At 59.9% G+C, this 55,207-nt stretch carries 57 protein-coding genes and 1 pseudogene (2 of these 58 cut by a window edge); 28 read left to right on the forward strand and 30 right to left on the reverse strand.

Going from position 1 to position 55,207, the window contains the following annotated elements:
- Both NOM67_RS12005 and lpxL read right to left on the reverse strand, forming a co-directional pair.
- Positions 1-1,762: the 5' portion of a PTS mannitol transporter subunit IICBA gene (locus tag NOM67_RS12005; protein WP_255937315.1), read on the reverse strand. It extends 161 nt beyond the left edge of the window; 1,762 of the gene's 1,923 nt are visible here — the first part of the coding sequence; it begins with the start codon at positions 1,760-1,762; the stop codon falls past the left edge of the window.
- Positions 1,763-2,397: 635 nt separating this feature from the next.
- Positions 2,398-3,321 carry an LpxL/LpxP family Kdo(2)-lipid IV(A) lauroyl/palmitoleoyl acyltransferase gene (lpxL, locus tag NOM67_RS12010; RefSeq protein ID WP_043849642.1) on the reverse strand — a complete coding sequence of 308 codons (924 nt, stop codon included), beginning with the start codon at positions 3,319-3,321 and terminating at the stop codon, positions 2,398-2,400.
- 238 nt (positions 3,322-3,559) lie between these two features.
- Here lpxL and hldE point away from each other — a divergent pair, with 238 nt between their 5' ends.
- Positions 3,560-4,987 (forward strand): bifunctional D-glycero-beta-D-manno-heptose-7-phosphate kinase/D-glycero-beta-D-manno-heptose 1-phosphate adenylyltransferase HldE, encoded by a 1,428-nt coding sequence (gene hldE, locus NOM67_RS12015; protein WP_156853647.1) that lies wholly within the window; start codon positions 3,560-3,562, stop codon positions 4,985-4,987.
- A gap of 114 nt (positions 4,988-5,101) precedes the next feature.
- Here the strand turns inward: hldE and tolC are convergent, their stop codons facing one another.
- A complete protein-coding gene (tolC, locus tag NOM67_RS12020) occupies positions 5,102-6,427 on the reverse strand; it encodes an outer membrane channel protein TolC (protein ID WP_198037986.1) in 1,326 nt (441 codons plus the stop codon).
- 305 nt (positions 6,428-6,732) lie between these two features.
- Here tolC and nudF point away from each other — a divergent pair, with 305 nt between their 5' ends.
- From nudF to parC, 11 genes and pseudogenes are all read left to right on the forward strand, one after another.
- The gene (gene nudF / locus NOM67_RS12025) at positions 6,733-7,374 is read left to right on the forward strand and encodes an ADP-ribose diphosphatase (protein WP_042032663.1); all 642 of its coding nucleotides are present in this window, start codon (positions 6,733-6,735) and stop codon (positions 7,372-7,374) included.
- Positions 7,337-7,825: a DUF1249 domain-containing protein gene (locus NOM67_RS12030; RefSeq protein WP_156853645.1), complete on the forward strand. Its 489-nt coding sequence runs from the start codon at positions 7,337-7,339 to the stop codon at positions 7,823-7,825. Before nudF ends, NOM67_RS12030 begins: the two co-directional genes overlap by 38 nt.
- A gap of 22 nt (positions 7,826-7,847) precedes the next feature.
- Positions 7,848-8,666, forward strand: coding sequence for a 3',5'-cyclic-AMP phosphodiesterase (cpdA, locus tag NOM67_RS12035; protein WP_033113016.1), 819 nt, complete (start codon positions 7,848-7,850; stop codon positions 8,664-8,666).
- A gap of 9 nt (positions 8,667-8,675) precedes the next feature.
- A complete protein-coding gene (locus NOM67_RS12040) occupies positions 8,676-9,263 on the forward strand; it encodes a YqiA/YcfP family alpha/beta fold hydrolase (protein ID WP_255937322.1) in 588 nt (195 codons plus the stop codon).
- A 2-nt stretch (positions 9,264-9,265) separates the two neighbouring features.
- Positions 9,266-9,889: pseudogene (locus NOM67_RS12045) on the forward strand (NUDIX hydrolase).
- 36 nt (positions 9,890-9,925) lie between these two features.
- Complete coding sequence (locus tag NOM67_RS12050) at positions 9,926-10,327, forward strand: GFA family protein (protein WP_255937323.1); 402 nt, start codon at positions 9,926-9,928, stop codon at positions 10,325-10,327.
- Positions 10,328-10,441: 114 nt separating this feature from the next.
- Entirely contained in the window at positions 10,442-10,684 is a 243-nt protein-coding gene (locus NOM67_RS12055) for a DUF1656 domain-containing protein (RefSeq protein ID WP_033113020.1), read from the forward strand.
- Positions 10,677-11,543 (forward strand): HlyD family secretion protein, encoded by an 867-nt coding sequence (locus NOM67_RS12060; protein ID WP_255937324.1) that lies wholly within the window; start codon positions 10,677-10,679, stop codon positions 11,541-11,543. The genes NOM67_RS12055 and NOM67_RS12060 overlap by 8 nt, the downstream gene beginning before the upstream one ends.
- 1 nt (position 11,544) lies before the next feature.
- On the forward strand, positions 11,545-13,554 hold the full coding sequence (locus NOM67_RS12065; protein WP_255937325.1) for an FUSC family protein: 2,010 nt from the start codon (positions 11,545-11,547) through the stop codon (positions 13,552-13,554).
- Positions 13,555-13,669: 115 nt separating this feature from the next.
- Positions 13,670-15,580, forward strand: a complete 1,911-nt coding sequence (gene parE, locus NOM67_RS12070) for a DNA topoisomerase IV subunit B (RefSeq protein WP_139474464.1) — start codon at positions 13,670-13,672, stop codon at positions 15,578-15,580.
- An 83-nt stretch (positions 15,581-15,663) separates the two neighbouring features.
- Positions 15,664-17,958, forward strand: a complete 2,295-nt coding sequence (parC, locus tag NOM67_RS12075; RefSeq protein ID WP_069554656.1) for a DNA topoisomerase IV subunit A — start codon at positions 15,664-15,666, stop codon at positions 17,956-17,958.
- 64 nt (positions 17,959-18,022) lie between these two features.
- Here the strand turns inward: parC and NOM67_RS12080 are convergent, their stop codons facing one another.
- The 4 genes from NOM67_RS12080 to NOM67_RS12095 form a co-directional block, all read right to left on the reverse strand.
- Positions 18,023-18,916: an HNH endonuclease gene (locus NOM67_RS12080; RefSeq protein WP_255937331.1), complete on the reverse strand. Its 894-nt coding sequence runs from the start codon at positions 18,914-18,916 to the stop codon at positions 18,023-18,025.
- A 511-nt stretch (positions 18,917-19,427) separates the two neighbouring features.
- On the reverse strand, positions 19,428-20,003 hold the full coding sequence (locus tag NOM67_RS12085) for a disulfide bond formation protein B (protein WP_255937333.1): 576 nt from the start codon (positions 20,001-20,003) through the stop codon (positions 19,428-19,430).
- 9 nt (positions 20,004-20,012) lie between these two features.
- Positions 20,013-20,171, reverse strand: a complete 159-nt coding sequence (locus NOM67_RS12090; RefSeq protein ID WP_005343116.1) for a DUF5993 family protein — start codon at positions 20,169-20,171, stop codon at positions 20,013-20,015.
- Between the two features lie 336 nt (positions 20,172-20,507).
- Positions 20,508-21,431, reverse strand: coding sequence for a LysR family transcriptional regulator (locus NOM67_RS12095; RefSeq protein WP_255937337.1), 924 nt, complete (start codon positions 21,429-21,431; stop codon positions 20,508-20,510).
- 154 nt (positions 21,432-21,585) lie between these two features.
- Between NOM67_RS12095 and NOM67_RS12100 the strand changes: the two genes are divergently transcribed.
- Positions 21,586-22,008: an ester cyclase gene (locus NOM67_RS12100; RefSeq protein ID WP_198505729.1), complete on the forward strand. Its 423-nt coding sequence runs from the start codon at positions 21,586-21,588 to the stop codon at positions 22,006-22,008.
- A 172-nt stretch (positions 22,009-22,180) separates the two neighbouring features.
- On the opposite strand, the gene NOM67_RS12105 is transcribed toward NOM67_RS12100, so the two are convergent.
- The 8 genes from NOM67_RS12105 to NOM67_RS12140 form a co-directional block, all read right to left on the reverse strand.
- Positions 22,181-23,668 carry an oligopeptide:H+ symporter gene (locus tag NOM67_RS12105; RefSeq protein WP_255937339.1) on the reverse strand — a complete coding sequence of 496 codons (1,488 nt, stop codon included), beginning with the start codon at positions 23,666-23,668 and terminating at the stop codon, positions 22,181-22,183.
- A gap of 634 nt (positions 23,669-24,302) precedes the next feature.
- Positions 24,303-24,686, reverse strand: coding sequence for a hypothetical protein (locus tag NOM67_RS12110; protein ID WP_255937340.1), 384 nt, complete (start codon positions 24,684-24,686; stop codon positions 24,303-24,305).
- A 216-nt stretch (positions 24,687-24,902) separates the two neighbouring features.
- Positions 24,903-25,805 carry a hypothetical protein gene (locus tag NOM67_RS12115; RefSeq protein ID WP_255937341.1) on the reverse strand — a complete coding sequence of 301 codons (903 nt, stop codon included), beginning with the start codon at positions 25,803-25,805 and terminating at the stop codon, positions 24,903-24,905.
- Positions 25,806-25,816: 11 nt separating this feature from the next.
- Positions 25,817-26,584, reverse strand: coding sequence for a hypothetical protein (locus NOM67_RS12120; protein ID WP_005335887.1), 768 nt, complete (start codon positions 26,582-26,584; stop codon positions 25,817-25,819).
- Positions 26,585-26,596: 12 nt separating this feature from the next.
- Positions 26,597-27,139, reverse strand: coding sequence for a hypothetical protein (locus tag NOM67_RS12125; RefSeq protein ID WP_040067053.1), 543 nt, complete (start codon positions 27,137-27,139; stop codon positions 26,597-26,599).
- A 23-nt stretch (positions 27,140-27,162) separates the two neighbouring features.
- Positions 27,163-27,447 carry a DnaJ domain-containing protein gene (locus NOM67_RS12130; RefSeq protein ID WP_255937377.1) on the reverse strand — a complete coding sequence of 95 codons (285 nt, stop codon included), beginning with the start codon at positions 27,445-27,447 and terminating at the stop codon, positions 27,163-27,165.
- Positions 27,448-27,727: 280 nt separating this feature from the next.
- Complete coding sequence (locus tag NOM67_RS12135; protein ID WP_255937379.1) at positions 27,728-28,480, reverse strand: SDR family NAD(P)-dependent oxidoreductase; 753 nt, start codon at positions 28,478-28,480, stop codon at positions 27,728-27,730.
- Entirely contained in the window at positions 28,477-29,355 is an 879-nt protein-coding gene (locus NOM67_RS12140; protein ID WP_255937382.1) for an NAD(P)-dependent oxidoreductase, read from the reverse strand. The genes NOM67_RS12135 and NOM67_RS12140 overlap by 4 nt, the downstream gene beginning before the upstream one ends.
- A 130-nt stretch (positions 29,356-29,485) precedes the next feature.
- On the opposite strand from NOM67_RS12140, the gene NOM67_RS12145 reads away from it, so the two are divergent.
- Positions 29,486-30,310 carry a LysR family transcriptional regulator gene (locus NOM67_RS12145; RefSeq protein WP_255937384.1) on the forward strand — a complete coding sequence of 275 codons (825 nt, stop codon included), beginning with the start codon at positions 29,486-29,488 and terminating at the stop codon, positions 30,308-30,310.
- A 76-nt stretch (positions 30,311-30,386) separates the two neighbouring features.
- Here NOM67_RS12145 and NOM67_RS12150 read toward each other — a convergent pair whose 3' ends face one another.
- From NOM67_RS12150 to NOM67_RS12165, 4 genes are read right to left on the reverse strand one after another with little or no spacing between them, the layout of a single operon-like run.
- On the reverse strand, positions 30,387-30,902 hold the full coding sequence (locus NOM67_RS12150; protein ID WP_255937387.1) for a protein disulfide oxidoreductase: 516 nt from the start codon (positions 30,900-30,902) through the stop codon (positions 30,387-30,389).
- Between the two features lie 3 nt (positions 30,903-30,905).
- Entirely contained in the window at positions 30,906-31,646 is a 741-nt protein-coding gene (locus NOM67_RS12155; RefSeq protein ID WP_255937390.1) for a DsbA family protein, read from the reverse strand.
- A 10-nt stretch (positions 31,647-31,656) separates the two neighbouring features.
- A complete protein-coding gene (locus NOM67_RS12160) occupies positions 31,657-33,699 on the reverse strand; it encodes a protein-disulfide reductase DsbD (protein ID WP_255937393.1) in 2,043 nt (680 codons plus the stop codon).
- Positions 33,700-33,749: 50 nt separating this feature from the next.
- Complete coding sequence (locus NOM67_RS12165; protein WP_255937395.1) at positions 33,750-34,127, reverse strand: hypothetical protein; 378 nt, start codon at positions 34,125-34,127, stop codon at positions 33,750-33,752.
- Positions 34,128-34,302: 175 nt separating this feature from the next.
- On the opposite strand from NOM67_RS12165, the gene NOM67_RS12170 reads away from it, so the two are divergent.
- Positions 34,303-35,031: a 1-acylglycerol-3-phosphate O-acyltransferase gene (locus tag NOM67_RS12170; protein ID WP_255937396.1), complete on the forward strand. Its 729-nt coding sequence runs from the start codon at positions 34,303-34,305 to the stop codon at positions 35,029-35,031.
- Here the strand turns inward: NOM67_RS12170 and NOM67_RS12175 are convergent.
- Positions 35,019-35,219, reverse strand: a complete 201-nt coding sequence (locus tag NOM67_RS12175) for a hypothetical protein (protein WP_255937397.1) — start codon at positions 35,217-35,219, stop codon at positions 35,019-35,021. The genes NOM67_RS12170 and NOM67_RS12175 overlap by 13 nt on opposite strands.
- Positions 35,220-35,241: 22 nt before the next feature.
- On the opposite strand from NOM67_RS12175, the gene pspA reads away from it, so the two are divergent.
- Genes pspA through pspG form a run of 3 tightly spaced genes read left to right on the forward strand, consistent with a single transcriptional unit; the run spans position 35,242 to position 36,377 of the window.
- Positions 35,242-35,904 (forward strand): phage shock protein PspA, encoded by a 663-nt coding sequence (gene pspA, locus NOM67_RS12180; RefSeq protein ID WP_139394224.1) that lies wholly within the window; start codon positions 35,242-35,244, stop codon positions 35,902-35,904.
- 2 nt (positions 35,905-35,906) lie between these two features.
- Positions 35,907-36,113 carry a PspC domain-containing protein gene (locus tag NOM67_RS12185; RefSeq protein ID WP_124241612.1) on the forward strand — a complete coding sequence of 69 codons (207 nt, stop codon included), beginning with the start codon at positions 35,907-35,909 and terminating at the stop codon, positions 36,111-36,113.
- 45 nt (positions 36,114-36,158) lie between these two features.
- Entirely contained in the window at positions 36,159-36,377 is a 219-nt protein-coding gene (gene pspG, locus NOM67_RS12190) for an envelope stress response protein PspG (RefSeq protein ID WP_041209239.1), read from the forward strand.
- An 84-nt stretch (positions 36,378-36,461) separates the two neighbouring features.
- Here pspG and NOM67_RS12195 read toward each other — a convergent pair whose 3' ends face one another.
- Positions 36,462-36,809 (reverse strand): GIY-YIG nuclease family protein, encoded by a 348-nt coding sequence (locus NOM67_RS12195; RefSeq protein ID WP_255937400.1) that lies wholly within the window; start codon positions 36,807-36,809, stop codon positions 36,462-36,464.
- 44 nt (positions 36,810-36,853) lie between these two features.
- Here NOM67_RS12195 and NOM67_RS12200 point away from each other — a divergent pair, with 44 nt between their 5' ends.
- Positions 36,854-37,588, forward strand: coding sequence for an ABC transporter substrate-binding protein (locus NOM67_RS12200; RefSeq protein ID WP_201967782.1), 735 nt, complete (start codon positions 36,854-36,856; stop codon positions 37,586-37,588).
- Here NOM67_RS12200 and rarD read toward each other — a convergent pair.
- Positions 37,570-38,460 (reverse strand): EamA family transporter RarD, encoded by an 891-nt coding sequence (gene rarD / locus NOM67_RS12205; protein WP_255937405.1) that lies wholly within the window; start codon positions 38,458-38,460, stop codon positions 37,570-37,572. The two genes, NOM67_RS12200 and rarD, sit on opposite strands and share 19 nt — an antisense overlap.
- A gap of 102 nt (positions 38,461-38,562) precedes the next feature.
- Between rarD and NOM67_RS12210 the strand changes: the two genes are divergently transcribed.
- Positions 38,563-39,150 (forward strand): uracil-DNA glycosylase family protein, encoded by a 588-nt coding sequence (locus tag NOM67_RS12210; protein WP_255937722.1) that lies wholly within the window; start codon positions 38,563-38,565, stop codon positions 39,148-39,150.
- A gap of 3 nt (positions 39,151-39,153) precedes the next feature.
- Here the strand turns inward: NOM67_RS12210 and NOM67_RS12215 are convergent, their stop codons facing one another.
- Positions 39,154-40,011 carry a DMT family transporter gene (locus tag NOM67_RS12215; protein ID WP_255937408.1) on the reverse strand — a complete coding sequence of 286 codons (858 nt, stop codon included), beginning with the start codon at positions 40,009-40,011 and terminating at the stop codon, positions 39,154-39,156.
- A 91-nt stretch (positions 40,012-40,102) separates the two neighbouring features.
- On the opposite strand from NOM67_RS12215, the gene NOM67_RS12220 reads away from it, so the two are divergent.
- Positions 40,103-40,993 (forward strand): LysR substrate-binding domain-containing protein, encoded by an 891-nt coding sequence (locus tag NOM67_RS12220; RefSeq protein WP_255937411.1) that lies wholly within the window; start codon positions 40,103-40,105, stop codon positions 40,991-40,993.
- Positions 40,994-41,000: 7 nt separating this feature from the next.
- Here NOM67_RS12220 and znuB read toward each other — a convergent pair whose 3' ends face one another.
- Both znuB and znuC read right to left on the reverse strand, forming a co-directional pair.
- Positions 41,001-41,780: a zinc ABC transporter permease subunit ZnuB gene (gene znuB, locus NOM67_RS12225; RefSeq protein WP_033115078.1), complete on the reverse strand. Its 780-nt coding sequence runs from the start codon at positions 41,778-41,780 to the stop codon at positions 41,001-41,003.
- Positions 41,781-41,801: 21 nt separating this feature from the next.
- The gene (znuC, locus tag NOM67_RS12230) at positions 41,802-42,578 is read right to left on the reverse strand and encodes a zinc ABC transporter ATP-binding protein ZnuC (protein ID WP_156853623.1); all 777 of its coding nucleotides are present in this window, start codon (positions 42,576-42,578) and stop codon (positions 41,802-41,804) included.
- Between the two features lie 96 nt (positions 42,579-42,674).
- Here znuC and znuA point away from each other — a divergent pair, with 96 nt between their 5' ends.
- The gene (gene znuA / locus NOM67_RS12235) at positions 42,675-43,604 is read left to right on the forward strand and encodes a zinc ABC transporter substrate-binding protein ZnuA (protein ID WP_255937426.1); all 930 of its coding nucleotides are present in this window, start codon (positions 42,675-42,677) and stop codon (positions 43,602-43,604) included.
- Between the two features lie 75 nt (positions 43,605-43,679).
- Positions 43,680-44,354, forward strand: coding sequence for a transglutaminase-like cysteine peptidase (locus NOM67_RS12240; RefSeq protein ID WP_071912588.1), 675 nt, complete (start codon positions 43,680-43,682; stop codon positions 44,352-44,354).
- Here the strand turns inward: NOM67_RS12240 and NOM67_RS12245 are convergent.
- Together NOM67_RS12245 and NOM67_RS12250 are read right to left on the reverse strand one after the other, a co-directional pair.
- Complete coding sequence (locus NOM67_RS12245; RefSeq protein ID WP_255937432.1) at positions 44,349-45,290, reverse strand: TAXI family TRAP transporter solute-binding subunit; 942 nt, start codon at positions 45,288-45,290, stop codon at positions 44,349-44,351. The genes NOM67_RS12240 and NOM67_RS12245 overlap by 6 nt on opposite strands.
- On the reverse strand, positions 45,287-46,582 hold the full coding sequence (locus tag NOM67_RS12250) for a LapD/MoxY N-terminal periplasmic domain-containing protein (RefSeq protein WP_255937434.1): 1,296 nt from the start codon (positions 46,580-46,582) through the stop codon (positions 45,287-45,289). The genes NOM67_RS12245 and NOM67_RS12250 overlap by 4 nt, the downstream gene beginning before the upstream one ends.
- 259 nt (positions 46,583-46,841) lie before the next feature.
- Here NOM67_RS12250 and mepM point away from each other — a divergent pair, with 259 nt between their 5' ends.
- Positions 46,842-48,179, forward strand: a complete 1,338-nt coding sequence (mepM, locus tag NOM67_RS12255; protein WP_071912594.1) for a murein DD-endopeptidase MepM — start codon at positions 46,842-46,844, stop codon at positions 48,177-48,179.
- A gap of 70 nt (positions 48,180-48,249) precedes the next feature.
- Here mepM and NOM67_RS12260 read toward each other — a convergent pair whose 3' ends face one another.
- Complete coding sequence (locus NOM67_RS12260) at positions 48,250-49,194, reverse strand: D-2-hydroxyacid dehydrogenase (RefSeq protein WP_033115071.1); 945 nt, start codon at positions 49,192-49,194, stop codon at positions 48,250-48,252.
- Positions 49,195-49,356: 162 nt separating this feature from the next.
- Between NOM67_RS12260 and NOM67_RS12265 the strand changes: the two genes are divergently transcribed.
- Positions 49,357-49,938 carry a YjaG family protein gene (locus NOM67_RS12265; RefSeq protein ID WP_041209226.1) on the forward strand — a complete coding sequence of 194 codons (582 nt, stop codon included), beginning with the start codon at positions 49,357-49,359 and terminating at the stop codon, positions 49,936-49,938.
- A 47-nt stretch (positions 49,939-49,985) separates the two neighbouring features.
- Here the strand turns inward: NOM67_RS12265 and NOM67_RS12270 are convergent, their stop codons facing one another.
- Positions 49,986-50,465: a MarR family winged helix-turn-helix transcriptional regulator gene (locus NOM67_RS12270; RefSeq protein ID WP_255937725.1), complete on the reverse strand. Its 480-nt coding sequence runs from the start codon at positions 50,463-50,465 to the stop codon at positions 49,986-49,988.
- A 158-nt stretch (positions 50,466-50,623) separates the two neighbouring features.
- Here NOM67_RS12270 and NOM67_RS12275 point away from each other — a divergent pair, with 158 nt between their 5' ends.
- A complete protein-coding gene (locus NOM67_RS12275) occupies positions 50,624-51,151 on the forward strand; it encodes a hypothetical protein (RefSeq protein ID WP_042032612.1) in 528 nt (175 codons plus the stop codon).
- 9 nt (positions 51,152-51,160) lie between these two features.
- Positions 51,161-52,759 carry a BCCT family transporter gene (locus NOM67_RS12280; protein WP_219278303.1) on the forward strand — a complete coding sequence of 533 codons (1,599 nt, stop codon included), beginning with the start codon at positions 51,161-51,163 and terminating at the stop codon, positions 52,757-52,759.
- A 103-nt stretch (positions 52,760-52,862) separates the two neighbouring features.
- Here NOM67_RS12280 and NOM67_RS12285 read toward each other — a convergent pair whose 3' ends face one another.
- The gene (locus NOM67_RS12285) at positions 52,863-54,101 is read right to left on the reverse strand and encodes a multifunctional CCA addition/repair protein (protein WP_255937445.1); all 1,239 of its coding nucleotides are present in this window, start codon (positions 54,099-54,101) and stop codon (positions 52,863-52,865) included.
- Positions 54,102-54,349: 248 nt separating this feature from the next.
- Between NOM67_RS12285 and mutY the strand changes: the two genes are divergently transcribed.
- Positions 54,350-55,207 carry the 5' portion of an A/G-specific adenine glycosylase gene (gene mutY, locus NOM67_RS12290; protein ID WP_255937448.1) on the forward strand. It continues 195 nt past the right edge of the window, so the window shows 858 of its 1,053 coding nt (coding positions 1-858); it begins with the start codon at positions 54,350-54,352; its stop codon lies off the right edge, out of view.

Raw genomic sequence — 55,207 nt, forward strand, 5'->3', positions numbered from 1 at the left:
CTACCTCATCGGCAGTCTCGCCAAAGGCGACCCCGGCCGGGTACTGGCAGATGACGATGCCGGTACGCTTCACAAACTCCTTGGCGGCGATGGTGCCGTGGGGCACGGCGATGGATTCGCCGAGGTAGGTGGAGACCAGCTGCTCGCGCTCCAGCATGGCGTTGACGTAGTCGGGTGCCACATAGCCGCGCTCTGCCAGCAGTCGGCCAGCGGTCAGGATGGCGGCCTCCTTGTTGTCGGCTTTCAGTCCCAGATGCACGTCATGACGGCTCAGGGTAAAGACTTCGGCGGCCTGCGGTTCGTAGCTGTCGTCGTTGGCGGCCACCAGCAGCTGCGGGTTGGCGACATCGTCGTTGGCGGCCTGAGTCAGGCTCTGTACCAGCTCCTGATAGAGACCGTTGTCGAGGAAGTTGGTCAGTGAAATATGGTGGGCATGTGGCGCATGGCGACGGGCCCGCTCGGTCAAATCCTTGTGGGTGATAACCCAGTCCACCTGATCGTCGAGCTGATCGATGGCTCGGTTGGTGACGCTGATGTCGAGCCCGGCGGCCTGTACCCGCTTGCGCAGCATGCCGGCGCCCATGGCGCTGGAACCCATGCCCGCATCGCAGGCGACCACGATATTGCGCACCGCCATCAGTTCACCGCCCGGCTTCTTGGCCGCTGCGGTTTCGGGCTTGCCGCCCTTCATGGCTTTCATCTTGCGGGTAGCTTCACCGAGGGCATCGGCCTCGTCGGCTTCCGGCTGCTGGGCGCGGACGAACACGGCGGCGACCAGGAAGGAGACCAGAGTGGCGGCTGTGATGGAGAGCAGCACCCCGATCAGGGAGGCCTTCGGCGTCATCAGCAGCACGGCGAAGATTGAGCCCGGTGAGGCAGGGGAGACCAGACCTGCGTTGAACAGGGTCAGGGTAAAGACCCCGGTCATGCCGCCGGCGATCACCGCCAGAATGAGGCGCGGGTTCATCAGCACGTACGGGAAGTAGATCTCGTGGATGCCGCCGAAGAAGTGAATGATGGAGGCACCTGCAGCGGACTGCTTGGCGGCGCCACGACCGAACACCATGTAGGCCAGCAGTACGCCCATGCCCGGGCCCGGGTTTGCTTCAATCAGGAAGAAGATAGAGCTGCCGTGCTCGGTCGCTTGCTGGATCCCCAGCGGCGAGAAGATGCCGTGGTTGATGGCGTTGTTGAGGAACAGGATCTTGGCCGGCTCGACGAAGATGGAGGTGAGCGGCAGCATGTGGTTATCCACCAGGAAGCCGACGCCACCGGCCAGCACGCCGGAGAGCACCTTGACGAAGGGGCCGATCACGAAGAAAGCGAGGATCGCCAGCAGCATGCCGATAAGGCCAGCGGAGAAGTTGTTGACCAGCATCTCGAAGCCGCTCTTGACGCGACCGTCCATCGCCTTGTCGAAGCGCTTGATGGCCCAGCCACCGAGCGGGCCGACCATCATGGCGCCCATGAACATCGGGATGTCGGTCCCCACGATGACGCCCATGGTGGTGATGGCACCGACCACGCCGCCACGATCACCGCCCATCAGCTTGCCGCCGGTGTAGCCAATCAGCAGCGGCAGCAAGTAGGTGATCATGGGGCCGACCAGCTTGGCCAAGGTTTCATTGGGCAGCCAGCCGGTGGGGATAAAGAGGGCGGTAATAAAGCCCCAGGCGATAAAGGCGCCTATGTTGGGCATGACCATATTGGACAGGAAGCGTCCAAAATTCTGTATCTTGACTTTGGTATCCGGTGATAACATGTCGGGACCCCGTTTTAAGCCTGTTTGATTAAAAGTGGTAGTTCGGGATGGCCGGTTTTGCCGAACCTCCATCCCTGTCGTCTAAGCAACTTCAATCTACCAGCTTGCGATCAAATTAGGCTGAAAACGGGGTGTCTTGTGATCCATATCTCAGATACCCCGTCATACCCCCTCTCCAACCAGTGATGAAGATCACATTCTTTCGCTGTAATTCGGCTACATTTCGATCTTTTCTATTTTTAATGACCATTTTTTGTGATTTAGATCACCAACTCAGCTTTGCCGTGCCTTTGCGTAAAAGTGATTTACTTCACAAATTCAGTTTTTGTATTCGAATGGGGCAAATCACTCAATAACTCATCAGCGGGTAGTGACGATGGATCTATCGAAATCTCTCTCTACTCACCAATGAGTCAATAGTTTTGTAACCCTCTTTCAGTTTTTGCAGGCAGTGATGAGGGCTCTTTTGTGGCCGGTTGATGGAGATGATCGGCTGATTGCAGGAGGTCGTGCAGGAGGTTGTGGGATGCAGGGGGATCTTGCTTGTCGCACAGGGCTGACAGCGGGAAAAAACAAACCGCCAGCAGGCGGTTTGTCGGTTTTGGCAATCTGGCCCCAGTCGGGAGTGTTACCGCTTAGTAGAAGCTGGCATCCTCGGGGGAGGGGCGGGTCTTGAAGCGGCGATGGAGCCACATGTACTGCTCCGGCGCCTTGCGCACCGCAGCTTCAATCTCGCGGTTGGCGCGAGCCGCATCGACCATGTCATCACCGCTCGGGTAGTCGGCGAGGGGCGCTCCGATATGCAGGGTGTAACCCTCGCTGGTGCGGATGTTGTAGCAGGGCAGGGTGACGGTGTTCTTCACCCGCGCCAGAGTGGCGGTGCCGGTGATGGTGGCCGCCTGCTCCACCGCGAAGTAGGGCACGAACACGCTGGCGTGGGAGCCATAGTCGTGATCCGGCGCGTACCAGAGGGCGTCACCGTTGCGCAGCGCCTTGATCATCCCTTTCACATCCATCCGGTCTACCAGATATTTGTTGGAGGCGCAGCGACCGTGATACTGGGCATACTCCAGCACCGGGTTGGTGTTGGGGCGATAGACGCCGACCCCTGGCCGTACCAGACCGAAACAGCGGGCGTTGAGTTCAAGCGTCAGGAAGTGGCAGGAGAGCAGCAGCATGCCCTGACCTTTTTCCATGGCGGCGATGACGTGCTCTTCCCCTTCCACCTTCATCAGGTTGCGCATCCGCCAGTCCGGCCAGAACCAGGCGATACCCACCTCGAATACGGCGCAGCCTACGCTCTCGAAGTTTTGCTTGAGCAACTTCTCGCGCTCGGCCAGAGTCAGCTCCGGCATCGCCAGCTCCAGATTGCGACGGGCAATCTTCACCCGTGATTTGAGCACTTTGGCGGCAAGATGACCGAGCTGGCGACCCAGCCACATCTGGCTGCGCCACGGCAGCAGAGTCAGCAGCCAGAGCAGGCCGAGGCCAAACCAGCTGGCCCAGTAACGGGGATGAAACAGGCGGGGCTCGAGGCGGGGAGCGTTGTCATGGGCCATGGAGAATCTCTTTGCTTGCGAAAACAATCGGGGGATTCTAGCCGAAAAGGGGGGGCGGGGGCGAATGGCTATCTGCTGGTCAGAGGGGCTGCTTGCATCTTGTCCGTGTGGCGCGAAGGGTAACCATGGGTTTCCTTCCGCGCTCTTAATGGCAACCACAGGTTTGCTTTTTCTCCCTCAAATAAAAGAGTGTGATAAAATCGGCGACTGATTTTTCAGGTTTTGAGAGTCGATACAGATGAAGATCACCCTGCCCGAGTTTGAAAAAGCCCGCGTTCTGGTCGTTGGCGATGTCATGTTGGACCGTTATTGGCATGGCCCCACCGGCCGGATCTCGCCCGAGGCACCGGTGCCCGTGGTCAAGGTTGAACACATTGAGGAGCGTCCGGGCGGTGCCGCCAACGTGGCCCTCAACTCCGCCGCCCTTGGCGCTCATGCCGTGCTGCTTGGCCTGACCGGTCAGGATGAGGCTGCCGATGCCCTGGCTGGCCAGATGGCCGGCGTCAAGGTCGCCTGTGACTTCGTTCGTCTGGCCGACTACCCGACCATTACCAAGCTGCGCGTGCTGTCGCGCAACCAGCAACTGCTGCGTCTCGATTTCGAAGAGGGGTTCCACGCTGTCGACTCCACCCTGCTGGTGAGCAAGGTCGAGCAGGCGCTGCCAAACAGCGACGTGATGATCCTCTCCGACTACGGCAAGGGTGCCCTCAACGACGTACCCGGCATGATCCAGCGTGCCCGCGCCGCCGGCATTCCGGTGCTGGTCGATCCCAAGGGAACCGACTTCGAGAAGTATCGCGGCGCCACCCTGCTGACCCCCAACATGTCCGAGTTCGAGGCTGTAGTGGGCAAGGTGAAGAGCGAAGAGGAGCTGGTCGCCAAGGGGCTGGATCTGGTCAAGCGCTTCGAGCTGGATGCCCTGCTGGTCACCCGTTCCGAGAACGGCATGACCCTGATCCGCGAAGGCCAGCCGGAGCTGCATCTGCCGGCTCAGGCCCACGAGGTTTACGATGTGACCGGTGCCGGTGATACCGTCATCTCCACCTTGGCCACCTCGCTGGCCGCTGGCAAGAGCCTGGACGAAGCCTGTGCGCTGGCCAATACCGCCGCCGGGATCGTGGTCGGCAAGCTGGGTACCTCTACCGTCAGTCCGGTCGAGCTGGCCAATGCCCTCTATACCGAGCAGGAGACCGGCTTTGGCGTCATGTCCGAAGCCCAGCTGAAAGTGGCCGTTCGTGCCGCCCGTCTGCGCGGTGAGAAAGTGGTGATGACCAACGGTTGCTTCGACATCCTGCACGCCGGCCATGTCTCCTATCTGGCCAACGCCGGCAAGCTGGGGGATCGCCTGATCGTGGCGGTCAACACCGACGAGTCGGTTCGCCGTCTGAAAGGGCCGGGTCGTCCGGTCAACCCGACCGAGCGTCGCATGGCCGTACTGGCCGCACTGGGCGCCGTGGACTGGGTAGTGCCGTTCGGTGAAGATACCCCGCAGCGCCTGATTGCCGAGATCCTGCCTGACCTGCTGGTCAAGGGCGGCGACTACAAGCCGGAAGATATTGCCGGTTACGCCGAAGTGACTGCCAATGGCGGCGAAGTGCGCGTCCTCAACTTCGAGGATGGCTGCTCCACCACCGATATCATCAAGACGATTCGCGAGCGCGGCTAATACGGCTAGCCCCGTAATCTGGCGGGGCTCACTATCGGCGGGAGCAAGCCGATAGAAACATGGATAACAAAAAGGCGACCTTGCGGTCGCCTTTTTCATTCCCGATAACGGCTATCAGGCTTTGGTTTTGGCTTTTGCGGTAGCAGGCATCAGACCCTGGTTTACTTCCACCAGATCCTGCGCTTCCAGCACACCGGCAGCCTGCTTCAGGCTCAGGATATTGAGGATGTAGTTGTAACGGGCCTCGGAGAGCTTCTGCTTCGCTTCGTACAGCTTGCGGGTGGAGTCCAGCACGTCGACGATGGTGCGGGTACCCACCTCGTAACCGGCTTCGGTCGCCTTCAGGGCGCTGTCGGCGGAGACTACGGACTGGCTGTAGGCGCGTACCGAGCCGATGCTGGCGTTCACGTTGTTATAGGAGGAGCGCACAGTGCTCTGTACCGAGCGGAAGTTCTTCTCCAGCTGCTCGCTGGCTGCCACGTAGTTGAACTGGGCCTGCTTCACCTGGGAAGTGGTGGCGCCACCGCTGTAGAGCGGCAGTTTGAAGGTCAGACCGATATTGGCCTGGTTGTCGTTGCCACCCGGAATGTTGTCCAGCTTGTAGTCGGTATTGCTGGTTTGCAGGCCGGCACCCAGATCCAGAGTCGGTTCGTGGCCGGTCTTGGCCAGATCGATCTGCTGCTTGGCGATGTCCTTGGCGATGCGGGCATTGTGCAGTTGCAGGTTCTTGTCCAGCGCCAGCTCCAGCCACTTGTCAGAACCGAAGGCGGTCTTCTGCGGGCTGAAACGCTCGGTGTTGAGGATATCCAGATTGCGGTGATCGACGCCGGTCAGCTCGCGCAGGGCTTCGTAGCTGTTGTCCAGGGTGTTCTCGGCATTGATCTCGTCGGCCAGCGCCTGGTCACGGGAGGCCTCGGCTTCGTGAACGTCGGTGATGGCGGTCAGACCCACCTCAAAACGCTGCTGGGTTTGTTCCAGCTGACGCTCCACGGCAACCTTGTTGGCGCGAACAAATTCCAGGGTATCCATCGCCTTGAGCACGTTGAAATAGGCGGTGGCGCTGCGCACCATCAGGTTCTGGACTTCGAGGTTGTAGGCGACATCGGACTGGGTAGCGCCCTTCTCGGTCAGATCCAGATTGACCCAGTTGCTGCGACGATAGATGGATTGATCCAGAGAAATAGAACCGGAGGCTTTGTTGTTGGTCTGGGTATCATTCTTGTTCTGCAGGTAGTTCAGACCGGCACCCAGGTTGATTTGGGGCAAGAGCGCAGCGCGAGATTCGTTGATCTTCTCGAAGGCCTGGTCGCGAACCGCTTTGGATTGCAGCAACTGCGGATCTTTGATCTGTGCTTGCTGGTAGATATCGAGCAGGTTTTCGGCGTGGGCACCGGCACTGACGCCCAGCAACACCATGACGGACAAAAGTGTTCTTTTCATAGATCGTTTTAACCTTATGTAGTAACCCAAAACGGTTGCTGGAGAGGGCAAATATTGTCATCAACCAAGCTTGATTGCAGCTTAATCACTCTACTATAAGCAAAATTTAATGCTAAGAGTCTTCGGTCCGGTAACGGGAACGTCAAGAACCAGCGGCAGTTTTCTCCCCGCGCGCCTAGCCAAATGGTCTGTGGCTGCTAAAATCCACCCCTCATTGCCATGGCACGCCGAGTGAATGAACGTTCATTCATGTTCCTCGGATTTTATGGTCAAACTGATACAAGTCAAGCTGACGGGAGCCCCGGATGTCGCAGCAACCCTTGCCACAAGATCGGCACTATGCCGCTGATGATGTGAAAATCATTGAAAAATCAGCTGGATATAACGGCTTCTTCAAGGTGAACGTCTATCGCCTGCAGCACAGGTTATTTGCTGGTGGCTGGAATCAGCCCATCGTCCGCGAGCTGTTCGAGCGGGGCCATGCCGCCGCGCTGCTGCCCTATGATCCGGTGCGCGACGAGATCGTGCTGGTGGAGCAGTTCCGTATTGGTGCCATGGAGACCTGTTCCACCCCCTGGCTGCTGGAGCTGGTAGCCGGCATCATCGACGAAGGGGAAACCGCCGAGGCGGTGGTGCGCCGCGAAGCGGTGGAAGAGGCCGGGATCGAGGTTGCCCGCTGTGAACATGCCATCAGCTATCTGGTGAGCCCGGGCGGCAGCACCGAGCGGATCGAGGTCTATGTGGGCGAGGTGGATGCCAGCAAGGCGAGCGGTCTGCACGGTCTGGCTGATGAAGGCGAGGATATCCGGGTGCATGTGGTGAGCCGCGAGCAGGCCTATGCCTGGCTCAAAGAGGGGCGCATCGACAACGCCGCCTCGGTCATTGCCCTGCAGTGGCTGGCCCTCAACCATGGCGAGCTGCGTGCCCGCTGGCTGGCGGATCGCTGAGGTGGCGCTGACCCTGCAACAGAGCAGGCGCTATGTGCCTGACCTGATGTCCTTGCAGCGTACCTGCGAGGTCAACTATATGGCGCTGATGAAGCTGCTACCGCCGGAAGGGGAGGTGGGAGCCGAGCGCCGCTATCGGGTCGGCAACGATCTGCAGTTCCAGCTCACCATTTGTGGTGAGAGCCGCTTCACAACTCAGGTTCTTTTGAGTCAGCACAACCCCGAATTACCCGAATATTTACAGGCTCAAATAGAGATTCGTTTGTATCATGATGTGCGGATGGCGGAAGTGTGTGCAGCGCAACAGATTTCCCGTTTGCAACCACGTTATGATTATCCCAATAAAAAGATGCACCAGCGGGATGAAAAGGAGCAGGTAAATCTGTTTCTGGCCGAGTGGCTAAAATTTTGTCTCAGACATGGTACCAGCCCGATCAATATCTCCAGTTGAACAAATATAAAGAAGCGTGATTTTGGAAACAGAGCTCCCCCAGGCGCAGGACGGCAGTGTGCGCCTGTTGCAAATTACTGATACCCATCTTTTTGCCAGTGCCGAGGGTCGGCTGCTGGCTGTGCGCACCGCCGAGAGTCTGGCTGCGGTGCTGGAGCGGGTGCAGGCCAACGACCATCCCTACGAGGTGATTCTGGCGACTGGCGACCTGTCGCAGGATCACAGCCCGGAGTCCTATCAGCGCTTCGCCTCCATGATGGCGCCTCTTGGCCGCCCCATCTACTGGTTGCCCGGCAACCATGATGACAGTCCCCTGATGACCGAGCAGCTTCATGCCGCCGGGATCAGCGAATCCAAGCAATTGGTGGGCGACCACTGGCAGGTGATCCTGCTCGACACCCAGGTTCGTGGCAAACCCCACGGCATGATCGGTGATCACCAGCTGGAGGCACTCGACCGCGCTCTGCGTCAGTATCCGGATCGCCACGCCCTCATCGCCCTGCACCATCAGGCGGTGCCGGTGGGTTGTGCCTGGCTGGATCAGCACAATCTCAAGAATGCCGATGATCTGTTTGCCGTGCTGGCCCGTCACCCGCAGCAGAAGACCATCCTGTTTGGCCACGTCCATCAGGAGTTTGACGAGGTGCACCGCGGCGTGCGGCTGATCGCCAGCCCATCGACTTGCATCCAGTTCAAACCGCTCTCCGATGGCTTCGCGCTGGACGAGTCAGGCCCGGGCTGGCGCTATCTCACCCTCTACCCGGATGGTCGTATCGCCAGCCAGGTGTGGCGTCTGCCGGTGGGGCAGTTTGTGCCCGACCCCAATGCCACCGGTTATTGAGGAGTCGTCATGAAGCCCGTTCTCCTCTACCTGCACGGTTTCAACTCCTCACCGGGCTCCGCCAAGGCGCAGCAGATGGCTGCCTGGGTGGCTGAGCACAGACCCGATATCGAGGTGGTTATCCCGGCCCAGCCCAACACGCCGGCGGTGGCTTGGGTGGCCATCGAGCAGACCATCGCTGATCTGCAGAGCCGTTATGGCAACGAATTCAAGCTTGGCGCCGTGGGCAGCTCCCTCGGCGGCTTTATGGCGACCCGGGTCAGCGAGCAGTACGGCTGCCGCGCGGCGCTGATCAATCCGGCGGTACGCCCCCACGAGCTGCTCTGCGACTACCTTGGCCCCCAAACCAACCCCTATACGGGCGAGCAATATCAGCTGCTGCCTGAACATATGGACGAGCTGCGGGCACTGGCGGTACCGGTGACGGCGCCGGAGCGACTCTGGGTGCTGCAACAGCAGGAGGATGAGGTGCTCGACTACCGCAAGGCGCTGGACGAGTACCGCTTTGCACGCCTCTCGCTGGAGTGCGGCGGCGACCACGCCTTCGTGGCGTTCGAGCGCTACCCCGCCCAGATTATCCGATTCCTCGGGCTTTAATCATGCAACCGCCGTTGGCCGCCTTTCTGGAACAGGTATTGGCCACGGCGCAAGCGGGCCTCACCTAGTCCAAAGACCCCTTCGATATCGGCCGTTTCGAGGCGCTGCGAGCGGCCACCGTGGCCCTTATCGCCAACCAGAGCGAGCTGGCGCCGGAAGCCATTAGAGACTGGATTGCCCTCGACAGCGGTTATCCCACCCCCAAGCTCGATGTGCGGGCCTTCATTCAGAACGATGCGGGCCATATCCTGCTGGTACAGGAGCGCAGCGACGACTGCTGGACTCTGCCCGGTGGCTGGTGCGATATCGGCGACTCGCCGGCGGATGCCGTGGTGCGCGAAGTGGTGGAGGAGACCGGCCTTGAGTGCCGTGCGGTGCAACTGCTGGCGCTGTTCGACAAGCTAAAACATCCTCATCCGCCCCAGCTGCCTCACGCCCACAAGGCTTTCTTTCTGTGCGAGGTGACCGGCGGCCAGCTGCTGGGCGAAACCGATGAAACCAAAGGGGCGGGTTACTTCCCCATCGACGACCTGCCCCCGCTCTCCCGCCATCGGGTGGTGGCCTCCCAGTTGCGCACCCTCCATGAGCACTTGCTGCAGGGGCGGTGCGATACCCTGTTTGATTGACATCTGAGGAAGTGAACCCGTCTGCAAGGAGGCAGGATGATCAAGCGCATCGGCAATACCCCGATTCAAGAGAAACACAAGGCCAGCTGCCACTGCGGCGCCGTGGTGCTGGAGCTGACCCTGCCGGATGGGGTGGTTGAACCGCGTCGCTGTGACTGTTCGTTATGCCGACGTCGGGGTGCTATCGTCGCCTCGGTGCCGCTGTCCGGCATCCGCATTCTGCAAGGGGAGGAGGTGCTGCGCAGCTACCAGTTCAATACCCGCACCGCCAAACACTACTTCTGCAGTATCTGCGGCATCTATACCCACCATCAGCGCCGCTCCAACCCAGCCGAGTATGGCTACAATCTCGCCTGTCTCGAGGGGGTCAACCCGTTCGAGCTGGGGGAGGTGCCGACGCGCGATGGTGTGCATCACCCAGCGGATCGACAGGCCTGAACAAAAAGGGTCTCATATGTTCCTGTTGCGCCCTGCGGGGCAGTGTTAATCTTTAGCGGCCTGTTTACTTTGCCTCGCCCGGGGCAGGGGATGGCCTGACTCTTCTGAACTTCACTGCCAACAGGGAGCACGTTTGTGACAACTCCTTCTGCGCTGCCGGATCTGGTACTGGGCGCCTCTCTCTACTTTCCGCCGCTGTTCAAGGCGGTGCTGCTCGGCCTGCTCTGCTGGCTGCCGGTGCACCATCTGCTGCGTGACTGGCTCTATGGTGGGGATGTCTGGCACCCTTTGTTGATGGATCTCTCCCTCTTTATCCTCGCCGTCAGCGGCGCTCTATGGATGCTGTTACATGGCTAAATCACCTCTCGCGACCCTCAAATACTTCTCCACCCTGCTGGTCTGTGCGCTGGCGCTGGCGGCGGGCTGGTGGCTGTGGAACTACTACATGCAGGGGCCCTGGACCCGGGATGGCAAGGTGCGCGCCGAGCTGGTCAGCATTACCCCCGAGGTGTCGGGCAAGATCATCAAGATAGCGGTGAAGGACAACCAGCTGGTGAAGGCCGGGGAGGAGATCTTTACGCTCGACCCCGAGCCCTACCGGATCGCCCTCGATAATGCCCGGGCGGCGCTGGCCAAGGCGAAATCGGACCTCGACAAGGCAGAGCATGAGTCGAACCGCCGCAGCGGCCTGTCGCGCAGCGTCATCTCCGCCGAGACGATGGACGAAGCGCGCCTCAATGCCCAGGCAATGCAGGCGGCCTATCAGGTGGCACAGGCCAATCTGGAGAAGGCGGAGTGGTCGCTGGCCAAGACCCGGGTGCATGCCGCGAGCGATGGCTACATCACCAACCTGCAGACCCGGGTCGGCAACTATGCCAGTGCCGGCGTGCCGCTAGTGGCGCTGGTGGATACTCACTCCTTCTATGTGCAGGGTTACTTTGAAGAGACCAAGCTTGGCCACATAGTGCCGGGCAAACCGGCCGAAGTGGTGCTCTACAGCGGTGAACAGCGGTTGCGCGGCGAGGTGGAGAGCATAGGACGCGCCATCCACGATCAGAGCGTCGATGGCGGCAAGGGCTTGCTGATCGATGTCAAACCCAACGTGCCCTGGGTGCGGTTGGCCCAGCGGGTGCCGGTGCGGATCAAGCTGCTGGATGTACCGGCGGACGTGACGCTGATCGCCGGTACCACCTGCACCATCACCATTGGCGAATAGGGTGAGCGAGTCATTCTGGCTGCGCACCCCTTGGGGGAAGGCGACTGGGGGACAGTGGCGCTATGCCCTGCGCAACGCGCTGGCCATGTGCCTGTCGCTCTGGCTGGCCTTCGTGCTGCAGCTCGACTCCCCCTACTGGGCGATGAGCTCGGCTGCCGTGGTGAGTTTTCCCACCGTGGGCGGGGTGATCAGCAAGAGTTTGGGGCGGGTGGTTGGCAGCCTGATGGGGGCGATGGCGGCGGTGGTGATCACCGGTCTTGGCATCAGCGATCCCTGGCTGTTCAGCTTCCTTATCGCCCTCTGGCTGGGCTTGTGTACCTACATCTCCAACCACTATCAGAACAACGTCTCCTACGCCTTCGCCCTCGGCGGTTACACAGCCGCCATCATCGCCTTCTCCTGCGTCAATGTGGCGGATCCCCACCATATCTTCGATATTGCCCAGGCGCGGGTGAGTGAGGTGATCATCGGTATCCTCTGCGGCGGTCTGATGATGATGATCCTGCCCAGCACCTCGGACAGCGAAACCCTGCTGGAATCCCTGCGCAAGAGCCAAGCTCGCCTGCTGGAACATGCCCAGCTGCTCTGGCTGGGGGAGATGACGCCCGAGGTTCGCAGCTCCCACGAAGGGCTGATCGGCCAGATCCTCACCATGAACGTGTTGCGCATACAGGCGGTCTGGAGCCATCACCGGCTGCGGCGCCAGAACCGGCTGCTCAACTTCCTGCTCCATCGCCAGCTGCGGCTCATCAGCCTTATCTCCAGCCAGCGCCGCATGCTGCACAACTGGCCTGAGCAACCGGCAGGCATTCAGGCGCTGCTCGCCACCCTGCTGGCCGAGCTTGGCAAGCCGGGGTGCGACAAGTATCGGGTTGCGAGGTTGCTGGCTCCCCTGATGCCGACCGGCGAGCATGATTACCGGTTACGCACCTTTTTGCTGCGGCTGCGCCACTTCTGCTGGAGCTATCTGGAGTGCCAACGCTGGCTGGAGCGGCTTGCCCGTTACGACGATCAGGAGTGGCCGGCGCCGCCGCACCACTCTTCGCTCACCAGCCACACCGACACGCTGGAGGCCGCCTACAACGGCGGGCGTACCTTCCTCTGCGTGCTGCTCGGTTGCACCTTCTGGATCAACAGTCAGTGGGATGCGGGCAGCTCGGCGCTCACCATGCTCTCCATCTGCTGCGTGCTCTACTCGGCGACCCCGGCGCCGGCTCAGGGGGCCAACACCATGCTCAGAGCGATCCTGCTGCTCAGCCTCATCTGCTTTGCGGTCAAGTTTGGCCTGATGATCCGCATCGACGACTTCTGGATCTTCTGCCTCTTGCTCTTTCCGGCGCTGCTCACCATGCAGCTCTGCAAACAGCAACAGGTGCGGCAGGCGGGCCTCTGGGGCCAGATGATCGTGCTGCTCGGCTCGTTTCTCGCCATCACCAATCCGCCCAGCTACGACTATCAGCAGTTCATCAACAGCAGCCTCGCCCAGATGCTGGGGGTGATGAGCGCCGCGCTGGCGTTTCAGCTGCTGCGACCCAGCTCGGATCGGCGCAAGAGCCGCCGGATTATCCGCTCCCTGCGCCGCCACTTCATGGAGCAACTGGAGCCAGCCCCGCGCCAGAGCGAGAGCCAGTTCGAGTCGCTGATCTACCACTGCATCAGCCAGCTCGGCCAGAGTCAGGATCAGACCGCCCGCCTCTGGGTGCTGCGTTGGGGCGTGGTGCTGCTCAACTGCAGCCATATCGTCTGGCAGCTGCGCCAGTGGCGCGGTGACGATCACCCCCTCTATCTGGTGCGCGACAACTGCATCCGTTGCCTGAAGGGGATCCTCACCGAGCAGGGGGTGCAGCACGCCTCCCTCGACCGCACGCTGGCCGAGCTGCAGCGGATCAGTCAGGGGCTGGCCAACCATGGCGATGGCACGGCGCGAGAGCTGGCAGGCATGGTGTGGCGGCTGCAAAGTTCGCTCTCCCAGCTGCAACAGGCGCTGCCGGGCCCCGCCGAAGGGAGCTGAAACAGCCTTGGGAGGGGCACAATCCCCTCCGGATCACCCTTTCCCGCAGCCAAGTTTGTCCAATACCCTCCCAACGAGTAAGATTCTCCCCAAACGTCAATTCGCAAGGCCCTCCATGTCTACTCAATACAATGCGGATGCCATTGAGGTCCTCAATGGCCTTGAACCGGTGCGTCGCCGCCCCGGCATGTATACCGACACCACCCGGCCCAACCACCTCGGCCAGGAGGTAATCGACAACAGCGTCGATGAAGCGCTGGCAGGTCACGCCCGCAATCTGGAGGTGATCCTGCATGAAGACCAGTCCCTCGAAGTGATCGACGACGGCCGCGGCATGCCGGTCGATATCCACCCGGAAGAGGGGGTCAGCGGGGTGGAGCTGATCCTCTGCAAGCTGCACGCGGGCGGCAAGTTCTCCAACAAGAACTACCAGTTCTCCGGCGGTCTGCACGGGGTAGGTATTTCGGTGGTGAACGCCCTCTCCGATCGGGTCGAGGTGACGGTACGTCGCGACGGTCAGGTCTATGACATCGCCTTCGAGCGTGGCGAGAAGGTGCAGGAGCTGACCATCACCGGCACCTGCGGCCGCCGGAACACCGGCACCCGGGTGCGCTTCTGGCCGCAGGCGAGCTACTTCGATTCGCCCAAGTTCTCGGTCACCAAGCTGGAACACCTGCTCAAAGCCAAGGCCGTACTCTGCCCCGGCCTCACCATCAAGTTCCTCGACAAGAACACCGGCATCAAGCTGGAGTGGTGCTATGAAGATGGCCTCAAGGATTATCTGGTCGATGCGGTCAAGCAGTTCACCTGCCTGCCGGAGCAGCCCTTTATCGGTTCGTTCAGCTCCGAACAGTCGGCGGTGGACTGGGCACTCTGCTGGTTGCCGGAAGGGGGTGAATGCCTCGCCGAATCCTATGTGAACCTCATTCCCACCGCGCAGGGCGGTACTCACGTCAACGGTCTGCGTCAGGGTCTGCTCGACGCTATGCGAGAGTTCTGCGAGTTCCGCAACCTGCTGCCGCGCGGGGTCAAGCTGACTCCGGAAGATATCTGGGATCGCTGCGCCTACATCCTCTCCATCAAGATGCAGGATCCGCAGTTCGCCGGTCAGACCAAGGAACGCCTCTCCTCCCGCCAGAGCTCGGCGTTCGTCTCCGGCGTGGTGAAGGATGCCTTCAGCCTCTACCTGAACAGCAACACCGAGCTGGCAGAGCAGATCGCCGAGATCTGTATTAGCAGCGCCCAGCGCCGGATGCGTGCCGCCAAGACGGTGGTGCGCAAGAAGATTACCCAAGGCCCGGCGCTGCCCGGCAAGCTGACCGACTGTGGCTGCGCCGACCCCATGCAGGGCGAGCTGTTCCTGGTGGAGGGTGACTCCGCGGGCGGCAGTGCCAAGCAGGCGCGGGATCGCGAGTTTCAGGCCATCATGCCGCTGCGCGGCAAGATCCTGAACACCTGGGAGGTGGAGGCCGGTCAGGTGCTCGCATCACAAGAAGTGCACGATATCTCGGTTGCCATCGGGCTCGACCCCGACTCCAACGACCTCAGTGGCCTGCGCTACGGCAAGGTGTGCATCCTCGCGGATGCGGACTCGGACGGTCTGCACATCGCCACCCTGCTCTGCGCCCTCTTTGTGAAGCATTTCCGCGCACTGGTGGAGAAGGGCCATGTCTATGTCGCCATGCCGCCGCTTTACCGGATCGATATCGGTAAAGAGGTCTACTACGCCCTCGACGAGGACGAGAAGAACGGCGTGCTGCAGCGGGTCGAAGCCGAGAAGAAGAAGGGCAAGGTGATGGTGACCCGATTCAAGGGCTTGGGTGAGATGAACCCGAAACAGCTGCGGGAAACCACCATGGATCCCAACACCCGCCGTCTGGTGCAGCTCACCATGGATCCGGCAGGGGAGAGTGAAGGGGATGCAGCTGACGAGACCCTGCAGCTGATGGACATGCTGCTGGCCAAGAAGCGGGCGAGCGATCGCCGCGAGTGGCTCGAAGAGAAGGGCAACCTCGCCATCATCTAAGCCGTCGGCCGGCCCTGTCGGGGCCGGCAAGCATTTAGCCGGAGTCGCCCTGTGGCGGCTCCCGAACCGAAAGAGAAAATCACATGAGTGATGCTATCGAGCTCAGTCTGGACGGGGTAGAGCGCCAGCCAATGCGCACCTTTACCGAACAGGCTTACTTGAACTACTCCATGTATGTCATCATGGATCGGGCCCTGCCGCATATAGGCGACGGCCTCAAACCGGTGCAGCGGCGCATCATCTACGCCATGAGCGAGCTGGGTCTGTCGGCGCTCTCCAAGCACAAGAAGTCTGCCCGTACCGTGGGTGACGTGCTGGGTAAGTACCACCCCCACGGCGACAGCGCCTGTTATGAAGCCATGGTGCTGATGGCCCAGCCCTTCTCCTACCGCTACCCGCTGGTGGATGGTCAGGGCAACTGGGGTGCGCCGGACGATCCCAAATCCTTCGCTGCGATGCGTTATACCGAAGCTCGCCTGTCGCGCTTCTCCGAGCTGCTGCTCTCCGAGCTGGGTCAGGGCACGGTGGAGTGGACGCCGAACTTCGACGGCACCATGAAAGAACCCGTGGTGCTGCCCGCCCGTCTGCCACACATCCTGCTCAACGGGGTGACCGGTATCGCGGTGGGCATGGCGACCGACATTCCGCCCCACAACGCGCGGGAAGTGGCCTACGCCTGTGCCGAGCTGCTCGACAACCCCAATGCGGGGCTCGATGTGTTGATGCAGCACATTCAGGGGCCGGACTACCCGACCAACGCCGAGATCATCACCCCGCGCGACGACATCCGCAAAATCTACGAGACCGGCAAGGGCTCCATCAAGCAGCGGGCGGTCTGGAGCGAGGAGGATGGCGACATCGTCATCACCGCGCTGCCCCATCAGGCCTCCGGCGCCAAGATCATGGAGCAGATTGCCGCCCAGATGGTGGCGAAAAAGCTGCCGATGGTCACCGACCTGCGCGATGAGTCTGACCACGAGAACCCGACCCGTCTGGTGATCGTGCCGCGCTCCAACCGGGTGGATGTAGAGGGGCTGATGGCCCACCTGTTCGCCACCACGGATCTGGAGAAGAACTACCGGGTCAACCTCAACATCCTCGGCCTCGACAACCGGCCGCAGGTGAAGTGCCTCAAGACCATCCTCAGCGAGTGGATCCAGTTCCGCCGCGAGACCGTGCGTCGCCGCCTGCAATTCCGCCTCGACAAGGTGCTGGCTCGCCTGCACATCCTCGAAGGCTTGCTGATCGCCTATCTCAACATCGACGAAGTGATCGAGATCATCCGCACCGAGGATGAGCCGGGCAAGGTGATGGTGGAGCGCTTCAACATTACCGAGACCCAGGCCGAAGCGATCCTCGAGCTGAAACTGCGCCATCTGGCCAAGCTCGAAGAGTTCAAGCTGCGCGCCGAACAGAACGAACTGGCCGAAGAGCGCGACAAGCTGGAGCTCATTCTGGGCTCCGAGCGCCGCCTCAACACCCTGCTCAAGAAAGAGCTGCTGGCCGATGCCGAGAAGTACGGCGACGATCGCCGCACCCCGCTGGTGGAGCGTGCTACCGCCGTGGCGCTGACCGAGAAAGAGCTGGTGCCGAGCGAACCGGTCACCGTCATCCTCTCCGACAAGGGGTGGGTGCGCGCCGCCAAGGGCCACGACGTGGATGTCGAGGGGCTCTCCTACAAGGCGGGGGACAACTACCTCACCCACGCCTTTGGCCGCAGCAACCAGCAGGCGGTGTTCCTGTCGAGCTTTGGTCGCACCTACTCGCTGGAGGCGCACACCCTGCCCTCCGCCCGCAGTCAGGGCGAGCCGCTCACCGGCCGCTTTGCGCTGGGCGCCGGTGAAGAGGTGCGTCATCTGGTGATGGGTAACGAAGGCGAGCCGTATCTGATCGCGAGCGACGCCGGTTACGGCTTTGTCTGCACCTATGACGACCTCATCGGCAAGAACAAGAACGGCAAGGCGCTGCTCACCGTGCCGGAAGGGGGTCTGGTGATGGCACCCCAGAAGATTGGCTCGCCGGAGACCGATCTCTGCATGGCCATCTCCAACGAGGGGCGGATGCTGCTGTTCCCGATGAACACCCTGCCGGTGCTCGGCAAGGGCAAGGGCAACAAGCTCATCAGCATCCCCTCTGCTCGGGTCAAGGCGCGGGAGGAGTTTGTGGTGATGGCCGCCGTTATCCCGCAGGGCCAGTCGGTCACCCTGTTTGCCGGCAAGCGCAAGCTGACCCTCAAACCCTCTGACCTTGACTACTACCGCGGCGAGCGCGGCCGCCGCGGCGCCAAGTTGCCCCGCGGTTTGCAGCGTGTCGATCGCATCGAGATTGAACCCGCTGCCGGTGCCGAACCGGCAGCCGGGGAAAATCAGGAAGGGTAATTAATATAGAAGGGCACGAAAGTGCCCTTTTGGCTAGATAAGTTAGCTTGTGAAAATGACAGCATTATTTTTTTAATAGTAATTTTTTTAATTCTGATGGATGTAATGCAGGCGTGGTTTTGTGTAACATTTTGTGGCAATTAGAGCAAACTACTCGTACATCCTCTATTTTGGTTGGGAGATCAAGGTCTCTTTCTGATAGGGGATTGATATGATGACATTCAATAAATTCCAATCCTAATTCGCCATATGTCTCTTCAAAGTTAAAGTTACATACCTGACAGTTATATCCATATGTTTTTCTTGCATCTAAAACTAGTTTTTTATTTCTTTTGAAAAAAGTTGCCTCACGAAAATCTCTGCTTCCTTCATTATATTCTTCATCTATATCTGATTCATTTAAACTCAATGGTTGGGGCGGCAAAGATATACATGCTTTTTCAAGTAGGGTTTTTACATACTCAGATGCCCCACCGAAACGTAGCAATCGTTCATTTTTTACCCTGTAAACATTCCCGCTGGGTCTGAAATTAGGTAAGTAATCCACATCTAATTTAAATTGCGTCCAATTTAAATTGATTTTCTGAGTCTTGAAGAAAAATATATATGGGAAATGAGTACTTCCCCATAAGAAATGGGATAGTTCAAGTAGCTGTTCTTTAGGGAAGAGTTTCACATGGCAAAGGACGGGGATTTCCTCTAAGCCACCAGTGCTTTTTATAAGTAGCATGAAATCGTTATAAGCTAGTTGGTTTATTACACTTTTAGCCCCTAATGGTACTCCCCATGCATTACACCATCCATCTGGGAACTCATTTAATAATGACTCACCAATTGATTCTCTTAGTTCCATTGGGCATTGTTCGACTATATCTGATATGGCTATGTCACTATAAATAGTTTTTGGGAAGTCAGTGTTGGCACCTTTTAATCCAACATCATGAAAGAACAACTGCATAATACCCTCCTAGGGACTGAATACTATGAGGGTATCGTAATCAGGCGATCACGAAAACAAGTTGTAGGTATTCCATTGGTGCTCCAACGGCTCTCCATAGCCACCGGGATTGCGGTGCAGACGATTACGCTTCGCTAATCGACCCTACTCGCTCCTGCTTGATTTAACGCTCTGCTGCTTGTCGGTGGCTTCTGTTGTGATGGTTTGCTCCCCTCATCCCCGACCCTTCTCCCCTTATCTATGGCAAAGAGTGGGAGAAGGGAGCAGAGATCGCAGCCATTGATAGTGACCGTGGTATGGCGTGATAGCTAAGGGTGACAGCTATGGCTACAGGTTGGCAGGCGCTGGTTCCCTCTCCCCTTGGGAGAGGGGAGGTAACCGAAGGGTGCAATGAAATTGCACCGCTATTGAATCCGCGAGGTTGCCGCTGCAATGGGCCGGGTTTGTTGCACCTTTCAGCAATATAAGGCGGCAATAAAAGGTGGCGAACTGGCCGCCACCTTGAGGGTGATTAACGCAGGCTCAGCAGGTCATAGATGACGGGATTATCGGCGCACTGTCCCGCGCCGCACTCCAGCACGGTAGAGATCAGGTTTGCCGCAATCAGCAAGACAAACAGCAGGGAGGCGATACGCCCCCAGTGCGCCAGATCCAGCTTGGGTAGCGTAATAGCGAGCCCGTCCCGCACCATCAATATCAGGGCGACAGCCAGGATGATCAGCAGGGCGCTGACCAGCGACCAGCTATAAAAGTGCAGCCCGAGAAAGGTGGAACCGTAGCCGGGGTCGCCGGGCAGAATATGCAGCAGTACCTGCCGGGCGCCGATCATGGCGGTGGTCAGGGCGCCGACAATCACGATGCCGTAGTGGGCTCCTTTTGCGCCAAATTGCAGGTTGAACATAAAGCCGAAACCGGCGACGACCAGGCCGACCCGCTGCAATAAACACAAGGGGCAGGGGAGTTCGGCCAGATAGAGCTGGTAATAGAAGGCGACGATCAGGGTCAGACAGATGCCCGCCAGCCCCAGTGTATCGAGCAGCTGGGGCAGGTCACTCTTCGCGGTGGTGGCAGAGGTCGAAAGGCTCATGGCGGGCTCCTAGAACGAGAGGGTGAGCGGGTCGGTCACATGGTGCATAAAGGAGAGCAGGGTCACCACCAGCAACAGAGCCCAGAGCAGATAGGAGGCGCCGCGCTTGTTAAGCAAGATGCTGATCCCCGTTATCAGCGCCAGCAGGAAGGGTAAAAACATATACATCTCATCTCTCCTTATCGTGGTGAGCCGGGCTCACAAGGCTTTGAGTATATGGCGGGCGGCACAGGGCGCCCCGGCTAACAGCCGTCGCTATATGGCTCCGACTTCACTCATCGTACCCCTGTCGGCGGGAAATACCTACCGGGCTGCTGACGTTGTGTCGATTCCCCTTACCCCCGATCTGCGCGATTGTTTCATCAGTGCGACAGTAAAAAATAGATTGGCTTCTTTGGTGCAAAAATAACCATTGGCGTAGCACCGCCAGCCTGAAACGAACCCGCCATGCCGCCAAAAGCAGAGGCCCCGCCATCCATGATTGCGGGGCCATTTTCGAGGCGATCAGCAGGCGCAGACGTGGCGCCAGCGCTGCTCATAATCGAACTGTTGAAACTCCTCCTTGATAAATTCGATAAACACTCTGGTCTTGGATGGAATAAAGTTTCTGTTCGCATAGGCCATGCCGATGGAGAGGTCAGGCAGTGTCCAGTCGGTGAGTACAGGTTTAAGACGCTGGCTGCGCAATTCGTCATAAATGGCATAAACGGGCTGTGCCAGGATCCCCATGCCGTTTTTGGCATTGGCGAGCAGGATCTGGGCGTCGTTGGACTCAATGGTGGGAGTGGTTGGCACCCGTAATTTTATCGAGCCCTTCATCATGGTCAGCTCTCCGGGATTGTGATAGCTGTAGAGCAACAGTTGGTGTTTTTTCAGATCGTGCGGCGTTTCCGGTTCGCCATAATGCTCAATATATTCCGGAGAGGCCGCCAGAATACGCGGTGCAGTGGCCAGAGGTTGAATAATCAGGCTGGAGTCCGGCTCAGACTCTCTTGAGCGAATACTGATATCAATATTGTTTTCGATAATATCCAGATAGCGATTATTGGCAATCAACTCGACCTGAATGCCGGGATATTTCGCCATGAATTTCGGTATCAAGGGGGAGATGACATTCAGCATCAGTGACAGCGAAGCCGTCAATTTCAAGACCCCGGTTGGCATTCCCGTTTTGATACTGACTTCATCGATGGCTTCTCGCATCTCATTCAGCGCTGTTTTGCAGCGGGCATAAAACTGCTCACCGATTTCAGTGACAAACAGGCGCCGGGTCGTTCGCTCGACGAGCCGTGCATTGAGTCGCTGCTCCAGTGCGGCCAGATGCCTGCTGGCTGCAGGGTTGGACAAGCCCAGTGCATCTGCGGCCTTGCTGAGGCTCCCCAATTCGACCACCTGCACAAAGACTTCATATTCAGTCCATCTATCCATGGATTCTTCCTGATTTTATAAAAGAGATTTCCTGTTATTGCATTTATCATCTCCTGCCGGATTTGTACTATGGCCCCGTCTGGCAGTAACAGATATTCCATGCATCATATTTTCTAGTTAAATTGGATGTCAATTAATAAAACGGGGGTCGCCTGTGAGCAATAACGTCGATACAGTCATTAATTACTTTAAATATTGCGTAGATGGCAAGGATGTTGAACGGGTGAGTGAATATTTCTCGGAAGATCTTTGTATATTCAGACCTGACTGCGCAGAGCCTATTACCACCCTTGAACAATTTAAAAAGTCATTGTCAGCCTGTGTGGTCGACCGTTATGAGTCTATTGAAACCTCCTTTCAGAAAATAATGAGCTCGGAAGACGAGGTATTCGTTGCATTGACCCACGTCGCCAAAGGCTCAAATACCTGGAAAGGATTCGATGTCACCGGCAAGGATGTGACCTGGAGTGCCTTGACCTATTTCAGATTCAACGCCGAGGGCAAGGTGGTGGAGGAGATCGTCGAGCGCAACGAGCTGGCCATGGCCAAGCAGCTGGGGATCGTTGACTTCGCCTGAAACAGGGGTGACTACTGATTTCAGGTCTGAACTATCAGAGGAAAGCCAAGGCAGTGCTACGGCTCGGTCTATTGCCTGACGGTCAGTAAAAGAGGGCCCCGCAACCGGAGTTGCGGGGCCCTTGCTCTTGCCTGTTGGTCACGCCGCCATTATTGCAGGCGGTGCATGCCCATCAGACGGGGATTGCTGTCGCCGCCGGTTGCGGGGTGATTTTCGAGGCGATCAGCTGGCGCAGGTGGGGCACCAGCAGTAGCAACACCAAGCCGCCCGCCATCGAGCCCCAGCCCAGCATGTTGAACACCGAGCTGTAGCCCGGGTTGGTGGCCACCGGAGAGCTGCCGATATTCTGCGGCATGGCGCTGGAGACATAGCCCGCCAGCACGGAGGCAACGCCGGTCACCATCATCCAGCAGCCCATCAGCAGACCTTGCAGGCTGGCGGGGGCCAGCTTGCCAATCATGGCGTAACCGATGGGGGAGATAAGCAGCTCGCCAAAACTCTGCAGCACATAGCTGATGGCGATCCACTTGAAGGCGACCAGCCCGTCGGCCCCCGCCAGATGGATGCCGAGCGGCAGCACCAGCATGCCGAGCCCCATGCAGAACAGGGAGGCGGCAAACTGGGAGGGGATGTCGATATTCCAGCCCTGTTCGCGCAGTCGCTTGAACAGCAGCGCCATCAGCGGGCCACCGATAACGATGACGAGGGTGTTGATGTTCTGGATCCACTGGGGGGCGACCCGCAGCCCGAACACGTTGAGGTTGATGTTGTGCTCGGAGAAGAGCATCAGCCCCATGGGCGCCAGCTGGTAGAGCGACCAGAAGATGAGGGATCCAAGGGCGAGGATCAGGTAGGCCACCATGCGGCTGCGCTCGGCGGCGTCCGGGTGGCGGGCGGTCATCACACAGAGCAGCACCAGCACCACGGCACCCAGGATCAGCACGAAGCTGCCGCTGAAGCTGGCGTGGGTCAGCAGCAGACGCAGCGCCGGCACCAGCATGGCCAGAATGGCGATCCCCGCCAGCATGCGGCGGTAGAAACCGCTCCCTTTGACATGACGCAGCGGGGTGCTGATATCCGCCAGAATGGGCCAGCAGGCGAAGGTGGCGATGATGGCGATGATGTTGCCCAGCGTCGCAAACAGGAACAGGGTGCGGTAATCCTCGGTGAGCTGGAAGTAGCCCGCCACCGTGAAGCCGATAAAGAAGCCCAGATTCATCCCGGCGTAGTTCCACAGGAAGGCGCTCTCGCGGCGGTGATCATCTGGGGCAAAGCGCTGGGTCAGCATCATGTTGAGGCAGGTGACGTTGAGGCCGCTGCCGGTGAGGAACATGGCGAGCCCCCAGTAGAGGCCGGTGATCCCCATCTCGGCGATGAAGTAGCAGCCGATCACCTGCAGCACCATCCCCATCACGAACAGGTTGCGGTTACTGAGGTAGCGCCCGCCGAGATAACCGCCAAACAGGTGCAGGCCATAGTTGAAGGCCCCGAAGACCCCCATCATGGCGTTGGCCTGGGATTCACTGAAGCCGAGCCGCTTGGTGGCGTAGAGCACCAGCGTGGAGTAGAGCACGGCAAACCCCAGGGTCGAGAAGGTCTGGATAAAGAACAGCGCCCCGGAGCCGGGGGGAATGGTGGGGTGTTGATTCGAAGCGCTCACGGTCTGTCTCCTGTGAGAGAAGAAAGTCATAACTCGTCCTGAGAGCGTACCGGTCTGCTGCCGGCTAGCCTTATGCGCTTCCATGCTGGTCTGAAGGCCGGTCTGTCATTTAGCGGCCAGCTCGATCAAATTGCCATACCTTAAATTTAATCTGGCGAGATTAATTGTCTTTTATTGATCTATTCCGGTTTTTTATGCGGTTTTGGCTGCTGAAAAGCTGGCGCTGGCTGGGTAGGTATCAGAGTGAGCGGGGTTGAATGGAGCCTATTTTGGCCTGAGCTGATTTGATAGTGAGATCGCCATCCCGCTTTTGGCTGCTCTTTCGCCATTGCCGCCAGCATGTTGAGTGGCAGCTTATTTATTCAGTTTCACCCTTTGAGTGAATAAATATTGAAAATGAGGGCTTGATCAGAACCTGATGATATGGGGAATTTTTGAGCGTTTCATCGCAGGGGCTAATATATATTCTTGTTGTAATAACGTGGTACAGATTAGTTTCGGCAGATAGGTGACTTAAGATAGCCTGATAATATATCAATCAGAGAGTTTTGGGGCTGTGAATCGTGATGCTGCCCTTTATGAAAATATATTTTATTTGCTCTCTTTGAGTATTTTCATCAGAGATGAAATCTGATTATGGTGAGAACAGCTCGTAGTCCGGTGTGATAATAGAACCTTTCCGATAGGTCATATAGACAATAGTCCCTTCCTCATCGACCATGGCATATGGCCATTTTCCGTTGGCTCCGTACATGGCCACATAGAGTGGGTTGAAATAATCTTGAGTCTGCCCAGCCGGGTCATACGGGAGTCGAACATGATAGATTGGATATTTACCATCGTTACATAACTCGACTTTTTTTAATATAACGCCTCGTTCCAGTAATACCTTTCTGGTCGGATGTTGCCAATTTTCCAAATCTACATTTTTACAATTATTGGCGACTTCTCGATAAAGGCGGGTATCTGACAGTAGCGGAGTATTGGCGCTGATAAGTATTAAAAGTGGCAGCAGCATAAAAATCTGACCTGTATTACGACCGGTTTATTCAGCCCTGAATCAGGGGCGCAGTATAGCTGCGAACAAGGTTTGAATGAAGCCATCTGAACTGGTTGCATCCCGATTTGTTACGTCAATCGTGGGGGGCTGATGACGTAGATAGAACAACGCCCGGCGGGCCGGGCGTTGGGTCATCCCACATGGGGGGCAACAAAAGAGGCGGCGAAGCGCGCTCTAGAAGTTGTGGTAGAGCGGCCAGCCGAGCAGCGGGTGCTTGAGACCGGCGCGCATCTCGATGTTGTCGAGCTTCTCCGGCGAGGCATTCTCTTTTTGCAGCAGCTGGTACTGGCGCACAAAGCCGAGGGTGTGGAGCAGGTTGGGCACAAAGCCCGGGCTCAGCTCCTGGCGCAGGGCGGCGGCCATGTCGGCGGGCAGCGCGCTCAGCATCAGGGCGAGCTGGGCGGCGAGGTAGTCGGTGTCATACCAGCCCTCGTCGAGCTCAATCTCCCGCGCCAGTTTGCGCTTGAGATCCTGCTTCACCTTGAGCGGGGCGGCGCCACTGCCCTTGCCGCAGAGGATGCGGTAGAGCAGCGCTTCGGCCAGCTTGTCCTCCATGGTGGGGTGGTCGCTCTCACAGGCGAAGAAGTGCTGGTCGATGAGCTCCATCAGGCGGCTCTTGTTGTGCTCGGTCAGCGCCTTCTCGTACTCCTGCCACCCTTGCCACTCCTCCACATCGGGCGGGCTCGAGATCTTGTCCAAGAGGCGCGCATCCACGTCACCGTAGAGGCTGTTGCCAGCCTGCTTGGGGCTGACGGTAATGAGCATCGACCAGCCCTTCTGGAACGGCTTGATGGGACCTTCCGGCGCCTGCAGCAGCACCAGCGCCTTGGCCGGATCCCGCGCCGAGAGCTCCTGCAGGCCGAGGCTCACCACGCCGATGACGTCGTGGGCCGCCTGCTCCAGCAGGTGCATCTTGTACTTGTTGTAGTACTTGTCGGCGAATTTGAGGCTCATCAGCACCGCCTTGCCCTTGATGGCGGCGAGCTGTTGCTCGGTCAAACGTTCATTGTCGCGGCCAAAGCGCAGCACCTGGGTCAGAAAGGGGCCCTGGTTGGCATCGCGAATGACTAACTGCATGAATGGGCTCCTTAATCCAGAAAGCTGAACATGTCATCGACGTCGCCGTACTCGTCTTCCTCGACCTTGTTCTTCTCTTTGGCCTGCATCACCAGCTCGGCGGCAAACTTGTTGATGATGCCATCCCAGGTGGAGTGCTCGTTGCGCAGCAGCGCCTTGATGGCTTTCTCCACCTCGGGGGCCAGCTCGCGAATGAGCATCAAGAGGCTGCGCGGGTCATCCAGCGCGTAGTCGTGGACATCCTCGCTCTGCTGGCGCTCGCTGTAGCGCAGGGACTCTTCGAGATCTTCCTCTTCGGCGTGCAGCACGTCGCGATAGCCTTCGTCCTCTTCATAGCGATCGCCGCGATAGAACTCGATAAAGGGGATGGCGAGGTAGAAGAGACCGGCCGGATCTTCGGCCACGCACTCGAGGATCTCGCGCTGCTTGGCTTCGCTATCCTGGGTGCGGATCAGGTAGTTGAGGAAGTCGAAGGTGTGCTGTTGCAGCTCGTCGGCGTTGTTCTTGATCGCCTCTTCCCAATAGAGCGGCTGCTGGCAGACGATGTCGCGGATCCGCTCCGGGGTCATCAGCTCGGAGATGATGGAGGGGAAGGAGATATCGTGCTGGCCGTTAATCTGGGTCAGGGTAACGATATCAATGTTTTCAATCACTTCTGCCAGCTGGTCGTCAGACATGGTCTTGGCGATCAGCTCGAACTTCTCGCTGGCCTGCTTCGGCTCGATAACGGCCAGCTCTTTGATCTCGATGGCGGTAATTTCTATCAGACTGTTGCTCATGCCTTGCCCCAATTAGAAACGGACTTCGTCGTACATATCCTGATCGCCGTCGTCATCACCATAGCGGTCACTGCCGCCATGGTAGTCGGCGTCGGCATCTTCCCCGTCTTCATCTTCTTCGTCGCGCAGCTCATAGTCGTCATCGCCGCGGTGGCTGCCGCGCGGCAGCGGGTTATCGAGCAGGAACAGCACGGCGCAGGCTTCCATCAGCTGATCTTCGCTCTGGGCCCGCACCGCCTTGACCAGCGGCAGGGCGGCGTTGTTGAAGCCGACGCTCACCTTGAACTCGTCCCAGCTCGGCTGCTCGCCGCTGGTGAGCCACTTGTTCCACTGCGACTTGGCCTTGGCCGGGAACTGCACCCGGCCATAGAGAGCCAGCGGCAGATACTCGGGCATAAACTCCAGCATGCTCATATCGGCCAGCAGCAGGCTCTTCATCTGGTCGGTGAACTGTTCCAGCCCCTTGGGGTCGTCCTGATCCCGGTAGGATTCGATGTTTTCGCTGGCATCGCTTTGCAGCGACTTGAGCCGCGCCTGGTCCCATCTCTTTTGCATAGTTGCTCTTTCTGCCTGCTGTTTCAGGGGTAGAACTGATCCCACATCTCCCGCATGGCGGAGGCGGGGTCGGTCACGATGACGTTGTTGAAATCCTTGATAAAGGCGGCCCGCTGCTTCGGATCGGACAGCACTTCATAAGCCTGCTTTACCTGGTGCAGCTTGATGGCTGCCTGCTCTTTCTCTTCTTCACTGGCCCCGTGCAGCTTGTCGGGGTGGTACTGGTTCGACAGCCGACGATAGGCTTTCTTGATGTCGTTTTCGCTGGCGTTGGACTTGACGCCCAGCACCCGAAAGTAGTTGTTCATGGCAGATCCTGCATCACTGGCATCATAGGATTCACGCTGCGAGTGCCTGATGGTGGGGATTGGCAAACCAGGCACGGCAAAAACCCGTTATTTTAACGGAAACAGCCCGCCAACGCGATGAGTTGGGCGATCAATTAACGGGCGAAATGAAGAGGGGTCAGTTGAGTGCCTATTGTTGCCAGTCGGTCTGGCCAGTGCAAGGGCGGCGGGGCAAAAGCGATGAAAAAACGGGCAGGAAAGGGGCGGGCGGCAGGCCGGGGTAAGACTGCCACCGCAGGGGTTACTCCTCCCAGAAGGAGGCGGAGGTGTGGTAGATCATCTTCTTGCTCATCCCGCCATCGACCACCAGATTGGCGCCGTTGATAAAGTCGTTGCGGGGATCGGCCAGAAAGAGGCAGGCGCGGGTGATGTCGTCGGGGCGCCCGACCCGGCCGCTCGGGTGCTGGCGGTGATCCGCCTCGGTCAGGGTGTGGTAATCCTCCGCCTGGATCCAGCCCGGACTGATGGCATTGACCGTGACGGGGTAGTCGGCCAGCGAGTTGGCGAGGGACTGGGTGAGAGCGACCAGCGCCCCCTTGGAGGTGCCGTAGGCATCCCAACCCGGTTCGTTCTGCTGCCAGCGGGTGGAGGCGATATTGATGATGCGGCCATAGGGCAACCCGCGGTTGGCCTGCACAAAGGCGCGGGCGCAGAGCATGGCGCCGCGCACATTGACCGTCATCACCTGATCGAACTGGGCTGCGCTCAGCTCCTCGAAGCGGGTGTGGAACTTGCTGATGGCGCCGTTGTTGATCAGCAGATGGATGCCGCCGTGCTGCGCGCGCACCTCGGCAAAGAGACGCGTGATAGCCTGCTCGTCCCGCAGATCGAGCGGATGAAAGTGGATTTCGGGATGGTCGAAAGCGTGAGGGGCCAGATCGGTGGCGATCACCCGATAACCCGCCTCGGCCAGCCCGATGCAGAGCTGGCGGCCAATCCCGCCAGCGGCGCCGGTGACCAGCGCAATTTGGGGTTGGTTGGTCAGCTCGTTCATTGTGCCGCTCCATTGCGTGCCCGCAGCACCTTGATGAGGGCCGACACCTCCTGCTGACCAAACCCTTGCGCCACCCCTTCCTCAAACAGATCGGCGGCAAAGCGCGGGAAGCGGCTGTCGATCCCGGCATCGGTGGCATGACCGGCGAGGCGGCTGATGGCGGCGCTCCAGGTTTTCAGGCTGGCGTAGGGGTGATCGAAATCGCCGCTCGCCAGCGTCTTGCCAAGGTGGGCCACATCGCCACCGAGAATGGGGGAGAGCTCGCTGAACTGGGCGCACACCTTGGCCACCGGTAGCCCTTCCGCCTCGCAGATCAGCGCGCCGTGCAGGGCTCCGAGCAGACCACCGGCAAAGTAGGCGGCGACGGCACAATCTTGCGCCGCGGCGGCGCCCACCGCCTCGGCCACATGGTCGAGGGTAGGGGCGAGCAGGCGCAGCACCGGCTCGGCGTCGCTAAAGGCGGTGCTGGCCCCCGAGCAGATGATGCTGGCGTCAGTGGTGCCGATCTGACCCGGGAAGCAGAGAATGGCGCCATCGAGATAACGGGCGCCGCGGGCGTGGCTCCAGCTCTCCAGCGCTCTGGCCCCCTGCGGGCTGCCGGTGGAGAGCTGCACCAGCAGCTTGCCCGCCACCGCATCGCTCGCCTCATCCAGCAACTGCTGGCTGACAGCGTAGTTATCGACGCAAACAAGGGTGATATCGCTTGCGGCGATGGCCGCGCCAACCGAGGGGGCGAGTGTCGCACCCAGCGCTTGCAGCGGGGCCGCCTTGGCGGCGCTGCGATTCCAGACGGTGACCGGATGGCCCGCCTTGAGCAAGGTGGTGGCGAGGGCGGAGCCCATGGCCCCGAGGCCGATGACAGAGAGATGGCGCATGATGGCTCCTGACGGTGTTGATAGACGCTGATATAGAAAATTGGGATGCCTTGTGGCAGGTAAGCCACTATATTTGCCCCGTGTTGCCGTGAAAAATGGCTTTTATGACTGTCTGGTATAGGTGAATTCTATGGATGTGCGAACCCTACGTGCGTTTGTGGCTGTCTTCGAGGATCGCAACATCACGGCGGCGGCCACCCGCCTCTTCATTACCCAACCCACCCTCTCCACCACCATCAAGACGCTGGAGGATGAGCTGGGGGTGACCCTGTTTGTGCGGCAGGCGCGCGGGGTGGAGGGGACCGAAGCGGCGCACCGGCTCTATCCCCGCGCCAAGCGGCTGATCGCCGATACCGACTCCCTCGCCCGCGAGTTTCGTGAAACCTCCCCCTGTCTGGAGGTGACGGTGGGGATTGAGGCGGATCTGGGTGATGGCGTGGTGGGGGCGCTGGTGCAAGGGGCGCTCGCCCACGAGGAGATCCTGCTGACCCTGGAGGAGGGCTGCTGTGGCGATGTACGGCTGGGGTGCGAATCCCTGCGTTGTGGCGACGAGCTCTTTATCCCCCTGCTGGAGGAGGAGTTCGTGCTGGTGCTGCCACCGGATCACCCGCTGGCAGGCAAGGGGGCGCTCACCCCGGCAGCGTTGGCGGACGAGCCCTGGGTCACCTGTCCGCGCCACGACTCCCACCTGCGGCTGATCGCCATCCTCGGCAATCAGGCGCCCCTCTACCCACGGCGGGCAGGGTCGCTGCGACTGGCGGCTACCATGGTGGCCGCCGGGGCGGGGATCGCTTGGTTGCCCCGTTCGCTTTGTCCGCCCGGTTGTGCGGTCGCCGAGCTGGCGGCCTCTTCCTTCAAGCGGCGGGTGGGGCTCTGCTACGCCCCCGATGCGTTGCGCTCGATAGCGGTCACCGCCCTGCTGGAGCAGGTACGCGGGATGCAGCTCCCCACCTGATGTCGGGATAAAAAGGTCGTCATAAAAAAGGGCCATCCGGTGGGATGGCCCTGTTGCAGGCAACGATGCCGCGTGGCTAGAGCGACGCCCACCAGAGCCGCAGCTGCAAGCCCCACTTCGAGCTCCAGCCGGTGGTGCTGCTCACAAGCGTCCCATCCTTGATGACGAGGAACGTCGGGGTGACACCCACCTGCCACTGGGCAGCCAACGCTCCCGACTCGTCGTTGTGGGTCGGGAAGGTGAGCCCCTTCTTGCTCATCCCCTTGCCAAGCTGCTCTGCATTGCCGGAGCGCAGCGCCACCGTCAGCACGTTTTCCCCCTCCTGCCAGAGCTGCTGCACGGCCGGGGTGGTGAAACGGCACACCCCGCACCAGCTGGCCCAGTAGTAAACCAGCAGCGGCTTGCCGCGGCTCAGGATGGCGAGATCCGTACTGGTGCCATCCTGCAGGGTGACGGGGGCGCTCATCGCCCCCTCCGGCAGGGTCGGGCTGCGCCACAGATCGAGCAGGGTCGAGATGACCAGCGCCAGCAACAGCAGCCAGAGTGCCTCCTTGCCCCAGCGTCGCCAGCGGGGTTGAGGGTTGGTGGTCATCCCTTACCCCAGCTTGGCCAGTTCGGTCTTCACCAGCTGCTCCAGCTCCTCATAGGGAACTGCGCCCGGCACCAGCTGGTTGCCGATCAGGGTTGCCGGTGTGCCCTGCACCCCCAGAATGGTGCCGATACGCAGGCTGTTGCGCAGCTCTTCGGTTGCCTTCGGCACGGGCTTGAGCGCCACGTTGCCGGTGGCGGCCAGCGCCTTGTTGATATCCGCCTCGGTCAGCATCCCCTGCTTGCTCATCAGCTTGTCATGCAGGGCGAGGAAGCGGGCCGGATCCTGCTGCCACAGGGTCAGACTGTACTGGGCCGCCTTGGCAGAACTCTGTCCCTTGAACGGCAGCAGCTTGATCACCAGCCCCAGATCGTCCGGATAGGCCTTGAGCAGCTTGGTCAGCCGGGGATCGAACTGCTTGCAGTAGGCGCAGTTGTAGTCGGTGAACAGCACCAGCGTCAGCTTGGGGTTCTTGGCGCCGAGGCGCGGGCTGGTTGGGCTGTTGAACAGCACATCCTTGTTGCCCTTGATGAAGTTGCCAAGTTGCGCCTGTTGGGCTGCCGCGTTCTGTTTCTCCCAGGATTCGGCCGCTTCGTCGAGGATCTTGGGGTTGGCGATCAGGGTCTCGCGGATCAGCTCCTTGATGCGGGCCTCCTGCTCCGGGGTGAAGGGGGCGGCGTGCAGGGCCGGAGCAGTCAGCGAGCCCGCAAACAGGGCGGTGAACAGGGCGATGGAGCGCAGGTTCATGGAGTTCTCCTTAAAAATGGGTGGCGTTGGTCTGGATCAGACCGGCCTGATTCAAGAGGGTAAGCAGATCGGCCTTGTCCAGCAGGGGGGAGAGGATCTCTCCCTGTGGCAGGCCGGGGCCGTAGATCTGGTTGAAGGGGACGGCTGCCGCCCCGCGCTGGCGCAGGAAGGCGGCGATGGTGTCGTCCGGTTTGCTCCAGTCGCCGCGCAGGGCCACCACATCGGGGGCCGAGAGGGCTGTTTGCACCTCATCACGCAGCAACACGTTGTATTTGTTTGCCTTGCAGGTGACGCACCAGTCGGCGGTGACGTCGACGAAGACCCGCTTGTTCTGGGCGAGGGCATCGGTGATGGCGCGTTCAGAGAGGGGCTGCCAGACCACCCGGTCTATGCTGCCTGCCCCCTGCGCGGTGAAGGCGCCCCCCAGCAGCAGGGCTGCGCCGACAAGCGCCGAGAGGGAGAGAGCCAGCGTGAAGCCGCGCATGCCGTAACGCCAGATGATGCCACTCAGCAGCACCAGCAGCATGGCAACTATCAGCCAGCCGGTGGCATAGCTGCCGAGATGATTGTCGAGCAGGCTGGTGAGCCAGAGGCTGGAGCCCAGCATCATCAGGCCGAGCAGGATGCGCAGGCGCCCCATCCAGCGCCCCGGCTTGGGCAGCCAGAGGGCGATCCGCGGCAGGGCCGCCACCAGCAGCCAGGGCAGGCTCATACCAATCCCCAAAGCTGTGAAGATAAGCCAGAGCTGGCCAAGGGGCGCTGCCAGCGCAAAGGCCACCGCGGTGCCGAGGAAAGGGGCCGAGCAGGGAGTCGCCAGCAGGGTGGCGAAACTTCCCTGCAGAAAGTGACCGCCGAGGCCATTGCCGCCGCTGGTGGCGAGGCGGGTGTTGAGGTTGCTCGGCAGACGGATTTCGAACAGCCCCAGCAGGTTGGCGCAAAACAGCAGGGTGACCAGCACCATAAAGCCGATAAAACCGGCGCTCTGGAACTGGATGCCCCAGCCGACGGCCCCTTGCGTGGCGCGCAGCAGACTGCTCATGGCTGCCAGCACCCAGAAGGAGGCGATGATCCCGGCGCTGGCAGCGAGAAACTGTTTACGCACGGTTCCCTGTTCACGCTGCTGAAGTTGCAGCACAGACCCCAACTTGAGCGCCAGCACCGGCAGCACGCAGGGCATCAGATTGAGGATGAGGCCGCCGAGCAGCGCCGCCCCCAACAACCAGAAGAGGGGCTGGCTCGGCGCTGGCAATACGAGCGCTTCGCCAATCGAGCCTTTGGTCTGCCACGCCTGTTCGCCACTGGTAAGCAGCAGGCCGAGGGATTGGCCACGCAGATCCGGCGCATCTCCCTGCCAGCCATCGCTCACCGGTACCCGGGCGATCAGGGTGTTGCCCTCGACCTCGAGCACCGGCTTGCCAAACTCGGCCCCTTCCAGAGCGTCGATAAAGAGGGCCGGTGATTGCCAGCCCTCTGCCTGCTCGGCGCGCAGTTGCAGCTGGTTGTGCTGATAACCGAGCTCGACCCGGGTGTCGGCGGGCAGCGGTTGGGGCAAATTGCTGATGGCCTTGGCCCAGCCGAAGTCGAAACCGGCTGGCGCCTGCCCATCTACCGCGAGGGTAAAGGGGAAGTCGGTCAGGATGCAGACGTTGCTGCAGGTCGAGAGGCGCAGAGTTCCCTTGAGCGATTGGTCGGCGGGGTAGTTAAGGCTCAGAGGGAAGCGTACCTCCCCCTGATAACCCTGGGTACTGAGTCCGGCCACCTCGAAGTGGCGCGGAGCGGGCCAGCGCCACTGGAAGTCGCCGACCGGCTCATCCCACAGGATCTGGGGCGCAATTCCCCCTTCGCCCGGGCTGTGCCAGTAGGTCTTCCAGCCGGACTCGAGGGCTACGTCGAGCAGGATGCGGGTGTGGTCAGGGGCGCTGCGGTCGGCTTGCAGCCGTACCCGGGCGTGATCATTCTGTGGGCTGGTGAGCCAGCCCGTGTCGCTGGCCAATCCCGTGGATTGCCACAGCAGGCAGGCCATAAGCAGGGCTGCCTTGAAAAAGTTTGTCATCTGTCTGGTCTCGCAAAAAATGAGTAACGGCGAATGGAAAAAGGCCGGAATCATTCCCGCCAGACGCAGAGCGTGAGGTGAAGTCGCCGCTCGGGTGGTGAGATAACCCTTGGCGGTGGTAAGGGAGGGGTATAGCGCCAGAGTGGTGCCAGCAGGGCAATTAGCAGGGCGACGGCAAAGAAGAGTTGTTCGATGCAGAGCAGGGTGGCGGCGCTCAACCATTTGCCATTGAGCTGGCAGCTGGTGGGCTGCGGGCTGACCGGTTTGCCGTCGTTCTGCTCATCATCGATGCTCTGAACGGGCAGGGCCTGACAGGTGAGGGCATGATCGAGCAGTGCCAGCCTGGCCAGCGGCTGGGCCGCACAATTGAGCACCAGCAGGCAGACCAGCAGCAGGAGTCGTTTCGCCACGCGTTGTTGGTGAATCATGCTCGCCCCGTTCATCAAGATGGCCACATCCTAACGGCCAATGGCGGGTGGGGCAAGTTGCCGGCCGTTTTATGAGCGCTGAGGCTGGCGCCGTGTGGTCGGTTCTGTTTGGCGAACGCTTGTTCGCTAAAAGGGGGATCAGTATACTGCGCCGAGTTAAAATTCGAGGTGTTCGATGCTCAAAATTGCCCGTGTGCTGCTGCTTGGTCTGCTGCTCATCTTCTGGTTCCTGTTCGGCCTGCTGCTCTGTCTGGTTCGTCCGCGCCACCCCAACAACGTCTATGTCTTTGCCCGCATGTATCACGCGGTCTGCCCGCTGATCGGGGTCCGGGTCAAGGTGACGGTAGCCGACGAGGTGAAATCGGTCGGGCCTGCGGTCTATGTCTGCAACCACCAGAGCAACTACGACATCTTCACCGTGACCGGTGCGGTGCAGCCCGGCGTGGTCGCGGTGGGCAAGAAGAGCCTGCTCTGGTTGCCGCTGTTCGGCCTTATCTTCTGGCTCTCCGGCAACGTGTTGATCGACCGCTCCAACCGCTCTCGCGCCATCGGCACCATTGGTCAGGTGGTGGAGCGCATCAAGGCGCGCGGCACCTCCATCTGGATGTTCCCGGAAGGGACTCGCTCGCAGGGGCGTGGTCTGCTGCCATTCAAGGCGGGCGCTTTCCATACCGCCGTGCAGGCTGAAGTGCCGGTTGTGCCCATCGTCTGCTCCAGTTACTTCGGCCAGATCAACCTCAACCGCTGGGATAACGGCGAGGTGCTGCTGGAGGTGATGGCCCCGGTTTGCAGCAAAGAGCACGGTGCCGCCGGCATTCGCGAGCTCTCCGAGGTGTGCCGCGCCCGGATGGAGGCCAAACTGGCCGAGCTGGATGGCAAGCTGGGTCGCCATCACGCCGCCTGAACGCCAGCGTAATCGTATTGAAAGGGGAGCCACGGGCTCCCTTTTTTGTTGGTAAAAATCACCACGCCATTGGTTTTTTTCACCAACAAACCGTTATTGGATTCCCTCGCTAAATTCCCATCTATTTGTAAAACAACAATAATTTTTCTTGGCACGGCTCTTGTAATGCAATGGGAAGAGATAGCCATCCCATCCACAAGGAGCCAGACCATGAGCGTGTTCAGCCGCCTGACCGACGTAATCAATGCCAACCTGCACAGCCTGCTCGACAAGAGTGAAGAGCCCGAGAAGATGCTGCGCCTGATGATCGAGGAGATGGAGCAGGTGCAGGTCGATATGCGCACCCAGGCCGCTCGCGTCATCGCCGAGCAAAAACAGCTGGAGCGCCATCAGCAGGCGTTGCAGGTGCAGATCCAGGAGTGGTCGGCCAAGGCCGAGTTAGCCATCCAGAAGGGACGTGAGGATCTGGCCCGCGCCGCCCTCACCGAGAAGCTGGCGGAGGTCAAAAAATGTGAACAGCTGGAGCAGGACAAGGCCCGGGTCGCCGAAGTGCTGGCCCAGCTTACCGCCGACAGCGAACGGTTGGCCGCCAAGCTGACCGAGGCGCGGGAGAAGCAGAAACTGCTGACCCTGCGCGAGCAGACCGCCCATAGCCGCATTCGTGCCCGCGCTCAGGTGGACAACCAGCGTATGCATGAGCTGATGGCCCGCTTCGAAGGCTTTCAGGGGCGGGTCGATCAGCTGGAAGCCCAGCTGGAGGCAGCCACTCTGGGGCAGAATCCCTCGCTGGAGGCGCAGTTCCGCGAGCTGGAACTCAATGACGAGATAGAGCGCGAGCTGGCCCGTCTCAAGGGTCAGAAGGTGGAGGCATAACCATGACTCCCTGGCCCAAGGATCTTGTCCATCGCAAGCTGACCGGCGTCTGCGCCGGCATTGCCCAACGGCTGGGGATCTCCAGAGTGACGGTGCGAGTGGTGGCCCTGCTTGCCCTGATCCTGGTGCCGCCGCTGGCGCTGGCTGCCTATCTGCTGGCGGTGCTGGTGATGCCGCCCCGTTATGAATTGAAACGCTGGCTGGATTGACCGCAAGGCAGCCCGGCGGCACAGAGTGCCTGTAAGGAGCAAGTTATGCTGGAATTTTTCATATTGCTGGGAGTGTTGCTGGTGATGGCGCTGACCGGTTTTACCCTGGTGGCCATGCTGCTGGTGAGCGGCGTGTTTGTGCTGCTGGGGCTGTTGAGCGGCATGCTTGCCCTGATCATCAAGCTGGCCCCCTGGTTGCTGCTGGTGCTGGTGGTCTGCTGGCTTATCAGCCATCGCAGCAGGCGGTCCAATACCTATCTGTAATCACTGCAAGTCGTGTCGTTATCCCTGAACTCCCTTTTGCCGGCCACCCGTGAGGTGGCCTTTTTTATGGCCCGGCTTTGCCTTTTATGGTTCTGCGTTGCCGGGATTGAGCCAGCGCAGGCTCCACGGCAGCCAGAGATCGGGGCGGGTGACGAGCTGCTCCTTGAACGCCTTGGGCTGCTGCTTGAGGCGATATTCGAGGCGCAGGGCCGCACCTTTGTCGCCTACCTCCTGCTGCCACACCAGTGCCAGCGGCCCCTTGCCACGCAGGGCGCGGGAGCCCTTGCCGCTCTGATGCTGGCGCAGGCGGCGCTCCGGCGCCGTGCTGATCCCGGTATAGAGCAGGCCAGCAGCGGTGCGCACCATATAGATTGACCAGCAGGAGGGCGGGGTGGATGGCGATGCCGGAGCCCCGGTCGGGGGTTTTCTCATTCATGCTCTCTGTGCCAAACTCAAAAGCAGCTCAAGGAGGTGCGATGAGAGTCTGGTTCTGGTTGTGGTTGCTGTTGTCGGTTCCGGCTCTGGGGGAGACGATCCGTCTCTATGATTACCACCAGCATCCCCCTTTCAATACCGGGGTGAATGCCGGCTTGAGCAGCGAACTGGTGAAGTATCTCAATGAAAGGCTGGGAGGTGAACCCAGGATCGAGCTCTGGCTGGTCAATCGCGCCAGACTGGCGCTGGAGATGTCGGATCCTGCCTTCAACGGTCTGGTCGCCTGGGTCAACCCGGCCTGGGTCGGGGATCCCCAGCGCGAGCTATACCTCTGGACTTTCCCCATCATGCGCGACACCAACGAGCTCATTTCAAGTCGCCAGCATCCGGTTACCTATCGTGGCCCTGACTCCCTCAAGGGGATGGTATTTGGCGGTGTCGATGGGTATCGCTATCTGGGGATCGATGATGCTGCGGCCCGGGGCGAATTGGAGCGCCACGATGCCAAGAAGGTGAAGACCAATCTCGATCTGCTGGTGCGCGGCCGAATCGATGTCACCCTGGTGCCCGGTTCGGCCCTCGCATTTTTCACCCACGTCCCGGACTATGAGGGCAAGCTGTTCGTCTCGCCCTTTGCCCAGTCCAGCTATACCCGCCACATTCTGGTGCCCAAGTCCCGTCCCGAACTTCATGCCCGGCTCAACGACATTGCCGAGCAGATGGATCGGGATCCCGCCTGGCACAAGATCCTGGAGTCCTACCGCGGCGCCCCCTGAGGCTGACGCTTGAGGCGGTGCAGCGGCACCAGACTTACCAGCAAGCCCGCCCAGACGAAGGCGAAGCCGACCGTCTTGATGGGATCCGGCGTTTCACCAAACCAGTAGATGGCGAGCAGGAAGGCGAGGCTGGGCTCGATATATTGCAACAGTCCCACCGTGCTCATCCGGGTTCTCGCCACCGCGTAGCAGAAGAGCCCCACCGGCAGCAGGGTGGCGGGCGCACTGCCCATCAGCAGCAGTTTGTCGGCCAGATCCCCGTTCACGAATGCCCCTTCCCCGTGCCACGCCAGCGTGCCGATGATGATCAGCGCGACGGGCAGTTGCACTATGGCTTCCAGATAGAGGCTGGTGCCGGTGTCGTAGTGGATCTTCTTCTTGATAAGGCCGTAGCAGGCGAAGTTGGCCCCCATGATGAGGGAGAACCAGGGGAGCTGGCCGTAGCAGAAGAGCATGTAAGCGAGACCCGCCAGTGCCAGGGCGACAGCCAGATGTTTTTGCGGGGTGAGCCGCTCTTTCAGGAAGATGACGGCGAATACGATATTGAACAGCGGCGTCATGAAGAAGGCGAGGCTGGTGGTCAGTACCTGCCCTGTGGTGAGGCACCAGGTGAACATGCACCAGCTGATCGACATGACCGGGCCAGCCAGCAGGATGAGGCCGAGCTGGCGCGGTTCGTTGCGCAGCCGTGCCCAGGGCACCTTGTGGCCAAGCAGCAGAAACAGGCCTCCAAGCAGGACAACCGACCAGAGCACGCGGTGGGAGATGAGCTCCCACATGTTGACCTCGGGCATGAATTGATAATAGAGCGGCAGCATCCCCCAGAGGATGAAGGAGAGGGTCGCCGTGCCCGTGCCTAGCCAGTTTTTCATCTCTACCTGTTTATTAAATTAAACATCTATCGGTGAATAATAAATAGAGGCCACCCCTTTCACAAGCGAGATCTGGTGGAAAACTCTGTTACTATCGCGCTCATGAGTCGACTGGATAGCCTGTTTGAAGAGATCCGTGCCTGCCGTCTGTGCGAGGCGCATCTGCCGCTCGGGCCGCGGCCGGTGATCCGTGGGGCCGAGAGTGCCCGCCTGCTGATCATCGGTCAGGCGCCCGGTACTCGCGTGCATGCCAGCGGTATCCCGTGGGATGACCTCTCTGGCGATCGCTTGCGCCACTGGCTCGGGGTCGATAAACCCACCTTCTACGACGAATCACGCATTGCGATTATGCCGATGGGGCTCTGTTATCCCGGCAAGGGCAAGTCGGGCGACCTGCCACCCAGACCCGAGTGTGCGCCCACTTGGCATGATAAGGTGTTGATGCTGCTGCCCAATATCGAGTTGACCCTGCTAATCGGTCAATATGCCCAGCATCGCTATCTGGGCAAGGCGGCCAGGGGATCGCTGACCGAGACGGTGCGCAGCTGGGCCGACTATGGCCCCGGCTGGTTGCCGCTGCCGCACCCTTCACCGCGCAACACCCTCTGGCTCAAAAAGAATCCCTGGTTCGAGCAGGAGGTCATCCCTCATCTGCAGCAAAGGGTCGCCCCTTTGCTGAAACGACCCTGAGTATTAGACCGCTGGCTCGGCCAGCGGCTTTGACTTGCTGCGCGCCATGGCGATAAGTGGCAGGACGATGCAGATACAGCCCAGCAGCAGCGGCAGACCCGGCTGCTCGTCAAACAGCCATACCCCGATGGCGACGGCCATCAGTAGGCCGGTATATTCCGCCGAGGCGATCTTGCTCGCTTCCGCCTTGCGATAGGCCACCACGCATAATCCCGCATAGACCATGATCAGCGCCGAGGAGCCGAAGGCGGGCCACCACATCTGCCACTGCCAGTCGCCCCCTTCCCACCAGGCCAGCGCGAGAATGAAGGGCATGCTCAGCACGTTGGTGAAAAACAGGGTCTGGGCGATGGGCTGCTTGAGCGGGATCCGCTTGATCAGCAGATTGTTGAGCGCCATCGACAGCGCTACCCCGAGCGCCGCCAGTGCGGCCCAGTTCACTTCGGTCGGGCGCAGCACGATCAGTACCCCGATAAACCCGATGACTGCGGTCAGCACCTTCTGGCGCGAGATCGCCTCTCCTGCCATCCACACTGCCAGCGGCACCATCATCAGGGGCGCGGCATAGAAGAGGGCGTTGGCAGTGGCGAGCGGCAAGCGGGTGAGGGCGACCACCATCAGGCAGACACCGACCGCCCAGATATGGGCCCGCAGCAGGTGCCACTTGATGGCCACCGGCGGGTTGCGGCGCCATGACCAAAGCAGCCAGGGCATCAGCAGGAGGGCTGCAGAAACCTGGCGGAAAAAGACAAACTGGAAGATGGGCTGATCCGGCTCCAGCACCTTGACCAGCGCATCGGAAAAAACCGCCACCATATTGCCCAGCACCAGATAAAGGATGCCGATCCCTACTGCATTCATACCACCTCCCACTTCAGATGGGCGGAGGGTAGCGTGCCGGTTGATATCCAGTAAAATGATAAAAAATGACCACTCATGAGATATTTAGATAATGAAGCTTCCTCCCCTGCGTGCGGTGCAATATTTCGAGGTGGTGGCCCGGCTGCTCAGCTTCTCCCGCGCCGCTCTGGAACTAAACGTCAGCCAGAGTGCGGTCAGCCACCAGATCCGTCTGCTGGAGGATTTTCTGGGTGAGCGCTTGCTGCTGCGTCAGGGACGGTTGCTCTCGCTGACGACGCAGGGCGAGAGCTATTTCGAGGGGATTGCTGCCGGGCTCGGCCAGATTGCCCAGAGCAGCGAGCAGCTGCGCGGGGGCGGCGAGATGCGGTTGCGCCTCGCGGTCTACAGCTCGTTTGCGGTGAAGTGGCTGATCCCGCGGTTGGCCGGACTGCGCCAGCTCTATCCCGAGCTGGATCTGAGTCTGGAGATGGTAGCGGAGGATCCCGAGCTCTCCGATCGGGTGGCCGACTGTTTTATCACAGTCTCACCCCACGGGCGGGGCTACTGCCACGACCTTATCTATCAGGAGCGACTCTTTCCGGTCTGCAGCCGCCGTTTGTTGCAGCAGGTGGAGGGGGAGTGGCCAGATGCCATCTGGCAACTGCCGCTGCTGTCGGTACAGTCCATCTACAAGGCGCGGGGGGAGGATTGGCAGCGCTGGGCCAAGGTGGGTGGGCTTGTGATTCCGGACGAGGCGCGGATGCACCACTTCAGCCATGTGTTGCTGGCGATGGAGGCGGCGGCCTGGGATCAGGGGGTGGCGTTCGTGAATGACTACATGCTGCGGCCCGATGATCCCCAGCTGGTGGCCTTGCCGGTACACCAGCTGGAGACGGGGGATGCCTTCTACTTTACCTGCAAGCGCTCGCGGGCCCATGAGCCCGCCATCAACCGGTTACGCCAGTGGCTGATGATGGAGACACGCCAGAGCATGCCTCTCTAGCGTGGTATCAAGCCTTCTTGAACTGGCTTAGGACAAACAGGCTGGTGGCGCAGACGACGACTGAAGGCCCAGCTGGGGTGTCCTGATACCAAGAGAGGGTCAGCCCGCCGAGTACGGCGAGACAGCCAATCAGTGCGGCAAAGCCGGCCATCTGCTCCGGCGTCTGACTGAAACGGCGGGCGGTAGCGGCGGGGATGATCAGCAGGGAGGTGATGATCAGCGCCCCGACAAACTTCATCGCTACGGCGATCACCAGCCCGATCAGCAGCATCAGCACGCAGCGCAGCACATCGACCCGGATCCCTTCTACCCGTGCCAGCTCTTCCGAGATGGTCATGGAGAGCAGGGGATCCCACAGTCGCCATAGGGTGAGCAGCACCAACGCGCCACCGCCGTAGATCCAGAGCAGATCCATCGGTTGTACCGAGAGCAGGTCGCCAAACAGGTAGGCCATCAGATCCACCCGCACGTTATCCATAAAACTCAAGGTAACCAGACCGAGCGACAGGGCGCTGTGGGCCAGAATGCCGAGCAGGGTATCGGTCGCCACCTGCTGGTTGCGACTCATGATCACCAATAGCATCGCCATGGCGAGGCAGCAGACCACTACCGCCAGGGTGAGATCGACTTGCAGCAGGATGCCCAGCGCGATGCCGAACAAGCAGGCATGGGAGAGGGTATCGCCAAAATAGGCCATCTTGCGCCATACCACGAAGCTGCCGAGGGGGCCGGCCAGCAGGGCGATGCCGAGGCCGGCCGCGAGGGCGTATAACAGAAAGCTGTCCACTTGAATGTCCTGTTGCTTGCGCTATTTGCTGTGAGCGTTGTTGCGAGAGGGCAGGCGGATGACGGGAGCCTGCGGTTCATGATGATGGTGTTCGCCGTCGCAGTGGTGATGATGGGTATAGACCGCCAGCACCTCCTGCTCCGGTCGCCCGAACAGGCGGGCAAATTCAGGATGGCGGGCCACGCTCTCCGGTTCGCCATGGCAGCAGACATGGCGATTGAGGCAGATCACCTCGTGGGTGCTGGCCATCACCAGATGCAGGTCGTGGGAGACCATCAGCACGGCGCAATTGAATTCGGCGGCAAGCTTGCCGATGAGGGCGTAGAGCTCGATCTGGCCGTTGATATCAACCCCCTGCACCGGTTCATCCAGCACCAGCAGTTCGGGTTTGACCAGCAGAGCGCGGGCCAGCAGTACCCGCTGCATCTCGCCACCGGAGAGCTTCTGCATCCGGTTGTCCAGTAGCCCTTCGGCACCGACTCTGGTCAGCGCCTCTTCGATGGAGATCCGCCCCTTCTTGCCCAGTTGCAGAAAGCGGCGCACTGTCAGCGGCAGGGTGGGATCCAGATAGAGGCGCTGGGGTACATAGCCGACTCTCAGATCGCGGGTGCGGATGATCTGGCCGGAATCCGGGGTGAGCAGACCCAATACCAGTTTGCTCAGGGTGCTCTTGCCCGCCCCGTTGGGGCCGACCAGGGTTGTGATTTTGCCTTTATTGAGGGTAAAGGAGACCTTGTCGAGCACTGAGCGTCCATCGAACGAAAGACAGACCTCTTTCAGCTCTACCAGTTGGGTCATGACAGCTCCGGGGTTTACAGCCAGTGAGAGTTATAATATAACAAAAAACAGAAGCTGTTATATTATCACACAATCATCCGCTGACGAGATTCACCAATGAGAATTATTGCTTTTTTCACTGCCCTGCTGGCGGTGAGTTTGCCTGTTCGTGCCGTGGAGGTGCTGACCACCATCAAGCCCCTCGGCTTTATTGCGGCGGCGATCACGGAAGGTGTGAGCGAGCCGGAAGTCCTGCTGCCAACCGGCGCTTCTCCCCACGACTTCTCTCTGCGTCCCTCCGATGTACGCAAGATCGGGGAGGCGGACTTGGTGGTCTGGGTCGGCCCCGAGCTGGAGGGCTTCATGAGCAAACCTCTGGCCAATCACCCCCATGTCTTGACCCTGACCCAAGTGCCGGGCATGCCGCTGTTCAACTACGCGACCAAGGATAGCCATGATGGCCATCAGCACCATCAGCACGATGACCATGCAGCTCATGACCACGACGATGAAGGGCATGAAGGTCATCATCATGAAGGGATCGATCCCCATATCTGGCTCGGCCCGATGCAGGCCAAGGTGATTGCCGGCGCTATCGCCAGCGAGCTGGGCAAGCAGGATCCGGCCAACAGGGCGCGCTACGAGGCCAATCTGGCCGCGTTTACCGCCAAGGTCGATGCCAGAGATAAGGTGATTGCCGGGCAGATGAAAGCGGTGAACCAGAAGGGGTACTTCGTATTCCACGAAGCGTATGGCTACTGGGAGCGCCACTACGGCATGAGTTCCAAGGGCCACTTTACCGTCAGTCCGGAGCGTCGTCCGGGAGCAAAAACACTGGTCGAGATCCGCAAGGCGCTGGAGGAGAAGCAGGCAAGCTGCATCTATGCCGAGCCGCAATTCTCGCCAGCGGTGATCGAGTCGGTTGCCCGCAATACCGGCGCCAGAGTGCTGCTGCTGGATGAGGTGGGTGAGCAGGTTCCGCTCGGTCCGGATGGTTATCCCCGGTTCATGGAGCAGTTGGCCAACGCTTTTGCCCAGTGTCGCTGACACTGGGCCCAAAGAGTCTGCTCTCTGTTGTCTGGGACTATACTGACCTCCAGCATCTGACATGGAGTGTCCGGTATGAAATGGCTGTTAATCCCCACCTGCATGCTGGCACTCGGTTGTGCCGGCGTGCAGGCTTCCCGCCTGTCGGAATATATCGCCAGCCCCGAGCTGCGGGAGAAGTTGCAGGAGGTCTACGGCGGGCGTGCCATTCAGCGCGCCGAGGCGTTTTCCCGCTTGCTGACGCCCAGAGCCGGCACCACGGATCAGCAGAAAATCGAGCTGGTAAATCACTACTTCAATAACCTGACCTACAGCGATGATCCCAGATTGTGGGGAGAAGCAGACTACTGGGCCAATCCATTGGAGTTTATCGGCGCTCGCGGTGGCGACTGCGAGGATTACAGCATCTCCAAGTACTACACCCTGATGGAGCTGGGGGTGGACGAGAAGAAGCTGCGGCTGGCTTACGTCAAGGCGGTGCGTTACAACCAGTTCCACATGGTGACGCTCTATTTCGCGACCCCCAAATCAGATCCGCTGGTGCTCGACAACATCAACAGCCGCATTCTGCCCGGAAGTCAGCGCACTGACCTTATCCCTGTCTACAGCTTCGATGCCAAGAGCATCTGGATCATGAAGTCCCGCCGTGAGGGAACGCTGGCAGGCAGTGCCGACAGGCTGGCGCAGTGGACGTCGATGAAGACCCGGTTCTCCAGCGAGCAGTTGCGCTCTCCCCGCCGCCAGCTATAGCTTCCCGGCGGCTTTCAACTCGGCAAAATAACGGGCTGCGCCCGGATGCTGCTCAATGCTCAGCACCGGGCCGGTTTTGTTGCGCGCCTGATGGAACATGTTGGCGTAGCCATAAGTCTGTTCGTTGAACTTGGTCTGCTGTGCCAGCATGGCACGGGTCAGGTTATAGACCTCTTCTTCGGGAGTAGTTGCATTGGTCACCAGAGTGGCCGCGATGGCAAAGGTGGGTGTGGCTTTCAAGTTACCCGGATAGATGCGCGCGGGCACCTGGCTGCGCTGGTAATACCTGACCCCCTTGATCAGCTGGTCGCGCAGAGCGCCATCGACCGGCAGAAATTGGATGGCACACCGCTTGGCGGTATCGAGCACAATCCGGTTGGGGTGTCCCATCACCAGTCCATAGGCATCGATCTGTTTGCTGCAGAGCGCCTCGGCTGCATTGGCCATGCTTTTCAGGTCGAGGTCCTGCTCCTTGGCGCCCAGCAAGTTGAAAAGAGCCAGCGCAGTCTGGCGGGTACCGGAGCCCTTCAGCCCCATATCGATAGGGGCGAGTTTGAGTTGCTCCAGCGAGGAGATATCGCCGTCGGCCCGGATCACTATGGTAAAGGGTTCGGCGTGGGTTGCGAACAGCGCGCGCAGGCCGGTTTGTGCGGCGTTGGCGAAGGGGCCGCTACCCTGACTGGCCTGATAGAGCCAGTCAGACTGCACCATGGCGTAGCGGCTTTCACCGCTCCGCAGTCGCTGCAGGTTCTCCATCGAACCGGAGGTTGCCTGCAGCGCACAGCTGATCTGCGGGTCAGTCTTGTGTGCGAGCCGGCAGAATTCGCTGGTGACCTGATAGTAGATCCCCTGTTCACCCCCCGTTGCTATGGTGGCCGGTGCGGCCATTGCTCCGGCTTGGCCGAACAGCATCAGCAAGATAGCCAGCTTTTTCATGATTGTGCCTCCCTCGCATAACCATCAATTCCCCAGGTGCGCAGCTTGTCGATGTTGCTGCCAGTGCCCGCCTCGGCCAACAGGGTGTAACCAGCCGCGTGCATGGTTTGCGAGAGGAGATGCCAGTAGAGCGGCTCCTCGCTCAGCTGACAGCAGACAAAGACAGGATTGAGGGGATCGAGTTGATTGAAGGTCTCCGTATTGAGCGGAATAGCGCTAAACGCCAGCTCAACCCCCTGCTCCTGCAAGCGGGTCAATATCGACTCACCCTCAGCCGGGAAAGCGGTCACATCCCAGCGCCAGTCGAGAGTCTTTCCTCTTCCCCGGGTCAGCAGCGGTGCTATGGCTTGCCACTGCGGGTGGTGGAGCAGGGAGAGCGGTAGCGAGATCCCTTCAACATGGTGTTGCAACCATTGTTCCAGAACCGCTTGAATGGTGGTCAGCTCGCTGTCGGCGGTGAGTGCCGGGTGTGGCAGGAAGCGTTGGTAGAGGGTGATCTCGCCCTGTGTCGAGACGAAGGTTTGCAGGTGACCGCCACGGGTGTCGGTTAGCCCTTGCAAGGGTTGTGCTGCGGATGGCTGCAGTTGCTTGCCCATCTGGGTTATTTTGAGGCGTTGCTGCAGCAGGTCGCGCTTGCGCTCGGAGACCAGCTGGTTGATGGAGAGCGCCACCTCTTTGAGATCCTGCAGCCAAGGGGTGGGGAGGGCGCTGTTGAACTGGTGCTTGCGGATCCGGATTAGCTGCTGGTTGATCTGCGCCAGCGGCTTTAGCAGCCGTTGGCTGACCAGGGAGATCACCAGAGTAAAGACAATCAGTCCACCCAACAGTGCCAGTCCGATACGGCTGATGGCATTCCACAGGTGCTGGTAGGCGTAGCCGCTGTGACCTTCCAGTGTCAGGGTACCGAGCATGCGCCAGCCATCGGTCAGTTCTTGCTCAATCTTGACCGGTGGCATGCCGATAACCGAGGGAAGCCAGCCAGGCACGTTTTGCTGGGTGGCCTGGAACACCTTCTGGAACAGCAGTTGTCCGTCCGGGTCGACCAACCTGACAGAGCTGACGAAGCCGCCATCGAACATGGCATTGACGATGGTTTCGGCCAGCACCTTGTCATCGTTGAGCAAAGTACCTTGCAGCACCAGACCCAGAGCGGTGACGGCAGTCTCCAGATTGGCAGACATCTGGTCGATGATGGATTGGCGGACAGTGGTGATTTCCAGCACAAACAGCAGGATGGCACCGATCAGAAACAGGATGAGGATTATCCTGCTCAATAGTTTTGATAACGTCATCTCCACTCCATGGAAAAGTTATTGCAACATTTGCGGTTTTTATTCTGGCGCTATGGCGAGCCGGTTCTTAAAAATAGGAAAAAATGGTTAAAAAAGACGATCATTTCTGCCCATCCGGGCTGGTTATGCATAAAATGTGAAGTTCATGCAGATTGCGATGAACTATTTGTATCGTTTTTTGTCAAACAGACAGTTTTATGCGGATTTGGTACTACCACATCGCAACTCACACTCTTCAGATATAAAGACAGGATAGCGGATGAAACGTCTCCGTCCCTTGGTAGCACAGGCTGCCAATTGGGAACCACCGGTTCCCCGCAAACACTTTTACGCAATGGTGATGCTGACGGCGATGACCCTGTCAGCAGTGGCATTGCTGCCGGCTCCGGGGGACATTCTGGAGCGGCCCCTGCGTTTGGAGTTGCCGATTGATACCGCGGGTACGGCAACCAACGAAAACAACACCGACTTTAACGAAATCCCCGATCACGAACTGGTTGATCCCGCCACGCCGGACGATGATATTCCGGTTGATACCGCCCCGCAGTGGCAGGATTACCGGGTGCGCAATGGCGAGAATCTGACCGCCATCTTCAACAATCTGGGGCTCTCGACCACCACCCTCTACAAGGTGCTGGATGCGGACAACAAGAACTATCTGGCGCGGCTCAAACCGGGTCAGACCATCGAGTTGCTGATCGATCAGGACAACATCCTGCAGCAGCTCAAGATCCGCCTGAACATCAAGCAGACGCTGGTGATGGCGCGCACCGACGACACCTATACCGCCTCGATGATCAACGAGAAGGTGGACTGGCAGCCGCAGCGCTACGATGGCGTGATCAATGGCAGCTTCTATGTCAGCGCCCGTAATGCCGGTATTCCGGCCAACCATATCCAGAAGATTGCCAACCTGTTCCAGTGGCGGATGAACTTTGCCCAGGATCTGAAAAAGGGTGACAAATTCAAGGTGCTGGTACGTCAGGAGACCGTCGAGGGCAAGAGCACCGGCAACAGCCAGCTGCTGGGTGTGGAAGTGACCAGCCAGGGCAAGACGGTATCGGCCTGGCTCTCCGATGACGGCAACTATTACGACGGTCAGGGCAACAGTCTGGAGCGCGGTTTCCGTCGCTATCCGACCCACAGCCGCTACCGGATCAGCTCCAACTTCAACCCGGCGCGTAAACATCCGGTAACCGGTATGGTGCGTCCTCACGAGGGCACCGACTTTGCCGTGCCGGTCGGCACTCCGGTGCTGGCGACCGGTGATGGTGTCGTCCAGAAGGCAACCAGCCACCCGCTGGCAGGTACCTATGTCGTCATCAAGCATGGCCGTACCCTCTCGACCCGTTATCTGCACCTGAGCAAACTGCTGGTCAAACCGGGTCAGCGGGTCAAGATGGGTGACAAGATTGGCCTCTCCGGCAACACGGGGCGCTCGACCGGTGCTCACCTCCACTACGAGCTGCGCATTAACAATCGACCGGTCAACGCCATGACTGCCAAGCTGCCGATGGCCGAACCGCTCAGCGGCAAGGAGCGTCGCCAGTTCCTGGCCAAGGTGAAAGGCTACCGCAAGGAGCTGGCCGCAGGTTGATACCTGTCACCGCCTGAAATGAAAAGGCCCCGCCAGATTGGCGGGGCCTTTTTGCATGAAAAATCAGGCGCTAGTAGCCCTTGTCGAAGTCTATTTTGCCGTCTAGGGGCTGGCCGTCGATGAATCGGATATAGTTGCGCACGAAGATCTGGGCCACATCCTCGGGGAAGCTGTAGGCGCTGTTGTGAGGGGTAACGATGAGGTTGGGTTGCCCCCACAGCGGGCTGTCGGCGGGCAGTGGCTCCTGCTCGAACACATCCAGCACCGCCATCGCCAGCTTGCCGGTGCGCAGGGCCGTCAGCAGATCGCCGGAGTGGACGGCATTGCCGCGTCCCACGTTGAACAGGATGGCGCCCGGTTTGCAGAACTCGAAGCGGGCGGCATTGAAGAGGTGGCGGGTGTCGCGGGTCGCCGGCAGCACGCTGACGATGACATCGGCCTGCGCCAGGATCTTGTTGAGTGCCGGCAGCTGGTAAACCTGATCAAAGCTGGCCCGCTCCCTGCCACTGCGGCTGATGCCAAGTACCTTCATGCCAAAGTGCTTGCCGGTCTGGGCGATATGCTGGCCAATGCTGCCGGTGCCAAGGATCAGCATGGTTTTCCCCTTGAGCCCCTGATAGGGGTGGCTCTGCCAGAGACGCTGCCTTTGCTGTTCCCGATAGAGAGGAATTTGTCGCATCAAGCTGAGCAGATGGCCAAAGACATATTCGCTCATCAGCGGGCCGAAGATGCCGCGCACGTTGGTAAGCTGGTAGTCGCGCCGGCTGTCCGGGTCGAGCAGTACGTCCACTCCGGCATAGGTAGACTGGAACCATTTGAGTTTTCCCGCCTTGGGGAGGAGCGGTTTGGCACGGGCCGGTTCTGCCATCAGAATATGGGCTTCGCCGATCAGCTTCTCGGCATCGCTCTGGTTATCGGCTCGCAGAATGCGCAGATGGGGGAGATTGGCGGCCTTGAGCAGACGTTCGTAGTGAGCATTATCCTGGCTGAGCAAAAGAAGGGTACGTTGGCTCATACTCTTGTTCCTTATCAGAATTTGCGGCGCAACAAGATGCCGCTCTCGTCCCATCTTACCCGAGTTGCCAGCGCAACATAGCCGACCAGGGCGCTTTTTCGTTTTCGCAGCGCCCCTCGTGGGCTACAATCTGCCCCACATTTTGCAGAGGATCCGACTCCAGTGTTTGGTGACAAGTTTTATAAGCGACTGGCCGAGCTACAGCCTTGGCAACAGACCGTCTACACCCTGGCGCTGGCAGAGCGCATGTACCCCAACTATGCCCTGTTCAGTCAGGCCTCCGGCTTTGGCAATGCAGAGGCCTTCCGGCATGCGCTGGATCAGATGTGGAACTACCTGACCGTCAAGGGTTCCCGGGTCAATCTGGGTGCCATTCTCGAAGAGTTCGAAGCCCATATTCCGGATCCCCGCAAGTTTGAATCCTACGGTGCCTATCCGGCTCTGGATGCCTGCGTGGCGCTGGGCTGTGCCTACAACTCGGTGATCTGCCGTGTTGGGGAAGAGGCCAACGATGCCAGCCATGCCTCCGTTGGTACCGTTGCCGGTTTTATCGAGATGATGGAAGAGCGGGATCTGACCGAAGAAGAGCTCTACGAGCACGAATACATGGAAGCCGAGCTGGAGTTTCAGGTCGAGCTGCTCAAGCGGGTTGCCCATGAGCGCGACAGCGACCGCATTCTGGCCATCAAGGCCTTTGCCGCTCAGGATGGCGTCTCCAACATTGGTATCAGCCTGGAAGAGTAATCGCCGGTGCCGGCCCACTAAAAAAGCTCCCGTTTCGGGAGCTTTTTTTATGCCTGCTCGGCGGTCAGGGGGCTGACGCTCAGCACCGGGGCGGCATCTATCCCGTCGGCATTCATCATGGCTGAGATGCGCTGCAGGGAGGAGAGCAGCAGGGTCTGTTCCCAGGTTTCAAGGGATTGGAAACGCTGGATAAAACTCTCTTGCAGTGGTGTCGGCGCTTCGGCCAGCAGGGCGCGGCCGGCATCGGTCAGGGTCGCGTGTACCTTGCGCTTGTCGGTCTTGCTGCGAACGCGCTGCACCAGCTGGCGGCTCTCGAGGCGATCCATGATGGTGGTGGCGGTAGCCTGACTCATGTTGGTGTGGTCGGCCAGCTGGCGCATGGAGATCTGGCCCAGCTCATCAATCCCTTTGAGCAGCAAGAGTTGTGGCGAGGTGAGACCCGCCTCCTTGATCAAGCGCTTGGAGTGCATGTCGATGGCACGAATGATCTGGCGCAGCGCTACCAGCACTTCATCATGTTTTTCCATGGTGTCGGAGTAGGAAGTCGGGTTGAAAGGGGGAAAATTCTGCTCCCGGTAGATAAAAAGGTCAATATAGTTATTACTCAAATGGTTTATGTTCAAATTAATTTTGTGTTAGTTTAGCCCCTCTTTGCGCTGTTTAACCTGACAAGAGAGGAGTAAACATGACCAATGAACTGGATATCAAGACCCTGGCCAGCGGCCTGAAAGTCGTGCGGGTTCGCTATGAACTGCCTGATACATCAGCCTTTGTCCGCTATCAGCCCGCCTATGATGAAGACCCGAACAACCTCAAGGTTCACCACTACGACGGCGAACTGCCGCTCTCCTGTAGCGAAACAGGTACTTTCAACCTAAAGGAGTTGGTGAACGAATTGCGTTACGCCTATGTGCTGGTGCACCTCTTTCCTGACGAAAGCGCCATGCAGTTCTATCTGACCGGCCTCGATACCGGATTGGCCCAGCTGGAGTTCATCGGCGGCTCCTACGACTTCAACCGGCTCTGGATCACCAGCGGTATCTCCAATCTGGGCGTGCCCATGGCCATCTTCCTCGGCAAGCGCCACGCGGTGAACGGTCAGCCTTCGGTCACCCTGGTGGATCACCGGGAGCAGGCGGCAGGCAAGCTGGTCTATCGCGCCATCGGTGGTGCCGGTGATCACGTGGGCGAAGAGTTTTTCAACAACGACTAAGGAGGCTGGATGAGAGCAAGCAAAGGGCTATTTAAAGGCCTCAACCCCACCATGGCCATGACGGCGTTGACCGTCATCACCTTGTTTCTGCTGTTCGGGGTCTTTGTCCCCGAGACGGCCGCCAGCTGGTTTGTCGGGGCCAAGGATCAGATTATTGCCGGGTTCAAGTGGTACTACATTCTGGTGGTCGCCCTGTTCCTGTTCTTCGCCGTCTACCTGATGTTCAGCCGCTTCGGCAACATCCGGCTGGGCGACGACGACCAGGTACCGGAGTTCGGCTACTTCGCCTGGTTCTCCATGCTCTTCAGCGCGGGCATGGGGATCGGGCTGGTGTTCTGGAGCATCGCCGAGCCGATGAACCACCTGCAGGGCAACCCTTTCATTACCGAAGGGATGACCCCGGAGGCGGCCCAGATCGCCATGCGCCTCACCTTTTTCCACTGGGGCCTCCATCCATGGGCAATCTATGTGATCGTCGGCTTGTCGCTCGCCTTCTTCAGCTACCGGCGCAAGCTGCCACTGGCCATTCGTTCCGTGCTCTATCCGCTGCTCGGCGATCGTATCTACGGCTTCTGGGGCCACGCCGCTGACGTGCTGGCGGTGTTCGGTACCGTGTTCGGGGTGGCGACCTCCCTTGGCCTGGGTGTTTCCCAGATGAATACCGGCCTCAACCAGATGTTTGGCATGGAAGTATCGCAAGTGAATCAGCTCTGGCTGATTGGTGGCATCAGCCTGATCGCCACCCTCTCGGCGGTCTCCGGGGTCGGGCGCGGGGTGAAGATCCTCTCCGAGCTCAATATCTGGCTGAGCGTCTTCGTGCTCGCGCTCTTTCTGGTGCTGGGGCCGACCACCTATATCCTCAACGCCTACGTGCAGAACATCGGTGATTACCTGCAGAACATCGTCAAACTGAGCTTCTGGACCAACACCGAAGCCAATGGCACCTCGGCCTGGCAGTCGAGCTGGACGGCGTTTTACTGGGGCTGGTGGATCGCCTGGGCGCCGTTTGTCGGCATGTTTATCGCCCGCATCTCCAAGGGGCGTACCATCCGTGAATTCGTGCTCGGCGTGCTGTTGGTGCCTTCGCTGCTCGGCATGTTCTGGCTCACCGTGTTTGGTGGTACGGCGATGAATCTGGAGCTGTTTGGTGGCGGCGGTGTGGTCGCGGCGGTCAATCAGGATGTGACGCTGGCGCTCTACAAGACGGTCGAACTGCTGCACTGGGAGACCTTCGGCTGGATTGCCAAGGGCGTGCTGACCCTGCTTATCTGCACCTACTTCATTACCTCCAGTGACTCGGGCACGCTGGTGATTACGACCCTGCTCTCCATCGGTGATCAGGATCCTCCGGTACCGCACCGCGCGCTCTGGGGGCTGGGCCAGGGGCTGGTCGCTGCGATTTTGCTGGTCTCCGGCGGTCTTGCCGCCCTGCAGGCGGCCAGCATCATAGCCGCGCTGCCCTTCTCGGTGATCATGCTGGCGATGTGCTATTCGCTGATGCTGGGGCTCAAACAGGAGAGCCAGCGCCAGTTCGAGTATCGTCAGAACCTCAAGCGCCACGATGGCTCATCCCATATGAGCTTGCTGGAGCGCATCGGCCCGGCGTAAACCGCCAGTCTGAACTCAGCTAAATGACAAAACGGCCGTACTGGTGAGGTCTCCTGCGGGAGCCTCGTCAGTACGGCCGTCTGTTCTTGCGCCGGGGTAGGGGTTACTCCTCGATAAAGGTCCACTCATCCTTGATGCGGCTGATGGCATCGGTCCGCTTTTTGGCAAGCTGCTCCTTGATCTCTTCCCCCTTGTAACCGGCCGCAACTATCTCTTTCACCGGCACTGCCTGGGCGGCAGCCAGTGCTTCGGCCACATAGTCAGGTTCGGCGTAGACTCGCTCCTCGAAGCCGGTGCGGCCGTGGAAGTCGGCGCGGCAGGCATCCAGCAGCTGGGCAAAGCGCTCGGGGCGGCGCCAGGCATCAGCCTTGTCGAACACCTTGAGCAGGGTAGCGGGCTTGAGCTCAAAGGCGATGTGGATGTGGGTGTGCAAATCGCTCACCAGCAGAGCCAGATCCCGGCACTCGTTGGGTACCCGGAACCGTTCGCACAGGGCGCGAATAAGCGGCAGCCCCTTCTGGCCGTGACCATGATGGCTGGGCCAGAACTCCTTGGGGGTCACTCCCTTGCCAAGGTCGTGGCAGAGGGCGGCAAAGCGCACCGTCAGCTCGGGGGAGATCCGGCACGCCTGCTCCAGCACCATCAGGGTGTGGATGCCGGTATCGATCTCCGGATGCCACTTGGCCGGGGCGGGCACGCCGAACAGGGCATCGATCTCGGGGAAGAGCGCCTTGAGGGCGCTGCATTGGCGCAGCACCTCGATAAAGATCTGCGGGGTTGGCCCCAGCAGCACTTTTTCCAGCTCCTTCCAGACTCGCTCCGGTGTGAGGTGGGCCAGCTCGCCAGCCGCTGTCATTTCGCTCATCAGGGCGAGGGTCTCCGGCGCGATGACAAAGCCCTGAGCGTGGAAGCGGGCGGCGAAGCGGGCAACCCGCAGGATGCGCAGCGGGTCTTCGGCAAAGGCGGGGGAGACGTGGCGCAGCAGCCGTTTCTCCAAATCTTTGATGCCACCGTAGGGATCATGGAGCTCTCCCTGTTCATCTTCGGCGATGGCGTTGATGGTGAGATCCCGGCGCAGCAGATCCTGCTCCAGCGTCACATCGGGGGCGGCGTGGCAGACAAAGCCGGTGTAGCCCTGACCCTGTTTGCGTTCGGTACGGGCGAGGGCATACTCCTGCTGGGTTTTGGGGTGAAGAAACACGGGAAAGTCGCGACCGACCTGGGTAAAGCCCAGCGCCAGCATCTGCTCCACGGTGGCGCCGACCACCAGATAATCCCTGTCGCCCTGCGGCAATCCCAGCAGGCGATCCCGTACTGCTCCCCCAACCAGATAAGTCTGCAAACCATCTCTCCCGTCAACAATCGTGGGGCCGAGTATATCGTCTTTGTTACTGCATTGCTGCCCGGCCGTGACCGGGAAAATGTGGGGTAATCGAGTGTGGCAGCAGGGCTTTGACTTGGGCGTTACGAGGCCGTACCCTGCCGCACCAGACGGCTGGCTCTGTATTGCGCAATGGCTTTACTACCGAACAGCCAAAATAAGCCGAAGGAACCGCAGAGTTCCCTATATATCAACGACATGAGAACAACGTGAATCAATCAACCTTCGCAAGCCGGGTTCTGGAGTGGTATGAGCTTCATGGCCGCAAGAGCCTGCCATGGCAGCAGGAGAAGACTCCTTACCGGGTCTGGGTCTCGGAGATCATGCTGCAGCAGACCCAGGTCGCTACCGTGATCCCCTATTACCAGCGTTTTATGGCGCGTTTCCCCGATGTGGTGGCGCTGGCCGATGCCCCCGTGGACGAAGTGCTGCACCACTGGACCGGGCTTGGCTACTACGCCCGGGCCCGCAACCTGCACAAGGCGGCCCAGCAGATCCGCGAGCATCACCACGGCCTCTTTCCCGAGCGCTTTGACGAGGTGATGGCGTTGCCGGGGATTGGTCGCTCAACCGCCGGGGCCGTGCTGTCGCTCTCCCTCGGTCAGCCTCACGCCATCCTTGATGGCAACGTGAAGCGGGTACTCACCCGCTGGCTGGCGCTGCCGGGCTGGCCCGGCCAAAAGCAGGTGGAGAACGAGCTGTGGGAGATCGCCATCCGGCTCACTCCCAAGCTGGGCGTGGCGCAATACAATCAGGCGATGATGGATATCGGGGCAACGATCTGCACCCGCAGCAAGCCTGCTTGCGAGCGTTGCCCGGTGCGGGCCGATTGCCAGGGGCTGTCGCAAGGCAACCCGACTGCCTACCCCAACAGCAAGCCGAAGAAGAGCATTCCGGCCAGGGATGGCATCATGCTGCTGATCCGCCATGGCGACGAACTGCTGCTGGAGAAGCGGCCGCCGCAGGGGATCTGGGGTGGGCTCTACTGCTTCCCGCAGGTCGCCTCGCTGGCGGAGGTAGAGGGTCTGCTGGCGTCCCTTGGCCTGAGTCATCACGATTATCGGGAA

Origin of the sequence: Aeromonas sp. SG16, assembly GCF_024436135.1 — a bacterium.
GTDB lineage: Bacteria > Pseudomonadota > Gammaproteobacteria > Enterobacterales > Aeromonadaceae > Aeromonas > Aeromonas jandaei.

Excerpts from the sequence above, each read along its gene's own strand:
- NOM67_RS12195 (WP_255937400.1), bottom strand. The coding sequence starts at position 36,809 with ATGAGAAAACCCCCGACCGGGGCTCCGGCATCGCCATCCACCCCGCCC.
- NOM67_RS12220 (WP_255937411.1), top strand. The coding sequence starts at position 40,103 with ATGAAGCTTCCTCCCCTGCGTGCGGTGCAATATTTCGAGGTGGTGGCC.
- NOM67_RS12275 (WP_042032612.1), top strand. The coding sequence starts at position 50,624 with ATGACCAATGAACTGGATATCAAGACCCTGGCCAGCGGCCTGAAAGTC.
- NOM67_RS12260 (WP_033115071.1), bottom strand. The coding sequence starts at position 49,194 with ATGAGCCAACGTACCCTTCTTTTGCTCAGCCAGGATAATGCTCACTAC.
- NOM67_RS12135 (WP_255937379.1), bottom strand. The coding sequence starts at position 28,480 with ATGAACGAGCTGACCAACCAACCCCAAATTGCGCTGGTCACCGGCGCC.
- NOM67_RS12090 (WP_005343116.1), bottom strand. The coding sequence starts at position 20,171 with ATGTATATGTTTTTACCCTTCCTGCTGGCGCTGATAACGGGGATCAGC.
- NOM67_RS12110 (WP_255937340.1), bottom strand. The coding sequence starts at position 24,686 with ATGCTGCTGCCACTTTTAATACTTATCAGCGCCAATACTCCGCTACTG.
- NOM67_RS12280 (WP_219278303.1), top strand. The coding sequence starts at position 51,161 with ATGAGAGCAAGCAAAGGGCTATTTAAAGGCCTCAACCCCACCATGGCC.
- NOM67_RS12040 (WP_255937322.1), top strand. The coding sequence starts at position 8,676 with ATGAAGCCCGTTCTCCTCTACCTGCACGGTTTCAACTCCTCACCGGGC.
- NOM67_RS12080 (WP_255937331.1), bottom strand. The coding sequence starts at position 18,916 with ATGCAGTTGTTCTTTCATGATGTTGGATTAAAAGGTGCCAACACTGAC.
- NOM67_RS12240 (WP_071912588.1), top strand. The coding sequence starts at position 43,680 with ATGAAATGGCTGTTAATCCCCACCTGCATGCTGGCACTCGGTTGTGCC.
- parC (WP_069554656.1), top strand. The coding sequence starts at position 15,664 with ATGAGTGATGCTATCGAGCTCAGTCTGGACGGGGTAGAGCGCCAGCCA.
- NOM67_RS12060 (WP_255937324.1), top strand. The coding sequence starts at position 10,677 with ATGGCTAAATCACCTCTCGCGACCCTCAAATACTTCTCCACCCTGCTG.
- NOM67_RS12130 (WP_255937377.1), bottom strand. The coding sequence starts at position 27,447 with ATGAACAACTACTTTCGGGTGCTGGGCGTCAAGTCCAACGCCAGCGAA.
- znuA (WP_255937426.1), top strand. The coding sequence starts at position 42,675 with ATGAGAATTATTGCTTTTTTCACTGCCCTGCTGGCGGTGAGTTTGCCT.
- NOM67_RS12085 (WP_255937333.1), bottom strand. The coding sequence starts at position 20,003 with ATGAGCCTTTCGACCTCTGCCACCACCGCGAAGAGTGACCTGCCCCAG.
- NOM67_RS12115 (WP_255937341.1), bottom strand. The coding sequence starts at position 25,805 with ATGCAGTTAGTCATTCGCGATGCCAACCAGGGCCCCTTTCTGACCCAG.
- rarD (WP_255937405.1), bottom strand. The coding sequence starts at position 38,460 with ATGAAAAACTGGCTAGGCACGGGCACGGCGACCCTCTCCTTCATCCTC.
- lpxL (WP_043849642.1), bottom strand. The coding sequence starts at position 3,321 with ATGGCCCATGACAACGCTCCCCGCCTCGAGCCCCGCCTGTTTCATCCC.
- NOM67_RS12125 (WP_040067053.1), bottom strand. The coding sequence starts at position 27,139 with ATGCAAAAGAGATGGGACCAGGCGCGGCTCAAGTCGCTGCAAAGCGAT.
- NOM67_RS12145 (WP_255937384.1), top strand. The coding sequence starts at position 29,486 with ATGGATGTGCGAACCCTACGTGCGTTTGTGGCTGTCTTCGAGGATCGC.
- nudF (WP_042032663.1), top strand. The coding sequence starts at position 6,733 with ATGTCGCAGCAACCCTTGCCACAAGATCGGCACTATGCCGCTGATGAT.
- parE (WP_139474464.1), top strand. The coding sequence starts at position 13,670 with ATGTCTACTCAATACAATGCGGATGCCATTGAGGTCCTCAATGGCCTT.
- NOM67_RS12140 (WP_255937382.1), bottom strand. The coding sequence starts at position 29,355 with ATGCGCCATCTCTCTGTCATCGGCCTCGGGGCCATGGGCTCCGCCCTC.
- NOM67_RS12170 (WP_255937396.1), top strand. The coding sequence starts at position 34,303 with ATGCTCAAAATTGCCCGTGTGCTGCTGCTTGGTCTGCTGCTCATCTTC.
- NOM67_RS12215 (WP_255937408.1), bottom strand. The coding sequence starts at position 40,011 with ATGAATGCAGTAGGGATCGGCATCCTTTATCTGGTGCTGGGCAATATG.
- mepM (WP_071912594.1), top strand. The coding sequence starts at position 46,842 with ATGAAACGTCTCCGTCCCTTGGTAGCACAGGCTGCCAATTGGGAACCA.
- tolC (WP_198037986.1), bottom strand. The coding sequence starts at position 6,427 with ATGAAAAGAACACTTTTGTCCGTCATGGTGTTGCTGGGCGTCAGTGCC.
- NOM67_RS12210 (WP_255937722.1), top strand. The coding sequence starts at position 38,563 with ATGAGTCGACTGGATAGCCTGTTTGAAGAGATCCGTGCCTGCCGTCTG.
- NOM67_RS12030 (WP_156853645.1), top strand. The coding sequence starts at position 7,337 with ATGGCGAGCTGCGTGCCCGCTGGCTGGCGGATCGCTGAGGTGGCGCTG.
- pspG (WP_041209239.1), top strand. The coding sequence starts at position 36,159 with ATGCTGGAATTTTTCATATTGCTGGGAGTGTTGCTGGTGATGGCGCTG.
- NOM67_RS12200 (WP_201967782.1), top strand. The coding sequence starts at position 36,854 with ATGAGAGTCTGGTTCTGGTTGTGGTTGCTGTTGTCGGTTCCGGCTCTG.
- NOM67_RS12155 (WP_255937390.1), bottom strand. The coding sequence starts at position 31,646 with ATGAACCTGCGCTCCATCGCCCTGTTCACCGCCCTGTTTGCGGGCTCG.
- NOM67_RS12050 (WP_255937323.1), top strand. The coding sequence starts at position 9,926 with ATGATCAAGCGCATCGGCAATACCCCGATTCAAGAGAAACACAAGGCC.
- NOM67_RS12250 (WP_255937434.1), bottom strand. The coding sequence starts at position 46,582 with ATGACGTTATCAAAACTATTGAGCAGGATAATCCTCATCCTGTTTCTG.
- NOM67_RS12245 (WP_255937432.1), bottom strand. The coding sequence starts at position 45,290 with ATGAAAAAGCTGGCTATCTTGCTGATGCTGTTCGGCCAAGCCGGAGCA.
- NOM67_RS12175 (WP_255937397.1), bottom strand. The coding sequence starts at position 35,219 with ATGGCTATCTCTTCCCATTGCATTACAAGAGCCGTGCCAAGAAAAATT.
- NOM67_RS12185 (WP_124241612.1), top strand. The coding sequence starts at position 35,907 with ATGACTCCCTGGCCCAAGGATCTTGTCCATCGCAAGCTGACCGGCGTC.
- NOM67_RS12150 (WP_255937387.1), bottom strand. The coding sequence starts at position 30,902 with ATGACCACCAACCCTCAACCCCGCTGGCGACGCTGGGGCAAGGAGGCA.
- NOM67_RS12165 (WP_255937395.1), bottom strand. The coding sequence starts at position 34,127 with ATGATTCACCAACAACGCGTGGCGAAACGACTCCTGCTGCTGGTCTGC.
- pspA (WP_139394224.1), top strand. The coding sequence starts at position 35,242 with ATGAGCGTGTTCAGCCGCCTGACCGACGTAATCAATGCCAACCTGCAC.
- NOM67_RS12160 (WP_255937393.1), bottom strand. The coding sequence starts at position 33,699 with ATGACAAACTTTTTCAAGGCAGCCCTGCTTATGGCCTGCCTGCTGTGG.
- znuC (WP_156853623.1), bottom strand. The coding sequence starts at position 42,578 with ATGACCCAACTGGTAGAGCTGAAAGAGGTCTGTCTTTCGTTCGATGGA.
- NOM67_RS12120 (WP_005335887.1), bottom strand. The coding sequence starts at position 26,584 with ATGAGCAACAGTCTGATAGAAATTACCGCCATCGAGATCAAAGAGCTG.
- NOM67_RS12095 (WP_255937337.1), bottom strand. The coding sequence starts at position 21,431 with ATGGATAGATGGACTGAATATGAAGTCTTTGTGCAGGTGGTCGAATTG.
- hldE (WP_156853647.1), top strand. The coding sequence starts at position 3,560 with ATGAAGATCACCCTGCCCGAGTTTGAAAAAGCCCGCGTTCTGGTCGTT.
- NOM67_RS12270 (WP_255937725.1), bottom strand. The coding sequence starts at position 50,465 with ATGGAAAAACATGATGAAGTGCTGGTAGCGCTGCGCCAGATCATTCGT.